Below are 44,848 nucleotides of genomic sequence, written 5' to 3' on the forward strand. Positions count from 1 at the left end.
GGGATAGGAGCTTCGTTGGCGCATGGAAATCCTGGCGATAAGGGTGATCGCGTCCGCTTAAAAATAGGCGGACACCATCGCCCTTAATTCCGGATTTCTGAAGGTGTGTTCGCTGGCCGCTTACGGTTATGCGACTCACGCTCTCTATAATGAGTCACCGGCCATGCCTAGAGCGCTTGTTGTGTCAACTTCCCCTGATCAAGAATTTGCTGTCGTTTTACGCCGTGCTTCAAACTGCGATCTAGAAGATCTGGTAGCCATTCGGATTGAAGCCATGCGCGAAAGCCTGGAGCGGCTTGGGCGGTTTGATCCTGATCGCGCGCGCGAACGGTTTCATAGTGGTTTCGACGCTAGCAGCACGCGCCGCATAGAAGTATCAGGTGATATGGTCGGTTTTGTTGTTCTCAAAGACCATCAAAGCGAGCTTCTGCTTGACCACTTGTATGTGATACCTAGCGCCCAAGGAGCAGGGATAGGCACCGAAGTTCTCACTCAGATTTTCAGAGAGGCGGATGAGATCGGACGCCCTATTAAGGTTGGCGCTCTCAAAGAAAGCGCTTCAAATCGCTTTTATATTCGCCATGGTTTCGTATTTGTCGAAAGCGGTGAATTTGATAATTATTATGTCCGCGCCAACAGTAATACCGTTAGTTTGGGTAACTAGGCGAATCTTGATACGGTGACCAGTCAAAGGTTGTACAGCCAGATGGGCATCAACCTGTGCGGCAACAGGTCGGAAATATCACTCGCCCGCTGCGTCGGCAGACGCGTGAGAACGTCTTTCAGATATCGACCTGAGTCATGCATCGTGACTTCGGTGTACGCTTACGCATCGGGCATGTGAAATTGAAGAGCTGCTGCCGCATAAATGGCAACTCGGTTACGTTCCAGTTATCGCCTTCATATCGCTCGTAATCCCATTGGTGACCCGTCTGGCGGAACAAGGATTAGACCGGGTCGGCCTAGTGAAGCTAACTTGAGCGGCGTCCAGTCAGCGCCGGGGCGACGCGATCACGCATGTTCCGCTGCCAACATTAACCTGAACTGAGAAATGATCTTTGAAGATAGCCCGGCCCCTTCGAACACTGCGCAGGTGAAGCTAATGGGTGCAGGGCCTGGAGCAGTTATGATGCGGTCTGCAACCACAGCGACCGGACTGCTTCGATAAAGCGTGCGCCCTTCATAACCTACGGCATTCTGTTGTAAGAAGTCAGCGCTGTTCGAGGTATGAGGAACCGTGTCGAGAAGCCCGGCCCTGGCAAGTGCCAGCGTTCCCCCACAGATACCTGCAATTGTCGCCCCACTTGAGCGACTGGCATGAAGAAAGTCTCGAATATCCGGTGCTTCTGCACGCTCCCAGATCGTTCCTCCAATGATGACAACAACGTCCGGTTTCCAGTCCAGACATTGCTGCAAACTGCTATCAACCGTTACAGCCAATCCGCCCTGCGAGCAGAACTGCCCCGTAGCAGGAGCGAAAAACCTGACGTCGATCCCGTAAAACGGTGACGCAGTTCCAGCAATGAAAGCATATTCCCAGTCCGCAAAACCGGGTGTCAGTATCAAACCCACACGTGCCATCAGTCAGAATCCTCCATGAATGCCAATAACGAATGGCGACAATAAACAGACATCAAGGCTGCTTCGGGTCGGTTGCTGCGCCTTATGATAGGCAGCAATCGGCCAAAAACGGCCTGTCGATAACGCTTGATCAGAACGCCGTCTTCACAACCCTACGCTTCTAGACGGCGAGCAAGTGTACCGCCTTCAGTTTGTCATTGATGCTGCGTTTCACGTACAAACTCGATGAGCGCCTGTAGCGCCGGCGGTACGTGATGCCGGTTGGAATAATGGATAAAAAACCTGCTTGGCAGGGCTTTCCAGTCTTCAAGAATTTCCACCAACTGCCCCTGCGCTATGTACTCCCTTGCCATCTCCTCATACACGTACGCGATCCCGGTACCGTCCTTCGCGGCCTGGATCATCATGGTGTCATCTCCCAGTATCAACGGCCGCGTCACGGCCAGGCGCATGGGCAGGCCTTCGGCAAGACACTCCCATTTGTACAGTTTGCCGCTGGGAAAGCGTCTGCCAATGCAAGCGTGTTCAAGCAGCCTCTGTGGCGTTTCCGGTGTCCCGCACCCCACGAGATAACCGGAGGCAGCAACTGTGACAAATCACCTGGGGAGAGCCCTCCGGGACAGCGACCAGTTCACCAGTGAGGATTTCGCCGAAGTGCACGCCTGCATCGAACCCTTTGTCGATGATGTCGCTCAACCCATCGTCAGTCACCAGCTCCACATTGATGCGTGGGTATTGCCTCCCTTCAACCGCCGTATTCAGCCTTGATGCGCGATATCGAGGATCAAAACCTGCCTTATTGTGCAACGGCGCAGGTTGGAGTGATTGCCTACTCGACTTTACAATCTGGCCTACCGACCGCAAGCCTGACCCGTGAGCGGATTGCACAGTTGTCCGACGACGACTGGCGAAAATCGCGTAGCGCCGACTTCCAGGAACCTCGCCTCAGCAATAACCTCGCTTTGGTAGAAGTCATGGCAAAAATTGGGGCCAGACATGAGGTCAGTGCGGCGGCCGTAGCCATCGCTTGGGTACTACGTGATCCGGCAGTCACCGGCGGTATCGTAGGCGTACGTCGGCCCGACCTAGTCCATGAATGGATTGAACGATGCCACCAGCATTCGTCTTAGCCACGCTGAAATAGAAGAAATGAGCCCCTATTTACCTGAAGGTAGAGGGACAAATGTACCCAGCAGCGCGGCCTGAGTAACCAATGTCAATCAATTGATACGTTGCTGACATAACCTCTATTGCGGGAGGTAAGGGATGACCGCGAGCGATAGGGATCGCGGCCGACAAAGCAGACACCGCCGGCCCCTTCTGCTTGGCAGCGTGTGATCTCAGGAGTCAGCTGATGGCTCCTGGAGATCCTGCCGGTTACCTGGCAGCAACAAACAGTCGAGCCACGAAGATAGCCAGTTGATTCAATAGCTCGCGTCTAGCGGTCTGTAGTTGTTCACACATGACGCTTAAATCTACGTTGGGTACTTCTTCAAAAACCACAAGTACATCCTGAAGGTTGGCATCAATTAGACCTGTGGTCATCGGCTCAAAATACTCGCGAACTCAGATTGGGCCGCAACTCCTGCGCGAGTTCAATTAACGCGCGCAGTCGCGCCGGCACGAAGCGATGGCCCGAGTAGTAGAGCCTCAACCCACCAAACGACGGGCACCACGGGATCAATACCGGCACCAGGGCGCCGCTTGCCAGTTCTTCCTGGATGAACCACTCGGAAATGAAACCAATGCCAAGGCTCAACAACACGGCCTGTTTGATTGCCAGCATTTCGTTGGAGGCGAAGCACACTGGCAGATCCATCTGTACTTTCTGGCCATCGCGCTCCAATTCCCACTGGTATAGGCCACCATGGGTCATGCGCATACCGATACTCCGGTGGGTGAGTAGATCTCGCGGATGCTCGGGCACGCCGTGGCGTTCGAGGTACTCGGGCGTTGCTACCACGAGCATCCGGACGTCACCCGACAGTGCCATGGCAATCATGTCTTGCGGCACAGACTCTGCCAGGCGAATCCCGGCGTCGAAGCCACCGGCGATGATGTCGACCATGCTTGATTCGCTGACGATGTCGATGCGTACTTCGGGATAGCGCTGCGCGTACTGCTTCAATAACGGCTCCAGCAACAAGTAGGCCGCGCCATGCGGTGCATTGATGCGCAATGTGCCGCTGGGTTCATCGGGGCCGACGCTGGCCTCTTCGCCGGTACTCTTGATCTGTGCCAACGCAGGTGCGATGCGTGCCACATAGCGTTGGCCGATGTCCGTGAGGGCAACACTGCGCGTCGAGCGATTGAACAGACGTACCTTCAGGCGTGCTTCCAGACCAGCCACCGCGCTGCTCACGGCGGTAGTGGACATGCCCAATTCCTGTGCAGCGCCGCGAAAACTGCTGCGGCGCGAAACGGCCAGTACGACTTCCAGCTCGGTCATTCCTGATCTGTGCATGGATTGTCCTGAATATAAGGAAGGTTCATATGCCAAAGGATGGCTTATCGGATTAATGAACCCTTCATAGACTTCATCACAATGGCTCGATTCAGGCGAGTCATTTTGAGCGAGGAGTCATCATGCAGCGCATTGAACACATCTACATCAACGGCGAGTTCGTTACGCCACACGGCCAGGAATGGTTCGACCTTCATAACCCGAGCACCGAGGAAGTCATTGGTCAGGTTCGGTTGGGCGATGCATTGGACGCACAGCGTGCCATCGCAGCAGCCAAGGCGGCGTTCCCGGCGTGGGCTCGTACAAGCCGGGAAGAACGCATTTCGGTATTGCAACGCATGCACCAGGCCGTGGCGGCAAAAGAGGAAGAACTGCTGGAAGCCATCCTCGTGGAATACGGCGCACCTGCGAATCGCGCGCGCTCGATGGCGACTTACCCGGCCGATGTGATCGCGCAAGCAATCGATGCACTGGAGGCGTTCGATTTTGAGGAGCAGGTTGGCATGGCCAGGGTCATTCTGACGCCCGTGGGCGTTGCCGGTCTGATCACGCCCTGGAACAGCAATGCGGGTTTCATCTGCAACAAGCTGGCCACCGCGCTGGCAGCAGGCTGCACTGCCGTCATCAAGCCAAGCGAGATGAGCGCGTTACAGACGCAGGTCGTGGTCAGTGCGTTGCACGAAGCGGGGCTGCCACCGGGTGTATTCAATATCGTCAACGGGCGAGGCGATGTAGTAGGTGAGGAAATCGCCCGTCATCCCGATGTTGCCAAGATCTCGTTCACGGGGTCGTCCGCTATCGGGCGACATCTGGTAAAAACCGGTGCTGACACCATGAAGCGTGTGACGCTCGAACTTGGCGGCAAGTCGCCCACCGTGGTGCTTGACGATGCGGATTTCCACGCAGTGATGCCGTTAGTATTGCAAACCGGATTTCTCAACAGCGGCCAGGCTTGTATCGCGGGCACTCGCATCCTCGTGCCACGCAGCCGGTTGGCAGAGTTCGAGCGGATTGCGAAGGAGGGTGTCTCACAGATTCAATCGGCTGATCCGCGAAACGCCAACACCGACATAGGCCCGATGGTGAGCCTGAAACAATGGGAGCGGGTGCAGCGCTACATCCGCACTGGCCACGAAGAAGGCGCGAGGTTGTTGGCAGGTGGCGAAGGTCGCCCGGAAGGCTTGCATGCCGGATGGTTCGTGAAGCCCACGATCTTCACTGATGCCAACAACCGGATGCGCATCGCGCGTGAGGAAATCTTCGGCCCCGTGCTGACGATCATCCCCTACGAGGATGATGCCGATGCGATCAGCATTGCCAACGATACGGACTATGGGCTGAGCGCCCTGGTGCTGGGAAAAAGCTCCGAACGTTGTATGAACGTCGCCCGTCAGATCGATTCGGGACGCGTGCTCATCAACACCTTGGCCCACGAACCACGTGCCCCCTTCGGTGGATTCAAGCAATCAGGGCTTGGGCGCGAAATGGGCAAGTGGGGGATGAGCGCGTATCTGGAGCCCAAGACATTACTCAGGTACGACCCGTTGGAATGACTGGGCCAGTGGGGTCCGAAAGGCAGGGTTGCGCAAATGGCAGAAAAGATGCGGAAACGATCCGTGTAGGTCGAAGCAGAAGTCTCAAACCCCATAAACGACAAAGCCCCGAATAATCGGGGCTTTGTCGTACATAAGATGGCGGAGGCGATGGGATTCGAACTCATGGACCTGTTACAGTCGACGGTTTTCAAGACCGTTGCCTTAAACCACTCGGCCACACCTCCGTTGCGTTGCGGGCGCCATAATACCTGAATGAAACACACTGTCAAACTCTCTGCATGGCTTGTTACAGAGCGTCTGTTATGATCTTTGCGACTGAACGTTTCAAACCAACAGGAGTGTCGCCATGCGCGAACAGGATTACGCAGTTAATAACAGCGTGCAGGCTGAGCAGCTAGAGGTTAGCCGCGTCCTGCGCAACACTTATGGCCTACTGGCTCTCACCCTCGCATTCAGCGGTGTGATGGCTTTCGTTGCCCAGCAGATGCGCGTTGGCTACCCGAACATTTTCGTGGTGCTGATCGGCTTCTACGGGCTGTTCTTCCTCACCAACAAACTCCGTGATTCCGCTTGGGGCCTGGTGTCCGCGTTTGCGCTCACCGGTTTCATGGGTTTCCTGCTCGGCCCGATCCTCAACCGTTACTTGGGTATGCAGGGCGGCGCTGAAGTGGTCAGCTCGGCGTTCGCGATGACTGCACTGGTGTTCGGTGGTCTGTCGGCTTACGTACTGATCACCCGCAAGGACATGAGCTTCCTCGGTGGTTTCATCACCGCTGGGTTCTTCGTGTTGCTGGGCGCAACGCTGGCCAGTTTCTTCTTCCAGATCAGCGGCCTGCAACTGGCGATCAGCGCAGGTTTCGTGCTGTTTTCGTCCGTCTGCATCCTGTTCCAGACCAGCGCCATCATCCACGGCGGCGAGCGTAACTACATCATGGCGACCATCAGCCTGTATGTATCGATCTACAACCTGTTCATCAGCTTGTTGCAGATCTTCGGCATCATGAGCCGCGACGACTGATCGCAGCCCGCTTCAACAAGAAACCCGCTTCGGCGGGTTTTTTGTTGCCCGAGAAAAAGGGTTGTGGCTATTGACTCTCGAAATGCCGGGAAAGGCTGGCATCTTTTGAAATGACCTGCAGCCTTGAGCATGCAAGAACGGCTGCCAAAACTCAGGCCCGCCTTCTGAAGCACCAACACGAGCTGCGCCAGTGGTACTAGAGGCTGTGGCAGCATTGCGGTCCGTTAGCGGCCAGACCTACACATCAGGTATCGACATCGACCTCGGCGCCTCCACCATCGGCAGGTCTGGAAAGATCCGAGCAATTGCGCCCCAGGCCTGCAACAACTGCTCGAATAAACAGCTGTAGCCTCTGGATGTCTTGGCGTCCGGAGGTTTCAATCAGTTGACCACGATGCTGCCGTCGGCCTGTTGTTTGTAAATCGTATAGGGCAACAGCAAAGTGTCGAGGATGCCCGAGGCGGCCGCATCGACTAACAGGCCGAACGAGGCGTTGTTGTGGCTGAACGCATCGACGTCTTCCGGCTTTTCTGCGTGCAGCATGCAGAAGTCGTAGGTCACGCCGCTGTAGATTCGGGGGACGGCGCCGCAGTAGGTTTTCTTGGTTTTGAGCTGCTCGGTCGCACTCTTATCGCTCAAAACAACGGTCTGTACCGTGCCGCACCCGGTCAGCAACATCGCTACCAGCATCAATGCCTGAATTTTCATACCGCCAATCCTTGCCGGAAAAACCTCAATCTACCCCGATCTTGCGCCCAATGCACTCAAGCCATCGGTGGCAAACGACGCTTGACCGGGGTCTTCTTGACGATTGCCGTATTGGTTTCGGCCAGGGTATTGAGGCGATCGAGCAGGGTGTCGAGTTGCTCCATCGAGCGCACATGCAGTCGGGCGATAAAGCAGTCCTCGCCCGTCACCTTGTCGCACTCGGTGAATTCTGGAATCGACATGATCTGCCGCTCAACCTCTTGAAGCTGCCCCGGCAGCGGACGGACGCGGACGATGGCCTGTAATTGATAACCGAAGCACTTCGGATCAATCTCCACGGTAAAGCCCTTGAGCACGCCGCGTTCTTCCAGGCGCCGCAAGCGCTCGGCCACGCTGGGCGAGGACAGGCCACTGATCTGTGCCAGCGCCTTGAGCGAGCGCCGGGAATCTTCCATCAGTGCGCTGATGAGTATCCGGTCGATATCGTCGGTCATGAATTCAACTCCAGTATTAGGCTGTTTGCGTAAATAACCCGCGATAAGAAAGGCAGAAATCGAGTTTAGCCTGTTTATTGCGCTGGAGCGGCCGCGTGCCTGCTTGGCATACTTTTGCCACGCTTTCCTCCAACGTAAAGGAGATTTGATGATGGACAACACACTTCGTCGTGGCTCAATCGAGATGACCGCCGCCATGCTGATATCCGGGACAATCGGCTGGTTCGTGCTGATGTCCGGGCAGCCGGTGCTCGATGTGGTGTTCTGGCGCTGCGTGTTCGGTGCCGTCACCTTGCTGTTGATTTGCGCGGCGTTCGGTCTTCTACGCCCGGGCATTGTGACCCGCGCCACGTTCTTGCTGGCGGTACTCAGCGGCGCGGCGATTGTCGGTAACTGGGTATTGTTGTTCGCCTCGTACTCTCGGGCTTCGATTGCCATCGGCACGGCGGTGTACAACGTGCAGCCGTTTATGCTGGTCGGATTGGCAGCATTGTTTCTCGGCGAGAAAATCACCTTGCAGAAGCTGTTCTGGCTGGGGATTTCATTTATGGGGATGCTGGCGATTGTCAGTGCCCACGGCCAGCAAGGCGAGGGCGGTGATGACTATCTGATCGGCGTCTCCCTGGCGTTAGGCGCGGCGCTTCTCTATGCGATGGCAGCGATGATCATCAAGCGCCTGACTGGCACGCCGCCGCACCTGATCGCACTGATTCAGGTGTGCACCGGGGTACTGCTGCTCGCGCCGTTCGCGCATTTCAGCGAGTTGCCGCAAGCGCCGGGTGCGTGGGCCAGTCTGCTGGCGCTGGGCATCGTCCACACCGGCCTTATGTACGTGCTGTTGTACGGCGCGATTCAGAAGTTGCCGACCGCACTGACCGGCGCACTGTCCTTCATCTACCCGATTGCCGCGATTTTCGTCGACTGGTTCGCCTTCGGCCATCGCCTGGAAGTGCTCCAGTGGGGGGGAGTGGCCGCGATCCTGCTGGCGGCCGCCGGTATGCAAAGGGGGTGGGGGTTCAAGAGTCGGCGACTGGTAACGCCGTAGCCCTCAGATGTTCCAGCGCGGCGCGGTTTTCGCCAAGCGCTGGCGCATCTCAGCGACGTTCGCGGCGAGTTGCCGGGTCAACAAGCGATAGCCATCCAGCGGGCTGTAGACGGGGGCGTCAAGGCTGGCATCCGGCAACTCCAACGAGCGATCCAGTCGCTGCGTTGCGCCGGATTTCAGGGCGCGGGCCATGCCGATCAATTGCACGCGAATCTGTCGGTGCTCGGCCTGCAACGCCGATTGCAGGTGCGCCATGGCGTGCGGGTCGTTGGCATCCGGGCGGGTGTTGCCGAGGATCTCCAGCGTGCTGATGCACATGCGCAGGTTGCGCTGAATCGCATCGAGCTCTGTCATCGAGACTTTCACTTCCTTGGACACCGACGGCATCAGAGAGCGCAGTTGCACCATTACACCGCTCAAGCGCCCCATCAGTTTCAGATGCTCATCAGCGCTGACCGCTTGGCCACTGATGATCCGCCCATACACGGTGGCGCAGTCGCGCAAGGCGTCGGCCAGTTTGTAGCGCCAGGAATACACCGCGTACAGCGGCAGGGCGAAGGAGAACGCCAGGGCCAGCGCAATGCCGATCAGAATATCGACCCCACGCCATAACCCGTCAGTGATCGGATTGTCGCCGTGCCCGGCGACAATGAAAACGGTAATCGCCGAGAGCAGGGCGGTGTAGCCACCCTTGCCGATGGCGTGATAGGAGAAAAAACCGCAGACCACCGCCATGGCGAAGTACGTCAGCCACGGCATCCCAAGCCACGCCTGCTGAGCCACCAGCAGCAAACCCACACCGGCGCCGATCAAGGTGCCGGTGGCGCGTTCGGCGGCTTTCTTGCCGATGTTGCCGTGGTGCTGCAAACCACCGATCACCACCAGCATGGTCACGGACGCCCACTCGCCGTGGGGCAGGTTGATGCCGGTGGTCAGCAGGATGGTCGCCAACAACCCCAATGCCACCCGCACCGCGTGGATCAGTCGGGCGTGTCGGTAGCGCCGATACGGGTCCAATAACGGACGCAGGATTCGGCGCAACAGCGGTGGCAGTCGGTGGTTGCTGAACGTACTCAGTGCATGGCCCTCGTCAGAAGATGTAATCGGTGGTCAGGAAGCTCGAATCGCGTCCTCGAATGATTTCGCTGATCAGATCCTTGTTGCTGTCCTGGTACTTGGTCGCCACCAGTGTGCGGATCGAAAACACCCGCAGTGCATCGTGTACCGACAACGTACCTTCGGCGGAGTTCTTGCGACCGTTGAACGGATAGGTGTCCGGGCCGCGCTGGCATTGGGCGTTGAGGTTAATCCGTCCGACCTGATTGGCGAAGGTGTCGACCAGACGCCCGACCGCTACCGGGTTGGTGCCAAAGATACTCAGTTGCTGACCGAAGTCCGATTCCAGCACGTAATCGATCACGGTATCGAGATGGCGGTACGGCACGATCGGCACCACCGGGCCAAACTGCTCCTCCTGATAGATGCGCATCTGCGGATTCACCGGGTACAGCACCGCCGGGTAGAAGAACGACTCGCGGGATTCACCGCCGTTGGGGTTGACCACCTCGGCGCCCTTGCTGCGCGCATCCGCCACCAGAGCATGCAGATAATCGACCTTGCCCGACTCTGGCAGTGGCGTCAGCGACACGCCGCTGTCCCACGGCATGCCGGGTTTGAGCGTAGCCAGTCTGGCGTTGAATTTCTCTATGAAGCTATCAACGACATCCTCATGGACAAACAGGATCTTCAGCGCCGTGCAGCGTTGGCCGTTGAACGACAGCGAGCCGGTGACGGCTTCGCTGACCGCATTGTCCAGATCGACTTCCGGCAGGACGATGCCGGGGTTCTTTGCATCCAGCCCCAACGCGGCACGCAAACGGTGAGGTTTGGGGTGCAGTTTTTTCAGGTCGCTGGCGGCTTTGTTGGTGCCGATGAACGCGAAGATATCGATTTTGCCGCTGGCCATCAGCGCACTGACGGTTTCGCGGCCGCTGCCGTAGATCACGTTGATCACGCCCGTGGGGAAGCTGTCGCGAAACGCTTCGAGCAAGGGACGAATCAGCAGGACGCCGAGCTTGGCCGGTTTGAACACCACGGTGTTGCCCATGATCAGCGCCGGGATCAGCGTGGTGAAGGTCTCGTTCAGCGGATAGTTGTAAGGCCCCATGCACAGGGCCACGCCGAGCGGCACGCGGCGGATCTGGCCGAGCGTGTCCTGTTCCAGCTCGAAACGGCTGGAGCGGCGGTCGAGTTCTTTCAGGGCATTGATGGTGTCGACGATGTAGTCGCAGGTACGGTCGAACTCTTTTTCCGAGTCCTTGAGGTTCTTGCCGATCTCCCACATCAGCAGTTTGACCACGGCATCACGCTGCTGACGCATCCGGCCGAGGAAGGCTTCGACGTGCTGGATACGTTCGGCCACACGCAGGGTCGGCCACAAGCCCTGGCCCCGGTCGTAGGCGCGGACGGCGGCGTCGAGGGCGGTGAGGGCGGTGTCGGCGTCGAGCAGCGGTGTGCTGCCGAGGATCACTTGTTCGTCGCCGTTCTCGCCGTGATTCAAGTACACCGGGCTGCGCACGGTGGCGAGAGGGCCATCCCAGCGGCGCAGTTCGCCGTCGACCAGGTATTCGCGTTGCTCGACCTGACCGTCGAGGCGGTATTTTTCCGGGATGTCGCTGACAGAAGGGAACAGGTTGCCAAGGATATTTGCTGTGGTCATGTCGCTACCCCGTGTTGGATGTCCGCGTGCATTTGGAAAAGTCTGTACAGGTTATACGCCTGAATGCGCCGAAATTTAAACCTGCAAATGTCACCTGAATGTCACGCAGAGGCGCGGAACAGAGCTTTAAGGCACATATGAAACCTCATCCCGGCTTTGGACCGTGGTGTGTCGAAAATCCGCTGCTGGCCCCCGAAGCCCCCCTCACTGTCCCGCAATGCCCTCAACCCGCTGACGTGCCTGCCTTAAGGTTTGATCACAACAATAAGCGGTATCCCACGCGAGGATCGTTATGCGGGCATTGCGGTTTACCTTCCTGATGGTGCTGTCGATGGCACTGCTCGGTTGTGGCGATGAGGTCAAATCCCCAGCCCCCCCCAGCAGCGCCACCCCCGCCGATCCGGCGCTGGCGCAGATCTACAGCAACAGTTGCCAACTCTGCCACGCCAATCCCGCGGCCAATGCACCGCTCACCGGCGACCGTAAAGCGTGGGAACCGCGTATCCAGCAAGGTGCCGACACGCTCCTGGACCACGCCATCAACGGTTACAACGCGATGCCGCCGATGGGCCAATGCGTCGAGTGCACCGAAGACCAATTCCTGCAATTGATCGGTTTCATGGCCGACCAGCCCCTCCCTCAATAAGGTGCCCGGCATGACGATGGATTTGACACGGCGTCAGTTGTTGCAACGGGCAGGCATCTTCGGCGCCTTCACTGCGTTGGCGAGCAACCCGGCCCTGGGCCAGTTGATGCGCGCGCCACGGCTGATTCCCTGGCGCAACTGGTCGGGGGGGCAGAGTTGCCTGCCGGCGGCGCGACTGGCGCCGAAAAACCTCGATGAACTGACGACGTTGATCCGTCATGCCCAAGGCAAAATCCGCCCGGTCGGTTCGGCACATTCCTTCAGTGCTCTGGTGCCCACCGACGGCACGCTGATATCGCTGAGTTACTTCAACGGTCTGCTCGACCACGACCCGAAAACCCTGCAAGCCGAATTCGCCGCGGGCACTCCGATGTCGCGCATGGGTGTGCCGTTGAAAGAGATCGGCCAAGCCCTGCACAACATGGCTGACATCGATTATCAAACCCTCGCCGGAGCGATTGCCACCTCGACTCACGGCACCGGCAAAACCTTTCAGTCCTACTCGGCTCACGTCTGCGGCCTGCAACTGGTCACGGCCAACGGCGAGGTGCTGGACTGCGACAGTCAGCGCCATCGCGAAGTGTTCAACGCCGCTCGCGTCTCCCTCGGTGCGCTTGGCGTGGCGACAAGAATCCGTTTGCAAAACCGCCCGGCCTATCGTTTGCGCGAAACCCAATGGATCGCCAGGACCGAAGAACTGCTCGAAGATCTGGACAAGAACACCCGTGAAAACCAGCACTGGGAAATGCTCGTCGTCACCCATTCCGATTACGCCTTGTCCATCGCCCTCAACGAAACCGACGACCCGGCCACGCCACCGATCAGCCCTGAAGAGGAGGGCGGCAACGCGTTCGTGACCCTGATCGAGAAGATCGACAAGTACGGCAGCGACTTCCCTGATTTGCGCCGCACGCTGCTCAACAACCTGCGGCATCTGGCGAGTTTCGATGAGCGGGTGGGCGACTCGTTCGACATCTACGCCAACGTACGCACCGTGCGTTTCAATGAGATGGAGTACTCGGTGCCCGCCGAACACGGCCCAGCGTGCCTGCGCGAAATCCTCAAGCTGATTCAGGACAAAGACCTGCGCACCTGGTTTCCCATCGAGTACCGCTACGTCAAGGCTGACAACATCCCGCTGAGCATGTTCGAGGGCCGCGACAGCTGTTCGATCTCGGTGCATCAGCACTATCAAATGGACCACCACAACTTTTTTGCGGCCGTCGAGCCGATCTTCTGGAAGTACAACGGCCGGCCACACTGGGGCAAGTTGCATACGCTCAATGCGAGCACCTTGCAGCCGCTGTACCCGCGCTGGCGTGAGTTTGTCGAGGTGCGTCAGGCGCTGGATCCCAGCGGGCGGTTTCTCAATGCGCATCTGTCGTCGATATTGGGGGTGAGCTGATGGCGATCAATCGACGCAATTTTCTCCTCGGCACGCTGGGTGTCGGCGCTTTGTCAGTGGGCGTGGGCGTCTGGCTGCGACCGAGTGATCGGGGCGGCCCGTACAGCGAGTATTTCCGCGCGCTGAATAAAGAGTTGAAGGACAACGGACCGATGCGCCCGGTGTTGTTGATCGATCTGGATCGCCTCGATCACAACATCGACGTGGTGATGCAGTCGGTCAAACGCGGCGGCAAGCAATTGCGTCTGGTGGAGAAATCTCTGCCGTCACCGGGGTTGTTGAGCTACATCGCACAGCGGGCCGGGACGCAAAAACTCATGTCGTTTCATCAGCCGTTTCTCAATCACGATGCTGTCACGTTTCCCCAGTCCGACATCCTGCTCGGCAAGCCGTTGCCGGTGAGGTCGGCTGAGCTGTTTTATCAAACCCACAAAGGTCCGTTCGACCCGTCGAAGCAATTGCAATGGCTGCTCGACGGGCCTGAACGGCTGCAGCAATACCTGGCGTTGGCACAGGGGCTGGGCACGCGGATGCGCATCAACATTGAACTCGATGTCGGCCTGCATCGCGGCGGCGTCAGTGATGTGAATGTGCTTGGGCAGATGCTCAGCCTGATCAGCACCAATGCGCAGCATCTGCAATTCGCCGGGTTCATGGGTTACGACCCGTTCGTGGGCATGGGCGTGCCGGACATTCTCGGTTCGCCCGAAGAGCTGTTTGCCAAGGTCATGATGCGTTATCAGCGTTGCGTCGATTTCACCCGGCAGCAGTTTCCCGCGTTGTGGCACGACGGCTTGTGTCTTAACACCGCTGGCAGTCCGAGTTATCGCATTCATGAAAACGAGAAGCTCAGCACTGAAGTTTCGGTGGGGACGGCGATGCTCAAACCGACCCACTATGACCTGCCATCGCTGGTCGAGCACGAGCCAGCGGTTTATATCGCCACCCCGGTATTGAAAAGCACGGGCGCGGTGAACATCCCTGCACTGGATGACCAATCGAAGCTGTTTTCGTGGTGGGACACCAACCAGCGGCAGACCTTTTTCATCTATGGCGGCAACTGGATGGCCGAATTTGAATCGCCACCGGGTTTGCAAAGCAACAGCGTATACGGTCGCAGTTCCAACCAGGAGATGGTCAACGGCTCCAACGCCGTGGGCCTGACCCTCGAAGACCAAGTCTTCCTGCGTCCGACTCAGACCGAAGCCGTGCTGCTGCAATTCGGGGACTTGTTGGCGGTGCGCGGCGGAAAAATCGTCGACATCTGGCCGGTCTACACCTGAAAACGTGTGTCTGCCAAACACCCCAAAACCTGTGGGAGCAAGTCAGCGCCCACAGGAGGCGGGGTGCCTTTCAGATTCCATTCCCAAACGTCTGTAATGAAGCTTTTATGACAAAAGTTCGGTAGCACATCGCCATTCCGGTCATGCCTATGTAACGCGCTTGAGGGCCTTTCGGGGCGCTTTTCACAAGCCGAGGCGGGACGCCGGGAGTGAGGCAATGGGGACTATGGAACGCTACTCGAAAGTGGGCATGCAGGAGCTCGATCAGCGCTTGTCGAAGATCGTCGAGGCCGCGCGCAAGAAGCCGGTTTCGGTGTATCGCTACGGCGCGCCGTGGGTCTGGATCGTCTCGCAGGATGACTGGCAGGGTGCCTTGAAAGAGGTGTCCAGTTACATTCCGCCGGGCCATTCGCTGGTCTTGCTGCGCCCGCAGATCGATGACCTGCTCGACGCCCACCGCAACATCCTCCATGACCTCGACGCCGAACCCGGCATGTTGATCCCCGCGCAAACGGTCATGCACATCCTGTTGCTGCAGTTGCTGTACTCGGTACCCAGCGAGCAGCAACTCTACGAGCAGCTCAATTACAACCTGTTGTTCCGCTGGTTCGTCGGCCTGGGCCTGAACCAGAAAGTCTGGAGCTTCAACATCCTCAGTCGCGACATCGCCACGCTGCTCAACAACCCGCGTGCGGTGCAGCTCATTCAAAAAATCATCGGCGAAGTGTTCTGCGGTGCCTTGCTGCAAATGCCTGAGTTCTCCTTGAACTTCGCGCTTCTGCACACCTGGCTCGGCAAGCACGCCTGCGCCTCAACAGCCAGCAATTGACGCAACACAGAGGGCGCTGAGGCGCCAACAGGTCATCGCGAATTCAGGGGGTAGTGTGGAACAGATTTTCACGTCACGGCTGGCGCTGTGGGGCTGGCTGCTGGTGGCGGTTGGCGCGCAGCCGGCATGGGCCGCGCCGGCCACCGAAAGTGCAGCGGCGCAGCGTCTGGTCGACGTCAACGAATACTTTGTGCGCGGCAACACCGTGCTTGATGCACGGGCCATCGAAGAGGCGGTGTACCCGTTCCTCGGTCCGCAAAAAGCGCTGAGCGACATCGAAGGTGCGCGCGACGCGTTGCAGAAGGTCTATCAGGAACGCGGCTATCAATCGGTGTTCGTCCAATTGCCGGAGCAAGCGGTAGCGGACGGCATCGTTTATCTGCAAGTCAGCGAAACCAAGGTCGGCCGGGTGCGCGTGGTCGGCGCCAAGCACTATTCGCCGCTGGACATCCGTGACGAAGTGCCAGCGCTCAAGGAGGGCGAGGTACCGGACTTCGCCAAGGTTCAGGGTGAACTGGCGCAACTGAACAAGACGCCCGGCCGGCAGGTCATGCCGCTGGTTCGCGAGGGCCAGCGCCCCGGCACCATGGACGTCGATTTGCAGGTTGAAGATCAGAACCCGTGGACGGCCAGCGTCGGTCTGAACAACGACTACAGCGCCGACACCGAAAAGCTGCGCACCGTCACCAGCCTTGGCTACAACAACCTCTGGCAGCTCGGCCACAGCATTTCCCTGACCTACTTCACCGCGCCGCAAGACACCGACAACGCCAAGGTCTGGTCGGGCTCTTATACCGCCCCGCTGACCGATCGCTGGAGCGTGCAGTTGTCCGGTTACCAGTCCGACAGCAACGTCGCCACCATTGGCGGCAGCAACGTGCTGGGCAAGGGCCATTCCTACGGGGTGTCGGCGATCTACACGCTGCCATCCAGCGGCAGTTGGTCGAACTCGTTGTCGGCGGGCGTCGACTTCAAGGACTTCGAAGAACGCCTGACCCTCTCCGGCGAGAGCGACAAGGTGCCACTGAAATACGCACCGTTCACCTTCGCCTACAACGGCTATCGCTACACCGAAAAGAGTCAGCTCGGCCTCGGTTTGAGCCTGGTCGCGGCCACTCGCAGCCTTTTTGGCTATGGCAGTTCCGACGAAGACTTCGACTACAAACGCTACCGCGCCAAGCCGAGTTTCGCCGTGCTCAAGGGCGACACCAGTTACACCTGGACCTTCGACAACGACTGGCAGAGCGCGAGCAAAGCCGCGTTTCAACTGGCGTCGGGGCCACTGGTTTCCAACGAACAATTTTCTGCCGGTGGCGCGACGTCGGTGCGCGGCTATCTGGCCGCCGAGCGCACGGGCGATGACGGTTTTCTGCTGAGCCAGGAACTGCGCACGCCCTCGCTGGCCAGGTTCGCCGGCACCTGGATGCAGGACTGGCGTTTCTATGCGTTTGCCGAAGGCGCGCAACTGTACCTGCGCGACGAACTGCCTGATCAGGACGCCAATTACGCCCTGGCCAGTGTCGGCCTCGGCACCCGCGCCAGCCTGAGCAAATGGCTGTCCGGCAGCCTCGACTGGGGTTATCCGCTACTCGAAGGGCCGAACACCTCGAAACAGGAATCGCGCCTGCACTTCAACCTTCAAGCCACTTTCTAAAGGAGCACGTTCATGCAGCGCCTCTTTCTTTCGTTGTTGATCTGCCTGGGCTTCGTGCTCCCGGCCACGGCTCAGGCCTGGTGGCAGGACGACTGGCACTACCGCAAACAAATCGCCGTCGACACCACGCCGCAAGGGGCGGCGATCAATCAGCCGCTGGGCCGCACCGCGCTACTGGTGCGCCTGCACACCGGCAACTTCACCTTCGACGGTGTGAAGGAGGACGGCTCGGACCTGCGCTTCGTCGCCGCCGATGACAAAACCGTACTCAACCATCAGATCGAAAGCTTCGACGCGCTGATGGGCATGGCGTTGATCTGGGTCGATGTGCCGAATGTCGAGGGCGGTCAGCGTCAGGACATCTGGATGTACTACGGCAATCAAAAGGCCCCGGCCACCGGCAACGGCGAACTGACCTTCGATCCGAATTACACCGCGCTGTATCACCTCGACGGTGCCACCGGCACCCCGGCCAAAGACACCACGGCCTACGGCAACACCGCGCAAAGTGCGACCGGCGCGGCGATTGACGGTGTCATCGGGCGGGCCTTGCAGTTCAGCGGCCAACCGTTGCTGTTGCCGGCCAGCCCATCGTTGCAGCACAACGCTGGCAGTGCATTCACCTTCAGCGCCTGGCTGCGACTGGATCAGGCCGATGGCGAGCAACTGATTCTGGCCCGCCGAGAAGGTGCCAACAGTTTGCTGGCGGGGGTGAATCAGGGCGTGCCGTTCGTGGAAATCGACGGCCAGCGCGCCGTTGCCACGCAGCCGCTCAACCCCGGCCAATGGCAGCACGTCGCGCTGACGGCCGAAGGTGCCAAAGTCACCCTGTACATCAACGGTCGTGAGGGGGCAGCACTGGCCCTGGCCATGCCGGCGTTCAATTCGGTCATGGCCATCGGCGCTGATCTGCAAGAAGGCCCTTATCTGCCGTTTGTAGGCGCCATCGACGAACTGCGCCTGTCAAAAGTCGCCCGCCCGGCGCCGTTGCTGCTCGCCGATGCCACCTCGCAGGGCGCCGAGTCGAAACTGGTCGCCTACGGCGTTGATGAAGAACAATCGGGCTTCGGGTTCGGCAGCCTCGGTTTCCTGCTCAACGCGGTACCGGTGGACGCCTGGGTGATCATCGCCGTGCTGGTGCTGATGATGTTCCAGTCATGGATCATCATGCTGCGCAAAAACCGCACCCTCAGCCGCGTGACGTCGGCCAACGAAGATTTCCGCGTGCAGTTCGCCAAGGTCGGCACGCGCCTGGAGATGTTTGCCGACGACGCGCAACTTGCCCAGCGCCTACAGCATTCGTCGCTGTGGCGCCTGTATCTGGTGGCCGTGAAAGAAATCCGCACCCGCCGTGAACAGGGCGCCGACACGTCATCGGTTTCGGCGGCGACCATCGAAGCCATTCGTTGCTCCATGGACGGTGTGCGTACCCGGGAAAACCAGCAACTGAGTTCGAAGCTCTCGACCCTGTCCAACGCCATCGCCGGTGGCCCCTACATCGGCCTGCTCGGCACGGTGCTTGGGATCATGGTGGTGTTCCTCGGTACCGCCATGGCCGGCGACGTCAACATTAACGCCATCGCACCCGGCATGGCCGCTGCCTTGCTGGCGACAGCGATGGGTCTGTTCGTCGCGATCCCGGCGCTGTTTGGCTACAACCGCCTGATCACCCGCAACAAGGAAGTCAGCGCCGACATGCGCGTGTTCGTCGACGAATTCATCACGCGTCTGGCGGAGATGCATGGCGAAAGCCAGTTCAGTGAGGCGTCGCACTCGCGCGGCCGTCACGCCAACCACTCCGTACCGGCCTGAGGAGCACTGACATGGCGTCCGTAAATGCCTCCCACGACGATGACGAAGATTCAGCCGTAGACAGCATCAACATCACGCCGCTGGTGGACGTGCTGATGGTGGTGCTGGTGATGTTCATCCTCACAGCCACCGCGCAGGTGTCGGGAATCCAGATCAACCTGCCCAAGGCCAGCGCTGCGGTGTCGTTGTCCGAAGCCAAGACCAAGGCCATTTCGGTCAACGACGGCGGCCAAGTGTTCCTGGATGCCTACCCGGTGACCTTGGCCGAACTGGAAGAGCGTCTGCGCATCGAGAAGGCACAGAGCCCGGACTTCCCGGTGATCGTGCGCGGTGACGCCACGGTGCAGTACCAGAAAGTCATTGAAGTGCTGGATCTGTTGCGCCGGCTCGAACTGTCCCAGGTCGGTCTCGTCACCGGCAAACCGAGTCAGGGCTGAGTCATGACCGCACAACTTCCGATCGAACCGCTGCCGGTGAAGAAGTCGCCCTTGCGCTATGCGAAGTGGGGCGCGGGGCTGATTCTCGCCGCACTCGCCGCGTGGTTCCTGTGGCAGTGGGCCAACGACATGAGCGGCATCCGCCGGGAAGCGCCGAAGGTGCCGACGATCATCCCGTTGCCACCACCACCACCTCCGCCGCCGGAGAAACCGCCGGAGCCGGAAACCCCGGTCGAAGAAAAAGTCGTCGAGCCCGAGCCAACGCCAGAGCCGCAAGAGGTCAAGCCCGAAGAGGAAGCACCGCCATCGCCGGCGGACGATCTGGCCAACCCGATGCAAATGGATGGCGATGCGCAGTCCGGCAACGACGCCTTCAACATCGGCGCGGGCAAGGGCGGCGGCATGGTGGGCGCCGGAGGCGGGCGGTTGGGTAACGGCACTTACAGCCAGTTCCTCGCGTTCACGTTCCAGAAGCTGCTGCGCGAGAGCCCTGAACTGCGCAACCTCGCGTTCAACTTGCAGGCCGATGTGTGGCTGAGCAGCGTCGGCGAGATCACCCGGGTCGAGCTGATCAAGTCCAGCGGCAACCCTGAAATCGACACGCAGGTTTTGGCGGCGCTGCGCAATGCGCCGCACTTAAGCGAACGGCCACCGGCCTCCATGACTTTGCCTGTGCGCCTGTCCCTGCAAGGGCGGCGTGCGGGTTAACCGAATTCTTACAGTTTTGCCAAAAGGAGTTGTGTGCAGATGATTTCCAATGTGAATCGATTGTCCCTGGCGGTCGGCATGGTCATCGCGACCCTGGTCGGTCAGGCCGCAGCAGCGCCTGCGCCTTCGGAAAACGCCACGATCAATCTGATCCGCTTGCTGGTCGAGCAGGGCATTTTGAAGCAGGACAAGGCCGACGCACTGATCGCTCAGGCGCAGAACGAGGCCGTCCAGGCCAAGCAGGCCGCTGCCTCCACCGCCGTGGCGGCAGGCCCCGTCGCCGCGCCTGGCGATGTGCGTGTGCAGTACGTGCCGGCGGCGGTGCGTGATCAGATTCGCGATCAGGTCAAAGCCGAAGTCATGGCCACCGCCAAGCAGGAAAACTGGGCTGCGCCCAACACCTTCCCCGACTGGGCATCGCGCATCAGCTTTGACGGCGACATTCGTTTGCGGGACGAATCGCGCTACTACTCCGACAGCAACAGCAACGAAATCGTCGACTTCGCCAAGCTCAACAACAACGGCCCGTATGACGTGAACCCCAACAGCAGCACCAGTCTGCCGCCGCTGCTCAATACCCGCGAAGATCGCACCAACCAGTTCCGCATTCGCGCACGTCTGGGCATGAAAGCGGTGATCTCGCCAGAGTGGACCGCCGGCATCCGCATCGGCACCGGCTCGGACAACAATCCGGTATCGACCACGCAAAGCCTCGGCGGTGGCTTCGCCAAAAAAGACATCTGGCTCGACCAGGGTTATCTGACCTGGAAACCTTCGGATGAGCTGACGCTCACCGGCGGGCGTTTTGCCAACCCGTTCATGTCCACCGACATGCTCTATTCCAACGACCTTAACTTCGACGGTGTGGCGGCGATTTTCGACCACAAACTCAATCGTGATTGGGGCGTGTTCGGCACCGTCGGCGCGTTCCCGGTGGACTACACAAACGACACCACCAGCAGCAACGGTTTCGACAAGCAAGAGAGCGACAACAAATGGCTGTACGGCGCGCAAATCGGCGCCAAATGGGCGGTCAACAGCAACAACCGCTTGAAGGGTGCGCTGGCTTATTACCGCTTCGACGACATCGAAGGCCAGCGCTCCAGCCCTTGCGAACCGTGGGCCGGCGCACCGGGTTGCGACAGCGACGGCAGCCGCGCAGCGTTCATGCAGAAGGGCAACAGCGTGTTCCTGGTGCGTGACATCACGTCGAACCCGCTCAACCCGACGACCACGCCGCAACCGCAATACGTCGGCCTGGCGTCCGAGTTCAACCTGCTCGATCTGAACCTGGTGTGGGACGCCGACTTGCCGCAAGACTTCAAGCTGCGCAGCCAGGGCAACTACATCCATAACCTCAGCTACGACGAAGGCGACATGCGCAAGCGTTCGGCCGGGCAAATCGTCAACAACCTCGACAGCAACGGCGATATCGAAAGCGGCGCCAATGCGTGGATGGTGCAGTTCACCCTCGGCAACGCCCTGGATCTTAAGAAGCAGGGCGACTGGAATATGTTCGCCGGCTACAAGTACATCCAGCCGGACGCCTTGCCGGACGGCTTTAACGACTCGACGTTCCACCTCGGTGGCACCAACGCCAAAGGTTATTTCATTGGCGGCAACTACGGTCTGGCGAAGAACGTTTTTGCGACCGGCCGCTGGTTGAGCACCGAGGCGGTATATGGCGCGCCGTTCGACATCGACGTCTTGCAGCTTGAGATCAACACGCGCTTCTAAGGCGCCGGGAGAGGGTTATGAACACGCGATTGTTGTTGCTGGGCCTTGGGATGTTGGTTGCCACCGGCGCCAGTGCCGAGGGCATGGAGGAGCGCTTGCGTACGCAATTGCGTAGCACCACCCAGCAGTTGCAGGCCTTGCAAAGTCAGCAGGCTCAGGCCAGCGCTGCGCAACTGGCAGCGCAAAACGAGGCTAAGGCTGCGCAGGCGCAAATCAAGCAATTGACCGCTGAACTGGCCAAGGTCAAAGGCGTCGCCGAGCAATTGGCCGGGCAGCAGCAGAGCCTGCACAGCCAGGCGCAGGCGCAAGTGGCGGCCAGCGCTGAGCAGACCGGCAAGTACAAGAAGGCCTATGACGAGTTGTTGGTCATGGCCCGTGCGAAAGAAGCCGAGCGTTCCAGGCTACAAGCGCAATTGACTGAACGTGACACACAAGTGCAGCAATGTTCAGTCAAGAATCAGCAGATGTACGGCGTCGCCAAGCAGATCCTCAGTGCCTACGAAAACATCGATGTGGCCGAAGTAATGAAGATCCGCCAGCCCTTCGCGGGCAGCGCCCGGGTCAAGTTCGATGAACTGGCCCAGGGGTTTGGCGACGAGCTCTACAAGACTCAATTCGACGCGCCGCAAGCCGCGCTCGCGCACTGATAAACAAGGAAGAAACAATGACTCAATTGATCACCCACGTTTCCCCGCAATCGCTGACCGACGTCCTGCAAGCGGCCGGTTATCGCGTCAACCAGACCGAACAGAACGGTATCGTCCAATTGCTCAGCGCCAGTCAGGGCATCGGTTATGCCGTGCGTTTCGGCAACCCGGCGGTGGAGCAGGGCACCTACGTCGATTTCACGTTCAGTTGTGCGCTGCGCGTGCAGGGTGAGCTGCCACAAGGTGTGGCCGAGCAGTGGAACGCGACGCGACGTTTTGCACGGCTGTCGTTGCAGGGCGAGTTTCTGGTGATGGAAATGGACGTGGTGCTGGCCGCCGGCGTGAGCAGCGATCACCTGCGCGGCAATCTGGAACTGTGGGATCGCTTGCTGCAGGAATTCATCGTTTATCTGCGTGACTTCAGCCAGGCCGCTCACGCCTCGACTGCAAAAGTTGCCGTCGCCGAGCAAGAGGAAGTCGCGCTGTGAAAAAGCCTGCCATGGTGATCGGCGCTGGAGCAGTGGCGCTGTTGGTGGTAGCCCTGGCACTGGTGCTGCGGCCGGGCAGTGACCCGGTCGCCGCCCAGCAACCGGCACCGGTGTCGACGGCGGTAACTGGGCCGGCGGTCGCGCGGTTGGGTATTCAGCAGGTTTCGCCTGACGAATTGCAGGCACTGCTGGCGGCCGTACCGCCAGAAACCCGCGAACAACTGCGCGGTAATCGTGAAGCGCTGGAGCGCTGGATCCGCACGCGACTGGCCGAGAAAGCCGTGCTGGAGCAGGCCGATGCGCAGGGTTGGGCGCAGCGCCCGGACGTCGCGCGACAAACTCGGGCGGCGACTGAGCAGATCGTCTTTCGCGATTACCTGCGTTCGGTCAGTGAGGTGCCGGCCGATTACCCGAGTGCGGCCGAGTTGCAGAAGGCGTATGACGCCGGCAAGGTGAACTGGCAGACCCCGGCGCTGTATCGGGTCAGCCAGATTTTTCTTGGGGTGAATGAGCCGCAGACTCTTGACGCCGTGCGCAAGCAGGCGCTCGATCTGAGCAAAAAAGCGCAGGCGACACCGGCGGAGTTTGCCGCGCTGGCGATTCAGTATTCCCAAGATCGCGTCACCGCTGAGCGTGGTGGTGATACCGGTTTGCAACCGTTGCAGCAACTCGTTCCTGAGGTGCGCGGTGCTGTGGCGCGGCTGAAGGTCGGCGCGGTGTCTGAGCCGGTGCAAAGTGCGGCCGGTTTCCATGTGATCAAACTCACCGAACAACAACCCGCGCGCACTGCGACACTGGATGAACTGCGCGATCAACTGACGCAGGCCTTGCGTGCCCAGCGTCAGGAGCAGATTGCGCAGGCGTATCTGGACGGGATGCTCAACACGGCGACGCTGAGTATCGACGGGGCGCAACTCAATAAAGTCCTCGAGGAAAAACACTGATTTTTTATCCGATACAAAAACTTTGGGAGTCTGATTCAGAAATTTTTCACAGTGCACAAAGCCAATAAAATACAAAGATCGACAGGGAGTCATCGATGTCATTCAACGAACCCGCAGGACGACAGGGCAGCGCCGATTTTCGCTGGGCGCAGGACGGCAGCGAACCCTGGCTGTCACACACCGCGAGCATCGACGCTGAGGTCGCGCAGTATTTTCTGGTCAGCGCTCGCTGCGGTTGCTTTATGCAGGCCGCGCGCAGCCTCAACGTGCGTTCGACCCTGCTGCGCAAACAACTGGCGCAGCTTGAACAGGAGCTCCAACACACATTGTTCAGCTTTCAGGGAAGCGCACTGAGCCTGACCCGCGAAGGCCAGCAACTTCAGGCCAAACTGGTCGCCCTGGCCAACGAGCGCAAACTGCCGGTGGTTGAGCAGCCGCTGATTCGCCTGGCCGTCGCCGAGTCCATCCTGCACGACATCCTCGGGCGCGATCTGATCGCACTGCTGCGCCGCAATGCCAGTGTGCGTCTGGACATCATCGCCCTCGACAGCGAACTGTCACTGCGCGCCGTCAGCGCCGATGTCATCCTGTGGCTGGCCCACGGCGAAACCCCCAACCCTGGCCCGACCTTCGCCACCCAGCCACCGCAGCGCCTGGCGAGCCTGGACTACCTTCCCCACATCGCCAAACGCTACTCCCGCGTCACCGCACGCCCGGCGAGTGCCGATGACCTTGCCGATTTCATGCTGGTGCAATGGCAGCATGACCGGCAGATCGACAGCTTTCGCCCATGGAACGATCTGGTCGAACAACGTTTGGCGGGTGTGGTGCAGATGCAGTCTTATGAATTGATGCTGGAGATGATTCGCTGCAGCGCTTGCATCGGTTTGTTGCCGGCTTACATGAGCCGGTTTGATCGTGGGTTGGTGGCGTTGCCCGGATTGTTCGATGAGCCGATGCGATTGCAAGCGTGGCTGGCGGTGAATGCCCAATCGCAAGACATCGCCGAAGTACAAACCCTGATCGAACTCATCCACAACACCTTCAACGAGCGCCACGAATGGTTCCAGACTTAACCCCGCCCCCTGTGGTAGCGGGCTTGCTCGCGAAAGCGGCCGAACAATCAACAACAGCGTTGAATGACACACCGCATTCGCGAGCCAGCCGAATCGTCGCCACGCCGCTCTCACCGTTTTGCACCTCGCCAAATTGATAACCGCCGGTTTAGAGTGATCGGCCACCCATCGATCCAGGAAGGATCCGCCATGCCCGAGCACAGCCCCGCGATACATCTCGAACGTTTCAACGAGTCCCACGTTGAGAGCGTTACCGCGCTCTATAACGATCCAGCCGTTGCCCGGCAGGTGTTGCAGATGCCGTTTCAATCCGCCGAGATCTGGCGGCAACGGCTGATGGCGGAAAACGAACGAACGGTGAAACTGGTGGCGCTGCATCAGGGCGCGGTCATCGGCCATCTGGGGCTGGAAAACTATTCGCGGATTCGCCGCAGCCACGCCGGCAGTCTCGGCATGGGCGTAGCGCTCGCCTGGCAGGGCAAAGGCGTGGGTTCGAAACTGTTGGCAGCGGCGCTCGAGGTTGCCGACAACTGGATGAACCTGCACCGCGTCGAACTTTCGGTGTTCGCCGATAACGAGGCGGCCATTGGTCTCTACCGCAAGTTCGGTTTCGAGACCGAAGGCCTGTTTCGCGATTACGCGGTGCGCGACGGGCAATGGGTCGACACCCTGAGCATGGCCCGTCTGCGCAGCTCATCGAAGGGTTGAGTCAGTCGCCCAAGGCAAACGCCACCGCCGACTGTGCATGCAGCTCGGTGGTGTCGAGCAGGGGCACGGCGCTGTGTTCGGGTTTGATCAGCAGGCCGATTTCCGTGCAGCCAAGGATGATTGCCTGAGCGCCGCGTGCGGTCAGCGATTCGATCACCCGTTGATAGATTTGCCGCGACTCGTCACTGATCACGCCGACACACAACTCGTCGTAGATAATCCGGTGCACCTCCTTGCGCTCAGCATCGTCCGGCACCCATACCGTCAGGCCTTGGGCGATCAGGCGCTGCTTGAGAAAGTCCTGTTCCATGGTGAACGCGGTGCCGAGCAGCCCGACGGTGCGCGCATCAATCGCCAAAGCCGCCTGGGCCGCCGGTTCGGCGATGTGCAGGAACGGAATGGTGATCGCTGCCTGAATCTGATCGGCCACCTTGTGCATGGTGTTGGTACACAGCACCACGCATTCAGCACCACCGGCCTGGAGCTTGCGCGCCGCATCCACCAGAATCGCCGCCGCGTCATCCCAGCGCCCGGCATGCTGTGCCTGTTCGACCGGGCCGAAGTCGACGCTGTACATCAGCACTTGCGCCGACCGTAATGGACCAAGGCGATCACGCACCTGCTGATTGATGAGTCGATAATATTCGGCGCTGGACTCCCAGCTCATGCCGCCGATCAGGCCGATGGTGCGCATTGAATGTCCTCGGGCAATGGCCTGTATCGGTCGATTCAGGCGTGCCCCGAGTGTCCTTCGGTTCAATGACGGATACCAGCGTCAAATCAACTGTATCGCTGAAGTTTTGCTCAGGTGTCAGGGTGCTGGTTCTGGCAATGGGGCGACGTGATTACATCCGGCTGCCAGCGTTTTGGCATACCCCACATCCGGGCGCCACGGCTCCAGATTCCATTCTGGTTTGTCGCGAGCGATGGCCAGGTGGCAAATCAACTGGTGACGCATGCCATGGGTGTTTTGCCAGTAGCGACTATTGGAGTAATCGCGTGTGAGTTCATTCCACAAGTAAGCAGTGCCCGATTCCAGCGTTCTCCTGGCACACGGGGTGGGGGTGATGGAAAACGACCACTGGTAGTCTCTGTAAAACCAATGGGCACTTTCGATGTATTTATTGCAGCGCTCTGCGACCACAATGACGCTGTCACCGGACGCAGTGTCTTGCGCATGGGCGGTAGAAATGCCGAGCACTGTCAGACAGGCACCTGCCAGTGCTCGCGCGAGGAGGTTCGAGGGCGGGTTGAGTATGTTCATTGCGTGATTCCCTGATCTGCTGCTACGTAGGTAAATGTGGTCTTACCGGTTATGACGGTGGGAAGTGCTACACGAATGATCGGTACGGTAATTTTCGGGTTGGTGGCGTTATAAAAATCTCTTTGGTTGTATCGCGCATCGGCGAGCGCATTAGGATCGTTTTTTGCTGGCACGTAAAAGAACGCAAGTATTGGTAAAGCGTTTGGCTTACCGGCGACCCAGGTTTTAACGAGTATGTCGTTCCATTGGTCGAAGCCTGTTGCGCCTAGCAGTGATTTAGCGCGTAACGACTGATAAAACGCCGGGCCGGCTAGCATATTGCGTTCGTCCCTCACGTCGAAATCGCACTGGCGCCTGTTTTTGTCGCCGGGTGCCGAACTCCAGGCGTTCTTGAATTGCTCGGCTGTGGTGATACCAGCGTCCTGACAATGTCCACTATCAGGATAAGACCGGTCGGCCACACACACTGCGGTTGAACTGCGATACCACCCGTAGGAGTCCATGGGATAGGAACACAGCACCTGCAGTTGCTCGGTATTCGCAGGCCTCTCCAGTACGGGATAAAGAATGTAGCCATTGGCATTGGTTTTATTCCAGGCGAACTTGTTAAAGTTGCTATCAACCCGCAAGTAGGAAAAGTTGATACCGCCATTTTTAATGGAAGTGGGGCTGGGGTCCCAGACTTTATAGGTGTTGTTCGGATCTTTGTCCGTGACCCTTATCATGACACCTGAACACAGAAACGCAGGTTGCGAATTCACTTTGTTGCAATTCGGAAACTGGCGACCGTACAGCGTAGTGAGATAAGCAGCGGTGGCCGCGCCATCCATTCTCTGGCTCTGAACACTGGTCCCGCTGATGACATCAGGCGTTTGCGATGCAGGTTGTGAGCAACCAACCAAAAGAGCGACAAACAGTAATGCAATTATTTTGTTCAAGGTTTGTCTTCGTCCGGTTAAAAACAGGTGGAAAAATTGATTGCACGTTGTTTGTGGAACTGCATTCGTTAGCCATTACGAGAATATGCCGCGTACTTCGGTGCTGCGTTGCAAGCCCTTATGGCGTAACTGTTTGATCCGCAGGGATATATTCGAACTTCGCTGTGCCTGGAATGCTGGTCGAGAGCACAAGACGAATGATCGGCACGATGATTTTCGGGTTGGTCGAGTTGTAGAAATCCCGCTGATTGTATTGAGCATCCGCCAGGGCCTGGCCGTCTTGCGTGTAGAAGAAGGCCATGATCGGAAACTTGTTCGCCGGGAACGATTGCGCACAAGACTTCTGTGGATTGGTGCTGAGGGGATCGCACCAGGTCTTGATCGTGAGCTCGTTGTGTTCATTGACTCCACTCCCGTTCACCAGGCTTCTGGCTCGGATCGACTGATAAAAAGCAGGGCCGGCGAGCGCATTGCGATTGTCATTCACGTCGAATCCGCACTGCCGCTGGTTGGGGTTGCCCTCCGGTATCCTCCACACGGCGAGCCACTGTTCTGCGGTCGTTACCCCAGTGTCTTGGCACAGTCTGCTTTGAGCCGGATAGCTTGGGTGCGGACCGCATGGCTTGTCTGCCTCACGGGTCTGGGACCAAGCGTCATAAGGGTAAGCGCACAAATAGTGCATTTTGTATTTATCGACCGGCGCTTCGAGGACGGGGTAAAGGATGTAACCGTTTGCACGCGCATAGGCGAAGCGACCGAAGTCCGCATCCGCCCGCAAGTATGAAAATGCGACACCACCCTGTCTCACTGAAAACGGGCTGGGTTCCCAGACTTTATAACTGGTGCTCTTCAATGTGACCCGTATGGTCACGCCGGAACAGAGAAATGCAGGTTGCGAATTTACTTTGTTGCAGTTGGGGAATTTGCGCCCGTATAGCGTTTGCAGATAAGCAGCGATGGCGAAGCCATCCACTACTTGCGTACTACTGGCGTTAATCATTGTCGGGGCTTGTGGACTGGTTTGGGAACAACCGGCCAACAGGCTGATAAATATTAAGGCTATTAGATAACGCATGACACTGTCCCTACGTTTATTCGTAAACCGAAACCGTTAATGGGGAGCTGTTGTGCAGAGTTCTGGCCTGGTCAGAGCGTCACGCGTAAGTACCAGGAAAAGATGATCGGCTCGTTTGTGCCGGTTTTTCTGAGGGTGTAGTTGAATAACCCCAGCTTCCCTTTGTTCGATATGATCCAACTCGCCGGGACGGGAACGTTTGTATAAGACGCCTGTGTGATTTCAAATTCTTCACTGTCTTGGCGATCTGTTCCAACGGTCAAAGAGATCCGGGCTTTGTAATCCGCTTCAAGGGTAGGGTAGTAAATTCTAAGGTTGTCCTTGGCGGCGTTCAGCGTCGGTTCCGGCAGATCGTGTCTTTGCCTGGTGACTGTCAATCGCAGGTCTTTCGATGGCAGATCTTCATCGGTGCCGGGCAGCCGGACGGTGTAGTAAACCGCAGCGCCGCTTCCCACGGTGTCCACCACTTCCTGGCGAGGAACAAGAAAACGCAACGTCTGGCCAGCGACAGTTATGTTCTGAATTTCGCTGCCATAAGTGGAATTACGCCCCAGCCAATACACCTTGACGCTCTGTCCTTCATCGGAGCCGGTGTATTTCACCTCGACCGTCGCGTGCTGCGCGGAATAAAAATCGCGCACAAAATTCAATACAGTGCCGTTGGCGTCCTTGGCTTCCAGGACTTTGGGTTGGAGCAGATCCAGCTCAATTTTGCGGATGTGTACGTCAACAAACGTGGTTTTTGACAAGATTGCGCGCGGCCCCGAGCTATTACCGAGCTGGTCGACCACCCTGAAACGCAGGGCGAATTTCGGGTTGTCTTGCCAGAAGTTGGCGGTGGTGAGCGTCAAAATCACACGGCGGGCGGTCACTTGGGCCGCGGTCACCTTATGTGATATGTTTCGACCGTCACAATCGAGCGTGATGACGTCGTGTTCTCGCATGTAAACGTAACTCAGGGTGACCTCCACTCCGCGCGCTGCCCGGTCGGCATCGATACCATGGGTAATCACGTCAGCCGGAAGGTTCATGAGCAGATTCGGGTTGTCCCCGGGGCCGGTGATCTCGCCGGCCGGTCGCGGCGTGTGGTAAAGCACAACCAGTGGATCAGAGCTATCCTCGTTCCCGCTGATCCGCTTTACCCGTAAACGAAGCTGATTGATACCGTCATTCAAAAGATCCGCCGGCAAATTCATATCGAATTGCTCGTTCTCTTCACCCGGCTGAATTGTTTTATGGGCCACCGAGGTATCGGACTCATTGAGCAACACATCGGCGAAGTCAAAAGCGGACTGATTGGTCCAGGGGTCGACGACCAGTTGGATGTTTCCATCCGAGATCAAAGAAAGTGGCAAGCCACAGTGCGGTTTCTGCGGGTGCTCCACTGGTGAAACGCAGCCGGGAATATTGACCCGGTCGATTTCCAACGGTTTTTTTTCATCGATCTGCTGCGCCATCGCGAATGCCCCAATCTGCGTCATTAATGGATAGGCGTATCTAAAACCTATGGGGGGCGGGTGCCTACTGTCAGATCTGACAGGTGAATACGGTGGATACATACCGTCCGTCGCATTAAGACGTGGTACAGGACTACGAATCTGACGATTGCCGTACGCGCAGACTTCGATCTGCCACTATCGAAGTTCGCAGGCTCCCCTGAGGAACGCAGCAAATGAACGATGTACAGCAACTGGGCGAGATGCTTCGTCACTACGCCGAAAGTGAAGCGCACAAGAAGCAACTGTTCACAACGCAGTCGGAGGCATGGGCGACGCGAATCACCGAATTGTTCGGCAATATTCAGCAATGGCTGCAACCGGTGCAGGCACCGAATCTGCTGGAGGTTAACCGCGAAGCCTATGTCGCCTTCGGACCGAGCACTCCGGTCGAGACCTCGACCTTCAAGACAGAGAAGCTGACGATCGTGATTGCTGGCAAACCAGTGGAGTTCGTGCCCGATGTGATGGGCAGCGCGGGGCAGATTTCACTGGCGGTGATGGGCTTGACGGCGGCGCGTTACGGCAGTATTTCGCTGGTGGGATTGCCGGGCGCAGAGTGGCAATGGCGCAAGACCAATGGCTTGAAGGATCCGGATACGTTTTTGTTTGATGCGGATTTTCTGGCGTTGCAACTGCAGAGCCTGATCCCGCGTGATCGCGCGTAGTTTCAAGGACTCACACCTTCCCCCTGTGGGAGCCGGCCAGCCCGCTCCCACAGGAAGTAAGGGGTAACGCTACATATCCAGGTTGATCCAACCCGGTTTCGCCTCTTCCGGCGCCACCGCTTTCACGGTTTTACCTGTTGCCAGCTCAACTCGCCGAGCCACCTGCGGATCATCAGCAAAAGGCACCATGCTCGCATCGTCCAGACTTTGCGCGGTCTCGTGCCGCAAGCAGTACTCCACCGCCAGCCACAAAAACACCACCCCCAGCACATTCAAGAAAATATCGAACATCACCGGCTCCCTGCCTCAGGCGATCTGCGCTTCACTGCGCGCCAGCGCAACATCCGCTACTCGCACCGTGCGCCAGACGTTGTAGGCCATCAACAACATGCCGCTGAGGAAGAACACCCCACCGGCAAAGCGCACGATGAACCCCGGATGACTGGCCTGCAGCGCCTCGACGAAGGAGTATGTCAGCGTGCCGTCCTCGTTGATCGCTCGCCACATCAGGCCTTGAGTAATGCCGTTGACCCACATCGAAGCGATGTACAACACCGTGCCAATGGTCGCCAGCCAGAAGTGCAGGTTGATCAGCGGCGTGCTGTACATCTGCTCGCGGCCAAACACCTTGGGCACCATGTGATACGTCGCGCCGAAGGTGATCATCGCCACCCAGCCCAATGCGCCGGCGTGGACGTGGCCGATGGTCCAGTCGGTGTAGTGGGAGAGGGCGTTGACGGTTTTGATCGCCATCATTGGCCCTTCGAACGTCGACATGCCGTAGAACGCCAGCGACAGCACCAGGAAGCGCAAAATCGGGTCGGTGCGCAACTTATGCCAGGCGCCCGAGAGCGTCATCATGCCGTTGATCATCCCGCCCCAGCTCGGCGCCAACAGGATCAGCGACATCGCCATGCCCAGCGACTGCGCCCAGTCCGGCAGTGCGGTGTAGTGCAAATGGTGCGGGCCGGCCCAGATGTAAAGGGTGATCAGCGCCCAGAAGTGCACGATCGACAATCGGTACGAGTACACCGGCCGGTTGACCTGTTTGGGCACGAAGTAATACATCATCCCCAGGAACCCGGTGGTCAGGAAGAATCCCACTGCGTTGTGCCCGTACCACCACTGCACCATCGCGTCGGTGGCGCCGGAATACACCGGATAAGACTTGAACCAGTCCACCGGAATCGACAAGTGATTGACCACATGCAGCATGGCGATCACCAGAATGAACGCACCAAAAAACCAGTTGCCGACGTAGATGTGCTTGGTTTTGCGCTGCACCACAGTGGTGAAGAAAACCACGGCGTAGGCGACCCAGACCACGGCCATCCACACGGCGCCCGAGAATTCGATTTCGGCATATTCCTTGGTGGTGGTGTAGCCCATCGGCAGGGTGATCAGCATGATCACGATCACCGATTGCCAACCCCAGAAAGTGAACGCGGCCAGCGTGTCCGAATACAGCCGCACCTGGCAGGTGCGCTGCACGGCGTAGTAACTGGCGGCGAATTGCGCGCTGCCGGCGAAACCGAAAATCACCAGGCTGGTGTGCAGCGGTCGCAAGCGGCCGAAGGTGGTCCACGGCAGGTCCAGATTCATTTCCGGCCATACCAGTTGCGAGGCGATCAACACGCCCATCGCCATGCCCACCACACCCCAGAAAACCGTCGCGATAACGAATTGGCGGACGACCTTGTAGTTGTAAGCCTGTCCGATTGTTGCTGTGCTCATGGTCAGTTCATCCACGGTTGCAAAGTCTTGCCAGGCCACCCGGTCTGGCACGAGCTGCACTGTAGAAACCCCGTCAAAAACAAAACAGGCTCAGGAATCTTTCATTTGTGCGGATCAGATCAGGCTGCTGCCTGCGGCGATCTGCCGCGCCCTGATACGGTATTTATACGTTCAGGTGAATCTGTAACGTGCTGCGCTGTAACGGCATAGTGGCTATCTCCCATAGTTCTGATATTCGTTCAACCTGATGAGGTAGCCGCTGCATGTATCAATACGACGATTACGACCGCGCACTGGTGTTCGAGCGCGTTGCGCAATTTCGCGATCAGGTCGAACGGTTCATGGCGGGAGAATTGAGTGAAGAGGAGTTCCTGCCGCTGCGTCTGCAAAACGGCCTGTACATGCAAAAACACGCGTACATGCTGCGCGTGGCGATTCCTTACGGGACGCTGAGCGCTGAGCAGATGCGCACGTTGGCGAGCATCGCCAGTGATTACGACCGAGGTTACGGCCACTTCACCACGCGGCAGAACATGCAGTTCAACTGGATCGAACTGGCCCAGGTGCCGGACATCCTTGAACGTTTGGCGCAAGTGAACATGCATGCAATCCAGACCTCCGGCAACTGCGTGCGCAACATCACCACCGAAGCGTTCGCCGGGGTCGCAGCGGACGAGATGATCGACCCGCGTCCGTTAGCGGAGATCCTGCGCCAGTGGTCGACGATCAACCCGGAATTTCTGTTCCTGCCGCGCAAATTCAAAATCGCCATCTGCTCGGCCAAGCAGGATCGCGCGGCGATCATGATGCACGACATCGGTCTGTATCTTTATCCCGGCCGCGACGGGCAAATGCTGTTGCGAGTGATCGTCGGCGGAGGGTTAGGGCGCACGCCGATCCTTGGTTTGCAGATCCGCGAAGGTTTGCCGTGGCAGCATTTGTTGTCCTACGTCGAAGCGGTGCTGCGGGTCTACAACCGCCACGGGCGGCGCGACAACAAATACAAGGCGAGGATCAAGATTCTGGTCAAGGCGCTGGGCATCGAGGCGTTCGCCAAAGAAGTCGAAGAGGAGTGGCAGCACCTCAAGGACGGCCCGGCGCAGTTGACCGACGCCGAGTACCAACGGGTCGCCAGCGCTTTTGTACCACCGACCTATCGCACGCTGGCCGACACCGATCTGGACTTCGGCACGCGACTGGCCGAAAGCCCGGCTTTTGCCCGCTGGGTTGCGCGTAACGTGAAGCCGCACAAAGTGGCCGGTTACACCAGCGTCGTGCTGTCGACAAAACCGGGTCTGGCGGCACCGCCAGGAGACGTCACCGGGTTGCAAATGCTCGCGGTGGCGCAGTGGTCGGAACGCTTCGGTTTTGGCGAGATTCGCATCGCCCATGAGCAGAACATCGTCCTGCCGGATGTGCCGAAAGCGGATTTGTACGCCCTGTGGCAACTGGCGTGTGAGCAAAGTCTAGGCAGTGCCAACGTCGGCCTGTTGACCGACATCATCGCCTGCCCGGGCGGTGATTTCTGCGCGCTGGCCAACGCCAAGTCGATCCCGATTGCCCAGGCGATTCAATCGCGTTTCGACAACCTCGATTACCTGCACGATCTGGGCGATATCAGCCTGAACATCTCCGGCTGCATCAACGCTTGCGGCCATCACCACATCGGCAATATCGGCATCCTCGGCGTCGATAAGAACGGCAGCGAGTGGTACCAGATCACCCTCGGTGGCGCCCAGGGCAAGAACAGCGCGTTGGGCAAAGTCATCGGCCCGTCGTTCAGCGCCGCCGAGGTGCCACAAGTGATCGAACGGATCATCGGCACGTTTGTGCGCTATCGCGAAAGCGAAGAGCTGTTTGTCGATACGTTGGCGCGTATCGGGCTGGAGCCGTTCAAGGAGCGTGTGTATCCGAAGGCGCTGGAGGTGCCGGCATGAACAATCTGCTGCGACTTGAGCAGGGAGTGGCGCGGATTGAGCTGAATGATCCGTGGAGGCTGGTGCGCGAGCCTTCGACACCACGGCCCGCAGGGTTGTTGATTCTGCCGCTGGCCCATTGGCTGGAGTCACCGTCCACCCACGCGGTGTGGCTGGGGCCGGACGATGACGTCGAAAGCCTGGTCCCGTGGCTGGCCTCGCTGCCGCTGATCGCGTTGGACTTCCCAAGCTTTCGCGACGGCCGCGCCTACAGTCAGGCGTATCTGCTGCGCAGTCGTTTTGGCTGGGCAGGGGAGTTGCGCGCAATTGGCGATGTGCTGCGTGATCAACTCAGCCATATGCGCCAATGCGGGTTCGACAGTTTTGCCGTGCGTGAAGACAAATCGGCTGAAGATGCGCTCAAAGGGCTGGCGGGGATGAGTGTGTTGTATGGCCGTTCGGTGATTGAGCCGCGGCCGTTATTCCGCCGCCGCTAACCCTTTGCCGGTACAGGGGAAACCCTTAGAGCGCTGACGTTTCGGGCTTTTTTTCTTGGGTCGATGGTGGCCTTTTGGTAGAGTCGCCGTCGCCAGCGGGTTTTCGGCTGGCCGATGGGACCGAAGAAGGGAGTCTGTTCAGTGAGTCCGGGCAAGAAAATCCTGAGCCTCACCGCGTCGCTTTTGATGCTGACGCTGTGGGCCAGTTACTTTTATGTATTCAAGGAAAACCGCGACGGCCAACTCGGCGGTGCCGGTGAAAGTACCGCGTGGTGCGGCACACCGCCGACCAACGAGGCGGCGTTGCTGGGCAAGGACCAACTGACCTTGCGCGTCACCAACAACCTGCGCGGCGAATTCATGCTCAGCGGTTCTGTGGTGGTGTCCGAACGCACGTTCAACCGTTACGACCTGGGCCGCAACGAACTGCGCCTGCGTCTGGAACCTTTGCAGTGGTCCTACGGCGTCACGCCGATCTTCCTGGAGCAGGTCAAGGTTCAGCCACTGAGCCGCAATCTCTCGTCCTCCAACAAAAGTGCCTACGCTGAACTTGAGCCTCGCCCGATCGGCGTTCAGGGTCAGGTCACCGAGTTCCCGTTCGATACCTACCGTTACGGCTATAAACCGGTGCTCTATTACCTCAAGGGGAGCGAACGCATTGACTTGCGTTTCAAGAACATCACCACGCTGATGGCGATGTCCAACACCTTCACACCGATCCAGAAGTACAACCGCGTCGATTACATCAACGAGAAAAACTCGATGATCCGCGACGAAGACTACAAGGCCTACGGCCCGCATGAATGCGCGTTCAGCGTCGAACGCAAAGGCTCGTTCAAGGTCGTGGTGCTGTTGATGCTGCTGGTGCTGTGCCTGCCGTTGATGCTGGTGTTCTATCGCGATGAGCCGGGGATCGACTTCCTTGCCACGCTAGCAGGCATTGCGGTGGTGCGGGTGCTGCTGATCGGACCGGTGCAAGACTTTCAGCTGTACAACATCGACTTCCTGTTTGGCGCCGCGATTTTGTTGGTAGGTACGGTGTCGCTGATCAAGGCGATGCGCGCCAACAGTCGGCGTGAGATGGCGTTGAGAAGTGGCGAGACGTCGTCCTGGTGAAGAGTCGAGGGGGCAAAAGCCCCCTCATTCGGCGGCAGTGCAATTTTCCGGACTTTAGCTATACCTGTAACTCCCCCTGACGCAATACATTCAGGCCTTGTTGAAAGGAGTTACAGCATGAAGCCAGCCGTAATGATGGGCACCTTGTGCATTGCCACCCTCGCAGTGCTCGGGTGCTCCAGCAAAACCGTTGCTCCCGATGAATACTCCGGGTTTCTCAAGGACTACAGCCTGCTCAAAGAGGCCAAGTCACCGTCCGGTGCCGAAGTGATGCGTTGGATCGACCCCAAAGCCGACATCAACAAGTTCACCAGCGTTTACATTGAACCGACCCAGCTCTATCCCCAACCCCAGCCAACCGCCAAGATCCCGCAACAGACGCTCAACGGTATCACCCGCTATTACGATCAGGCACTCAAACGCGAAATCGGCAAGTCCTTGCCATTGGCCACCGGTCCAGGCCCGGGCGTGATGGTGGTGCGAGCGGCGATCACCGCCGTCAGCAGCAAGACCGAAGGTCTCAAACCCTATGAAGTGATCCCGATTGCGCTGGTGGCCGCGGCTGTCAGCACGGCGAGCGGTATCCGTGATCAGGAAACCACCCTGGCCACCGAAGCGGTGTTCCTGGATGGCGCTAACAACAAAGTGGTTGCTCAGGTGGTACGCAAGGGCACCGGCAAGCCGCTGGCAAACGAATCGCAGGTCATGAAGGCTGATGACGTGAAAAGCGTAATCGATGGCTGGGCGTCGGATCTGAACCAGTCGTATCTCAAGCTCAAATCCAAATAAGCCGACGCTTTCAGGCATTGCCTCAGGCGTGATCCGAGGCAATGCCTAAGGGCTTGGGAGCCGAGTTCTCAAGTACCGACGCCACAGCTGACAAACGCAATCGCGGGCAAAAGAGCCGCCGCCAATAGCCATGCATGCCTTCTCATTTTCTTCGCCATGAATTCACGACTCTCTGATGAACATTGTCGATGCCGGCACGCCTGTGCCGCTAATGAGTAATCCTGCTTTACCAAGCGTTCAGGACACCTGCGATTGAAGCTAGCAGGTAATCGCGGCCAGGCCAGCGGCAGGCGGGTGAGACTGTGGATATTTACACCCTGTCAGGTTTGACAGTTGTCGGAATGGAGATATGGGTTTTTGATGGTTGGGTGCCGCGCAAAATTATCGGCTTGCGCGTAAACGAAAGAAGGAAGGCAAATATGGCTACGGGAACGGTGAAGTTTTTTAACGAGGCGAAGGGTTTTGGCTATATCACGTCGGATGAGGACGGGAATGATCTTTTTGTGCATTTCTCTGAGGTTCAAAGTGCGGGTTTAAAATCGCTTCAAGAGGGTCAAAGAGTTTCGTTTGATGTAAAGGTAGACAAAAAAGGCAAACAAGCTTCAAACATACAGCCCATCTGAACAGCAACGATCTTGATATCTGCCGAAGACTGCGATTTTTTGATCTTGATCTTTAGAAGCAAGATCAAAAGATCGCAGCCTCGTTTAACTCGACAGCTCCTAAAGTTAATCGAGCGCGAGGTGGCAGGGGCGGTCAGGGCTTCTTCGCCTGTTCGCGAATGCGCTCTTCCTGCTCGCGCAGTTGCGGGGTGAATTCGGCGCCGAAATCCGCGGCGGAGAATATCTGGCGAATCTCGATATCCGAGTCGGTGCCCGGCATCGGGTTGGGGCAACGCTTGGCCCATTCGATGGCTTCTGCTTTCGACTTCACGTCCCAGATCCAGTAGCCGGCCACCAGCTCTTTGGTTTCGATGAAAGGGCCGTCAATGACCGTGCGTTTATCACCCGAGAATTGCACCCGAACACCTTTGCTGCTCGGGTGCAGGCCATCGGCCGCTACCAGGATGCCGGCCTTGGCCAGTGCTTCGTTGAAATTGCCCATGGCGCTAAGCAGTTCTTCGCTGGGCATGATGCCGGCCTCGGAATCGGCGCTGGCTTTTACGAGGATCATGAATCGCATAGTGGTGACTCCGTGGAGTGTGGGGGATTCACGGCTTAGTCGAATGGGAACGCCGCGAATCGACACGCGGGATAAATAACGATGCAGCAACCGCCAGTGTAGGAGTTGCCGAGTTACTGGTTCTGGATATCTAACAACCAGTCCGGCGTCCCGCTCAATCCGCTGGGCAAGGTTTCAAAGGGCGCGCTCAATGCAACCCTGCCGCTTTGCAGGCATCGACGAAGTTGACACCTTTTTTGTCCATGGCGTGTTTGACCTGTGCATTGGCTTTTTGCAGCGCAGGACTGGGTTTGGCCCATTGCTCGGGGGGCAGGGGTTGCGACCAGGCGTGCACGTTTTCCGGCAGGGTCGGGCGGCCCTTGCGGTGCGCCCATTCGGCGATCAGGTAGGGCATTTTCCAGAAGGTCAGGATGCGGCGCACGTACCACCAGCGCAGGGGCCATGAGGTGCGTTTGCCGTAACCGTAACGGTGACGTTGTTCGGCGGTCAGGTGCTCGGCGCCATCGTCAAGCGAACCCGTGAAGCGCGCACCTTTACGTTCAATCTCGAACGTGTGCAGGCCTTCATAAGGCTTGAGTTCGTCTTCGGTTGGAGTCAGTCCCAACAGAACGAGCATGGGATTGGGGGCATCCACCAATTCGCCTTCTTCCATGTAATTGCGAATGGACGTCCACATACCCAGTGCATGCACATCGCTGGGTTGGGCCGACAGGATAAATTGCACGGTGTCGTGCTCTTCGTCCTCCAGTCCCATGCCGAAGGTGTAATCGCGCATGGCGCCGTAACTGGTGACGCCCTGACTGCGAGCGACCCAGGCCACCACGCTTTCCCACGGCACGATGAGTACGCGATGGGTGGTGTCGTCGATGTAGCAGACTTCGCGGCGCTGGCGGTTGAAGCGCACAGGGTAATTTTTGGCGAGGGTGCGGACGTTGGAGAGCATGCCGTAGATGAAGGCGCCGATGGGGGCCAAGGATAAGAAACAAACCCAGATACCGACTTCAAAAAAAATCAGTAGATCATGCAAAGGGTTTCTGAAGTTATCTGGATAAAACACTACTCCATACATGATGAGTAGGCTCGGGACTACAAAAGCTCCGAACAAAACAAATCCAATCAGGATCGCCAGTCTTTTTCCGAGCTCCACCATTCCGAAGTTGCTACCGCCCAACTCCAGATAGGTTTCATTCATTTCCGAAAAATTACGCCGAGACACCTGCGCCTGCCCGGTGTAAACCGGCAATGGCGCCAGAAATAAGGTCTCATTCAAACCCTTCACCCGTCGCTCCCCGGCACTTGGCCGCTGGCTTCGAATGTCCGGTGCCGAGTCTTTGGCTTCAGGCTTTTTTTTGCGCTTGAACAGTTTGCTAAACATCGACAGTCGCCATTTCATCGCGGGTGAATAACCAGTACGGGGCCTTGCTCAATCCAGTGGGCAAGGCTTCCACAGTGTCGAGTGTAAATCGGCCTTGGGCCGGCAACCGTACACCACGTTCCGTAGCAATGCGCAGATCGCGCAGGACAAAACAGGTGCGATGGATCAAATCGCGTTCGGCTTCCAATTGGTAGCCAATGTTCAGGGCCAGGGCGAAATCCGATGTTTGCAGGACATCGGGGATCGGCAGGTGCAAGGTCAGAGCCTCGTCTTCCTGGCTGACGACCACGGCCACCGCGGCCCATGCGGCGCTGCATTCCTGCCAGCGCCGGGGTGGCAACTGGCTGTTGTAGGGGCCGGGGAACGGTACCGCGCGAGTTTGCTGATAGGCCAGCAGTTGCAGTCGGCGGCTGTCCATTTCCCGTGTGCGGACGCCGGGTAATCTGAGTTGCAAATAGGTGCGCTTACTCTCGCGGATCAGCTCGCAGGTCGGTTGTTGCACCACGGTAGCCAATGCACTCCAGTCCTCTGGCAGGCTGCGTTGCAGGTTGGCGGTACCCCATGCGCTGGCCTGCAACCACTTTTGCAAGGCGTCCAGATTGAAATAGTTGTAGAGGCCTTCGCCCAGCAGTTGGAGGGCTGTGCCGATCAGACCTACGAGGTTGGCTTGCGCAGCGATGCCCAGCAGCCGGGGGCTGGCTTCGGCCCAGGCAATAGCTCGCAATTCGGCGGGTTTTTTCAGAACCTGATTGATGATCGACGTCGTGTGTTTGGCCCCCCAGATGTTTGTGCCTACGAGGGAAGCGTCGCCGGCAATTTGCATAGTAGTGGCAGCCAATGCTTGGTGATTACCTTCGGCCAGCGCTTTGCTCCATTGCTGTGAGTGCTTACCTAAATCGAAAGCAGCGGCCAAGGCCCCTGCTACAAATGCGCCGCTTCCGGCAATGCCCATCCAGCGGCCTAATCGGCTCATAGTGTTGAGTTTTCCAGCGGCGCTCTCCATTTGCTCGATATGCGCTTGAAGGATGGTTACCGACAGGCCTTGTACCGCTGCAAATCCCGCAGCCGACATACCAAAGAATGATTCAGCGAGACCCACTGCATCAACTAAAGAACGATCATCCTTTTTCAGAATCGAGCTCAACGCTTCCAAAAACTTCTGCCCCTGATAAACAAACAGCAATAACGCAATCCCGTCACCCTTGGATTTCAGCGCAGTCACAATAGGTTTGCCAAACGTCCCCGTCGCGCGGAAATCACGCACGGTTCTGTGCATCTCCTCTCGCAACGCCGGGGCCATGCCATCGATCACCGTGCCGATTTGTCCCGGCCCGCTTGAGCCGACGGTCAGGGCGCGGCTCAGATTATCCTCCAGCGGTACCAACGCAGCCCTGAGCTGATTGATGCGCTGGTTATGCACCTGCTCGCTACCGGATGGGGCCAAGCCATGGATCTGCCGCGACAACTCGCGGTGACGCAATTTGTAGCTGTCCTTGAGTCGGCGGCGCAGGTCGAGCGCGGTATCGCGGGCTTTGTTGAAGGCCTGGAATTCGGACGCCGACGCGGCCCGCAGGGTCAGGCCACTGCGGGAGAATTCGCGCAGCAGTTGCAGGCGAGTTGAGACGCCGAGGCCACGGATGAAGCTGTTGGGATCGATTGGTTGTTGGCGTTTGAATTCTGTATGCGCTCGATCCAACTGATCCGCTGCGATCAACTGATGCGCTGGCATGTACGCCCCATCCAACAAACTCTGCAGCCCACTAAACCGCGTATTCAAATCCGCAAAGTTCGGCAACCGCTCATTCATCAAGCTTCTGAACTGATTGGTCAGCACGTCCACCGCATCAAGGCTTTCCTGCGCCGCCGCGACCTTGATCGAGAAGCTGCTCAGGTCCATGAGTTTTTTGCTCACGTCCATCTGATCGGCCAGGGTCAGGGTCTCGAGCCCCGGTACGACGGTGAGCAGGTTGCTTTCCAGGTAGGTGGCCAGTTTTTCCGTGGCCTCGCGGTTCCAGCACAGGGCGGCCACGCAGAGGAATTCGGTTTCCAGCCGATGGCGGATCTGCTCATCGTTGCGCAAGTCGTAATACCAGGCCGCCCGGTGAAAATGACCACCAACGATCATGTTCAAGCGATCTTCACGAATGGCCTGCAAGCGCTTGTGCCAATGGCTCAGCAGCGTCTGCTGCCGGCTGACGAACGCCTGCATGTCGCTGCGGTTGATCAGGTGATCGATGCCGCGTTGGCCGATCTCCTTTCCGTGCAGCGCCTCCCAGGTTTGCAAGTGAAGTGCCGTGACAGTGCCTTGGTGTTTTTGCCAGAGCACCTCGCCCAGTGCGTCCTGCACATTGACGGCGGCGCGGGCGTAAGGGTCGCTGATCGCCGCTCTTCGCCAATGAGCCTCGTCACCAAAGATTGGCGACCCGGCGTTGTCACGTTTCGCCCGCAAGTAGTCGTCAACGGCCGCTTGTTGCTCGGCGCTGGTCTCGTCCTTCAGGGCTTTGACGGCGGGTTCGGTGTTGGCCAGTGCATCAAGGCGTGCCGGGGTCACTTCGTACAACGGCTGAATATAGGCGCCGGTCAGGTACTGGCGCTGGGCGGCATCATCGCGGCTCCATTGATCGAGCCAGTGCGCGACTTTCAGTTGGGCGCTGGCCAGATCGCGCATCACGCCGAAGTCGTCGCGCAAGACCAGAAACAGGTAATCGTTCTGATAGGCCCCCTGCACTTGGCTGGTGAGGGTTTCAATCGACGTGTTCTTGAATAGCGGCGTGTCTTCCCAGGCGTAAGACTGGCGCTCTTGCGGGTTGGCGCCCTCGGGCAGATCGATTGGCGCGGATTTTTCGGCGACCTCTGCCAGCCAGGCATTGGTCTGACGCTGGCTCAACAAGTGCGCACCGCCCTTGTCCGGACAGGCGCTCGCCGGTTCGATGCGTTGCATCAGACGTTCACGCTCTGTCGCGTCCTTGAGCACTTGCGAACATTTGTAGGCCGTCCACTGGATTTCCGAATAGCCAGCGAACAGCGTGTGCTGCCGGGTGAAGATCAGTTGCGGCTCTCCGACCGATGCTGTGCGCGTGTCGCTGGCCACTTCCTGGCCTTTCCAGACCAGTTTGCTGATCTGGCCTTGCTCAATGCGGTATTCGTGCAAGTAACCGGTGCCGTTATCGATGATGTACAGGTAGCCGTCACGCAACAGTCGAATGCCCAGCGGTTGGCTGCTCAGGCTCAGCGGCATGCTCAGTTCAGAAGAAGGATCAAGCTGTTCGACCAGGCCATAGCGCAGCGGTAACAGTTGCACTTTTTCGCTCATCAAGTGACACATTCCCAGAGGGGAACGGGTGTCCTGGGCGCTCTTGGCCATGGCGGCAATATTGGCGTCGGCTGTCATGGCAAGTCGCTCGGTGAATGGGTGGTGCGCTCATGCGCCAATTGGGCGGCGCGTCGCACGCGGCTCAAGGGAGATTGTTGGGAGGACGCTGTCAGCAGTTGTGCAATGTCCGGGTGGGCGCTCAGTGGTTGTTCGCCCAGATAGCCGAAAACGTTGGCGTAGAGGGTGATTTCCTGTTCCGAGGTGAAGCCTTGTTGATAGGCCTGCTGTGCTGTTTTCTCGGCAAATCGAAGGCGTTCCCAGGCTGAACAGGCCGCCATGAATCCGGGGAAATATCGCTGCAAGTGATTGTTGAGGCTGAGCACCGACTGATGAAACTGCGCCTCTCCCAGAGCGGTGAGTTCCTGTTCGGTCAACTGATAGATATCGGTGGTGTCGGGCGCAGCAGCGTCCGCACGTTGATGTTGTTGCCAGACGGCGTGTAGCCCATCGGGCAGGCACAGGTGCTGAACCGGGCCGAACCAGCGCGCGCTATTGGCTTGCTGCGCAAGGTTCAGCAATGGATGCATGACGGCTGGATCGGCGATGCGCAGCATGACCTCAATCGAACTCGGGTGCTTGACGGTGAGCAGGCGACGCCAGTGTTTGCAGAGCGTTGGCGCATCGGCCTTGCTGAACAGCAAGAAGCCCCATTCCTGCGTGGCGTTTTCCTGAAAGTACGTGAGCAGCGGATCGTCTGCGCCTTTGAGAGTGATCAGGTACGGCGAAATATCCGCCAGCTCCTGCCAGCGTGTGCCTTGGTAGAGGCAGTAAGCCGGATTGTCCCAGCGGCGCAGGCATTGCGGCAGGTTGGGAACACTTACACCATCCAGCAGCAAATAGGCCTGCACGGACCATGGCAAGTCATCGGGTAAGGACGGTAATTCAAGCATCGGCTTCTCCACGCTGCTGTTTGGCGGCTTCGCAAACAGCGCAGATCGGCCTCTTGGCCATCAGGGTCAGACGCTGCGTTTGAATTAATACGGGGGCTTGAAGGGCGATCTCGGCTGATGGGATAGCAGATAACGCCGTCACTCCAACCACTGGCGCGCCGCCCTCGACGATAGCGACGCTGCTGAAGATCCCACCCGCATTGATGACGATGTGATGACCGCCAGCACTCAGCGTCAGGCTTGTCCCGGCATCAATCACCACTTGGCTCGCGGTAACCCGCGCATGCGGCCCGGCCTGAATCACCAGCGTTCCATCCGCCGTGCTGCTGCTGTTGCCGCTGATGCTGAGCAGGTCGTCGCTGCCGATGACGGTGTTGCGCGTACCGTCGGTGGTGTGGCGTTCGTCAGCCTTGATCAGGCTGGTGCTGTGGTGGTCGACCTGTTCGAAGCGGTCGCGGCGGATCAGGCTGTGGCTGTCGTTGAGGATCAGTTGTTCAAAGTCACGCTCGGCGCGCAGATAGATTTGTTCCTGGCCGGCGCGGTCTTCGATCTTCAGTTCGTTGTAACCGCCGGTGT

General features: G+C 58.5%; 42 protein-coding genes, 1 tRNA gene and 3 pseudogenes. 25 read left to right on the plus strand and 21 right to left on the minus strand.

What is annotated here, in order from left to right; all coding sequences use genetic code 11:
* Positions 1-163: 163 nt before the first annotated feature.
* A complete protein-coding gene (locus tag AACY11_RS24455; protein WP_339495908.1) occupies positions 164-664 on the plus strand; it encodes a GNAT family N-acetyltransferase in 501 nt (166 codons plus the stop codon).
* Positions 665-687: 23 nt separating this feature from the next.
* Here AACY11_RS24455 and AACY11_RS24460 read toward each other — a convergent pair.
* The 3 genes and pseudogenes from AACY11_RS24460 to AACY11_RS24470 form a co-directional block, all read right to left on the minus strand.
* Positions 688-804, minus strand: a pseudogene (locus tag AACY11_RS24460) (transposase domain-containing protein); the annotation flags it as partial.
* Between the two features lie 207 nt (positions 805-1,011).
* Entirely contained in the window at positions 1,012-1,581 is a 570-nt protein-coding gene (locus tag AACY11_RS24465; protein WP_339495909.1) for a DJ-1/PfpI family protein, read from the minus strand.
* A 194-nt stretch (positions 1,582-1,775) separates the two neighbouring features.
* Positions 1,776-2,319 (minus strand): annotated as a pseudogene (locus AACY11_RS24470) (LysR substrate-binding domain-containing protein); the annotation flags it as partial.
* Here AACY11_RS24470 and AACY11_RS24475 point away from each other — a divergent pair.
* Positions 2,316-2,787, plus strand: a pseudogene (locus AACY11_RS24475) (aldo/keto reductase); the annotation flags it as partial. The pseudogenes AACY11_RS24470 and AACY11_RS24475 overlap by 4 nt on opposite strands.
* Before the next feature lie 343 nt (positions 2,788-3,130).
* On the opposite strand, the gene AACY11_RS24480 reads toward AACY11_RS24475, so the two are convergent.
* The gene (locus AACY11_RS24480) at positions 3,131-4,045 is read right to left on the minus strand and encodes a LysR family transcriptional regulator (RefSeq protein WP_339495910.1); all 915 of its coding nucleotides are present in this window, start codon (positions 4,043-4,045) and stop codon (positions 3,131-3,133) included.
* A 122-nt stretch (positions 4,046-4,167) separates the two neighbouring features.
* On the opposite strand from AACY11_RS24480, the gene AACY11_RS24485 reads away from it, so the two are divergent.
* Complete coding sequence (locus tag AACY11_RS24485) at positions 4,168-5,598, plus strand: aldehyde dehydrogenase family protein (RefSeq protein WP_339495911.1); 1,431 nt, start codon at positions 4,168-4,170, stop codon at positions 5,596-5,598.
* A gap of 139 nt (positions 5,599-5,737) precedes the next feature.
* Here the strand turns inward: AACY11_RS24485 and AACY11_RS24490 are convergent.
* A tRNA-Ser gene (locus AACY11_RS24490) sits at positions 5,738-5,825 on the minus strand.
* 122 nt (positions 5,826-5,947) lie between these two features.
* On the opposite strand from AACY11_RS24490, the gene AACY11_RS24495 reads away from it, so the two are divergent.
* On the plus strand, positions 5,948-6,619 hold the full coding sequence (locus tag AACY11_RS24495) for a Bax inhibitor-1/YccA family protein (RefSeq protein ID WP_008081508.1): 672 nt from the start codon (positions 5,948-5,950) through the stop codon (positions 6,617-6,619).
* A 381-nt stretch (positions 6,620-7,000) separates the two neighbouring features.
* Here AACY11_RS24495 and AACY11_RS24500 read toward each other — a convergent pair whose 3' ends face one another.
* Positions 7,001-7,327 (minus strand): YceK/YidQ family lipoprotein, encoded by a 327-nt coding sequence (locus AACY11_RS24500; protein WP_339495912.1) that lies wholly within the window; start codon positions 7,325-7,327, stop codon positions 7,001-7,003.
* Positions 7,328-7,383: 56 nt separating this feature from the next.
* On the minus strand, positions 7,384-7,821 hold the full coding sequence (locus tag AACY11_RS24505) for an Lrp/AsnC family transcriptional regulator (protein ID WP_339466709.1): 438 nt from the start codon (positions 7,819-7,821) through the stop codon (positions 7,384-7,386).
* Positions 7,822-7,972: 151 nt separating this feature from the next.
* Here AACY11_RS24505 and AACY11_RS24510 point away from each other — a divergent pair, with 151 nt between their 5' ends.
* Complete coding sequence (locus tag AACY11_RS24510) at positions 7,973-8,866, plus strand: DMT family transporter (RefSeq protein WP_339495913.1); 894 nt, start codon at positions 7,973-7,975, stop codon at positions 8,864-8,866.
* A 3-nt stretch (positions 8,867-8,869) separates the two neighbouring features.
* Here AACY11_RS24510 and AACY11_RS24515 read toward each other — a convergent pair whose 3' ends face one another.
* Entirely contained in the window at positions 8,870-9,910 is a 1,041-nt protein-coding gene (locus AACY11_RS24515) for an FUSC family protein (RefSeq protein ID WP_339466723.1), read from the minus strand.
* Positions 9,911-9,956: 46 nt separating this feature from the next.
* The gene (locus AACY11_RS24520; protein ID WP_339466705.1) at positions 9,957-11,585 is read right to left on the minus strand and encodes an NADP-dependent glyceraldehyde-3-phosphate dehydrogenase; all 1,629 of its coding nucleotides are present in this window, start codon (positions 11,583-11,585) and stop codon (positions 9,957-9,959) included.
* A gap of 292 nt (positions 11,586-11,877) precedes the next feature.
* Here AACY11_RS24520 and AACY11_RS24525 point away from each other — a divergent pair, with 292 nt between their 5' ends.
* The 14 genes from AACY11_RS24525 to AACY11_RS24590 all read left to right on the plus strand — a co-directional run bounded on the left by AACY11_RS24525 (position 11,878) and on the right by AACY11_RS24590 (position 25,959).
* The gene (locus AACY11_RS24525) at positions 11,878-12,231 is read left to right on the plus strand and encodes a c-type cytochrome (protein ID WP_339495914.1); all 354 of its coding nucleotides are present in this window, start codon (positions 11,878-11,880) and stop codon (positions 12,229-12,231) included.
* A gap of 76 nt (positions 12,232-12,307) precedes the next feature.
* The gene (locus AACY11_RS24530) at positions 12,308-13,636 is read left to right on the plus strand and encodes a D-arabinono-1,4-lactone oxidase (protein WP_339495931.1); all 1,329 of its coding nucleotides are present in this window, start codon (positions 12,308-12,310) and stop codon (positions 13,634-13,636) included.
* Positions 13,637-13,710: 74 nt separating this feature from the next.
* Positions 13,711-14,919: a DSD1 family PLP-dependent enzyme gene (locus AACY11_RS24535; RefSeq protein ID WP_339495933.1), complete on the plus strand. Its 1,209-nt coding sequence runs from the start codon at positions 13,711-13,713 to the stop codon at positions 14,917-14,919.
* A 217-nt stretch (positions 14,920-15,136) separates the two neighbouring features.
* Positions 15,137-15,748, plus strand: coding sequence for a transposase (locus AACY11_RS24540; protein WP_339495915.1), 612 nt, complete (start codon positions 15,137-15,139; stop codon positions 15,746-15,748).
* A gap of 55 nt (positions 15,749-15,803) precedes the next feature.
* Entirely contained in the window at positions 15,804-17,402 is a 1,599-nt protein-coding gene (locus AACY11_RS24545; RefSeq protein WP_339466700.1) for a ShlB/FhaC/HecB family hemolysin secretion/activation protein, read from the plus strand.
* A 12-nt stretch (positions 17,403-17,414) separates the two neighbouring features.
* Positions 17,415-19,214 carry a DUF2341 domain-containing protein gene (locus AACY11_RS24550; RefSeq protein ID WP_339495916.1) on the plus strand — a complete coding sequence of 600 codons (1,800 nt, stop codon included), beginning with the start codon at positions 17,415-17,417 and terminating at the stop codon, positions 19,212-19,214.
* Positions 19,215-19,225: 11 nt separating this feature from the next.
* Positions 19,226-19,651, plus strand: a complete 426-nt coding sequence (locus AACY11_RS24555; RefSeq protein ID WP_339466696.1) for an ExbD/TolR family protein — start codon at positions 19,226-19,228, stop codon at positions 19,649-19,651.
* Positions 19,652-19,654: 3 nt separating this feature from the next.
* Positions 19,655-20,359, plus strand: coding sequence for an energy transducer TonB family protein (locus AACY11_RS24560; protein ID WP_339495917.1), 705 nt, complete (start codon positions 19,655-19,657; stop codon positions 20,357-20,359).
* Positions 20,360-20,398: 39 nt separating this feature from the next.
* Entirely contained in the window at positions 20,399-22,096 is a 1,698-nt protein-coding gene (locus AACY11_RS24565; RefSeq protein WP_339466693.1) for a putative porin, read from the plus strand.
* A 17-nt stretch (positions 22,097-22,113) separates the two neighbouring features.
* Complete coding sequence (locus tag AACY11_RS24570; RefSeq protein WP_339466690.1) at positions 22,114-22,743, plus strand: DNA repair protein; 630 nt, start codon at positions 22,114-22,116, stop codon at positions 22,741-22,743.
* Positions 22,744-22,760: 17 nt separating this feature from the next.
* The gene (locus AACY11_RS24575) at positions 22,761-23,231 is read left to right on the plus strand and encodes a YbjN domain-containing protein (protein ID WP_339495918.1); all 471 of its coding nucleotides are present in this window, start codon (positions 22,761-22,763) and stop codon (positions 23,229-23,231) included.
* Positions 23,228-24,175, plus strand: coding sequence for a peptidylprolyl isomerase (locus tag AACY11_RS24580; RefSeq protein ID WP_339495919.1), 948 nt, complete (start codon positions 23,228-23,230; stop codon positions 24,173-24,175). Before AACY11_RS24575 ends, AACY11_RS24580 begins: the two co-directional genes overlap by 4 nt.
* Positions 24,176-24,270: 95 nt before the next feature.
* On the plus strand, positions 24,271-25,251 hold the full coding sequence (locus tag AACY11_RS24585) for a LysR family transcriptional regulator (protein WP_339466685.1): 981 nt from the start codon (positions 24,271-24,273) through the stop codon (positions 25,249-25,251).
* Between the two features lie 189 nt (positions 25,252-25,440).
* Positions 25,441-25,959: a GNAT family N-acetyltransferase gene (locus AACY11_RS24590; protein ID WP_339466684.1), complete on the plus strand. Its 519-nt coding sequence runs from the start codon at positions 25,441-25,443 to the stop codon at positions 25,957-25,959.
* 1 nt (position 25,960) lies between these two features.
* Here AACY11_RS24590 and AACY11_RS24595 read toward each other — a convergent pair whose 3' ends face one another.
* The 5 genes from AACY11_RS24595 to AACY11_RS24615 all read right to left on the minus strand — a co-directional run bounded on the left by AACY11_RS24595 (position 25,961) and on the right by AACY11_RS24615 (position 30,693).
* Positions 25,961-26,653 (minus strand): aspartate/glutamate racemase family protein, encoded by a 693-nt coding sequence (locus AACY11_RS24595; protein WP_339495920.1) that lies wholly within the window; start codon positions 26,651-26,653, stop codon positions 25,961-25,963.
* Between the two features lie 117 nt (positions 26,654-26,770).
* Complete coding sequence (locus AACY11_RS24600) at positions 26,771-27,223, minus strand: DUF2599 domain-containing protein (RefSeq protein WP_339495921.1); 453 nt, start codon at positions 27,221-27,223, stop codon at positions 26,771-26,773.
* Complete coding sequence (locus tag AACY11_RS24605; RefSeq protein WP_339495922.1) at positions 27,220-28,161, minus strand: halovibrin HvnC; 942 nt, start codon at positions 28,159-28,161, stop codon at positions 27,220-27,222. The genes AACY11_RS24600 and AACY11_RS24605 overlap by 4 nt, the downstream gene beginning before the upstream one ends.
* 118 nt (positions 28,162-28,279) lie before the next feature.
* Positions 28,280-29,236 carry a halovibrin HvnC gene (locus AACY11_RS24610; protein ID WP_339495923.1) on the minus strand — a complete coding sequence of 319 codons (957 nt, stop codon included), beginning with the start codon at positions 29,234-29,236 and terminating at the stop codon, positions 28,280-28,282.
* A gap of 71 nt (positions 29,237-29,307) precedes the next feature.
* Entirely contained in the window at positions 29,308-30,693 is a 1,386-nt protein-coding gene (locus AACY11_RS24615; protein WP_339495924.1) for a hypothetical protein, read from the minus strand.
* Between the two features lie 215 nt (positions 30,694-30,908).
* Between AACY11_RS24615 and AACY11_RS24620 the strand changes: the two genes are divergently transcribed.
* A complete protein-coding gene (locus tag AACY11_RS24620) occupies positions 30,909-31,400 on the plus strand; it encodes a hypothetical protein (protein ID WP_339466761.1) in 492 nt (163 codons plus the stop codon).
* A gap of 69 nt (positions 31,401-31,469) precedes the next feature.
* On the opposite strand, the gene AACY11_RS24625 is transcribed toward AACY11_RS24620, so the two are convergent.
* A complete protein-coding gene (locus AACY11_RS24625) occupies positions 31,470-31,691 on the minus strand; it encodes a cbb3-type cytochrome c oxidase subunit 3 (RefSeq protein WP_339466759.1) in 222 nt (73 codons plus the stop codon).
* Between the two features lie 15 nt (positions 31,692-31,706).
* The gene (gene ccoN, locus AACY11_RS24630) at positions 31,707-33,134 is read right to left on the minus strand and encodes a cytochrome-c oxidase, cbb3-type subunit I (RefSeq protein ID WP_339466758.1); all 1,428 of its coding nucleotides are present in this window, start codon (positions 33,132-33,134) and stop codon (positions 31,707-31,709) included.
* A 263-nt stretch (positions 33,135-33,397) separates the two neighbouring features.
* On the opposite strand from ccoN, the gene AACY11_RS24635 reads away from it, so the two are divergent.
* The 5 genes from AACY11_RS24635 (at position 33,398) to AACY11_RS28510 (ending at position 38,075) form a co-directional block, all read left to right on the plus strand.
* The gene (locus tag AACY11_RS24635; protein ID WP_339495925.1) at positions 33,398-35,071 is read left to right on the plus strand and encodes a nitrite/sulfite reductase; all 1,674 of its coding nucleotides are present in this window, start codon (positions 33,398-33,400) and stop codon (positions 35,069-35,071) included.
* On the plus strand, positions 35,068-35,547 hold the full coding sequence (locus AACY11_RS24640) for a DUF934 domain-containing protein (protein WP_221732530.1): 480 nt from the start codon (positions 35,068-35,070) through the stop codon (positions 35,545-35,547). Before AACY11_RS24635 ends, AACY11_RS24640 begins: the two co-directional genes overlap by 4 nt.
* A gap of 141 nt (positions 35,548-35,688) precedes the next feature.
* Positions 35,689-36,663: a hypothetical protein gene (locus tag AACY11_RS24645; RefSeq protein ID WP_221732529.1), complete on the plus strand. Its 975-nt coding sequence runs from the start codon at positions 35,689-35,691 to the stop codon at positions 36,661-36,663.
* A gap of 117 nt (positions 36,664-36,780) precedes the next feature.
* Positions 36,781-37,452, plus strand: a complete 672-nt coding sequence (locus tag AACY11_RS24650) for a DUF3313 domain-containing protein (protein WP_339466755.1) — start codon at positions 36,781-36,783, stop codon at positions 37,450-37,452.
* A gap of 302 nt (positions 37,453-37,754) precedes the next feature.
* Positions 37,755-38,075, plus strand: coding sequence for a cold-shock protein (locus AACY11_RS28510; protein WP_445261986.1), 321 nt, complete (start codon positions 37,755-37,757; stop codon positions 38,073-38,075).
* 133 nt (positions 38,076-38,208) lie between these two features.
* Here AACY11_RS28510 and AACY11_RS24660 read toward each other — a convergent pair whose 3' ends face one another.
* The 5 genes from AACY11_RS24660 to AACY11_RS24680 form a co-directional block, all read right to left on the minus strand.
* Positions 38,209-38,634: a YciI family protein gene (locus AACY11_RS24660; RefSeq protein WP_339495926.1), complete on the minus strand. Its 426-nt coding sequence runs from the start codon at positions 38,632-38,634 to the stop codon at positions 38,209-38,211.
* Between the two features lie 187 nt (positions 38,635-38,821).
* Positions 38,822-39,607, minus strand: a complete 786-nt coding sequence (locus AACY11_RS24665; RefSeq protein WP_339495927.1) for a DUF6708 domain-containing protein — start codon at positions 39,605-39,607, stop codon at positions 38,822-38,824.
* Between the two features lie 394 nt (positions 39,608-40,001).
* On the minus strand, positions 40,002-43,400 hold the full coding sequence (locus AACY11_RS24670; RefSeq protein WP_339495929.1) for a toxin VasX: 3,399 nt from the start codon (positions 43,398-43,400) through the stop codon (positions 40,002-40,004).
* Positions 43,397-44,272 (minus strand): DUF4123 domain-containing protein, encoded by an 876-nt coding sequence (locus tag AACY11_RS24675; protein ID WP_339495930.1) that lies wholly within the window; start codon positions 44,270-44,272, stop codon positions 43,397-43,399. Before AACY11_RS24675 ends, AACY11_RS24670 begins: the two co-directional genes overlap by 4 nt.
* The coding region (locus tag AACY11_RS24680) for a bacteriophage T4 gp5 trimerisation domain-containing protein (RefSeq protein WP_445261987.1) at positions 44,265-44,848 on the minus strand (584 nt) is incomplete at its 5' end. The genes AACY11_RS24680 and AACY11_RS24675, both read right to left, overlap by 8 nt.

Source organism: Pseudomonas sp. RA_105y_Pfl2_P56, from assembly GCF_963970845.1.
Lineage (GTDB): Bacteria > Pseudomonadota > Gammaproteobacteria > Pseudomonadales > Pseudomonadaceae > Aquipseudomonas > Aquipseudomonas baetica_A.

What these genes read in the sequence shown, in the direction of transcription:
- AACY11_RS24505 (WP_339466709.1), bottom strand. Translation starts at nt 7,821, where the DNA reads ATGACCGACGATATCGACCGGATACTCATCAGCGCACTGATGGAAGAT.
- AACY11_RS24565 (WP_339466693.1), top strand. Translation starts at nt 20,399, where the DNA reads ATGATTTCCAATGTGAATCGATTGTCCCTGGCGGTCGGCATGGTCATC.
- AACY11_RS24640 (WP_221732530.1), top strand. Translation starts at nt 35,068, where the DNA reads ATGAACAATCTGCTGCGACTTGAGCAGGGAGTGGCGCGGATTGAGCTG.
- AACY11_RS24510 (WP_339495913.1), top strand. Translation starts at nt 7,973, where the DNA reads ATGGACAACACACTTCGTCGTGGCTCAATCGAGATGACCGCCGCCATG.
- AACY11_RS24635 (WP_339495925.1), top strand. Translation starts at nt 33,398, where the DNA reads ATGTATCAATACGACGATTACGACCGCGCACTGGTGTTCGAGCGCGTT.
- AACY11_RS24500 (WP_339495912.1), bottom strand. Translation starts at nt 7,327, where the DNA reads ATGAAAATTCAGGCATTGATGCTGGTAGCGATGTTGCTGACCGGGTGC.
- AACY11_RS24480 (WP_339495910.1), bottom strand. Translation starts at nt 4,045, where the DNA reads ATGCACAGATCAGGAATGACCGAGCTGGAAGTCGTACTGGCCGTTTCG.
- AACY11_RS24465 (WP_339495909.1), bottom strand. Translation starts at nt 1,581, where the DNA reads ATGGCACGTGTGGGTTTGATACTGACACCCGGTTTTGCGGACTGGGAA.
- ccoN (WP_339466758.1), bottom strand. Translation starts at nt 33,134, where the DNA reads ATGAGCACAGCAACAATCGGACAGGCTTACAACTACAAGGTCGTCCGC.
- AACY11_RS24495 (WP_008081508.1), top strand. Translation starts at nt 5,948, where the DNA reads ATGCGCGAACAGGATTACGCAGTTAATAACAGCGTGCAGGCTGAGCAG.
- AACY11_RS24590 (WP_339466684.1), top strand. Translation starts at nt 25,441, where the DNA reads ATGCCCGAGCACAGCCCCGCGATACATCTCGAACGTTTCAACGAGTCC.
- AACY11_RS24660 (WP_339495926.1), bottom strand. Translation starts at nt 38,634, where the DNA reads ATGCGATTCATGATCCTCGTAAAAGCCAGCGCCGATTCCGAGGCCGGC.
- AACY11_RS24455 (WP_339495908.1), top strand. Translation starts at nt 164, where the DNA reads ATGCCTAGAGCGCTTGTTGTGTCAACTTCCCCTGATCAAGAATTTGCT.
- AACY11_RS24675 (WP_339495930.1), bottom strand. Translation starts at nt 44,272, where the DNA reads ATGCTTGAATTACCGTCCTTACCCGATGACTTGCCATGGTCCGTGCAG.
- AACY11_RS24560 (WP_339495917.1), top strand. Translation starts at nt 19,655, where the DNA reads ATGACCGCACAACTTCCGATCGAACCGCTGCCGGTGAAGAAGTCGCCC.
- AACY11_RS24615 (WP_339495924.1), bottom strand. Translation starts at nt 30,693, where the DNA reads ATGGCGCAGCAGATCGATGAAAAAAAACCGTTGGAAATCGACCGGGTC.
- AACY11_RS24550 (WP_339495916.1), top strand. Translation starts at nt 17,415, where the DNA reads ATGCAGCGCCTCTTTCTTTCGTTGTTGATCTGCCTGGGCTTCGTGCTC.
- AACY11_RS24670 (WP_339495929.1), bottom strand. Translation starts at nt 43,400, where the DNA reads ATGACAGCCGACGCCAATATTGCCGCCATGGCCAAGAGCGCCCAGGAC.
- AACY11_RS24575 (WP_339495918.1), top strand. Translation starts at nt 22,761, where the DNA reads ATGACTCAATTGATCACCCACGTTTCCCCGCAATCGCTGACCGACGTC.
- AACY11_RS24620 (WP_339466761.1), top strand. Translation starts at nt 30,909, where the DNA reads ATGAACGATGTACAGCAACTGGGCGAGATGCTTCGTCACTACGCCGAA.
- AACY11_RS24525 (WP_339495914.1), top strand. Translation starts at nt 11,878, where the DNA reads ATGCGGGCATTGCGGTTTACCTTCCTGATGGTGCTGTCGATGGCACTG.
- AACY11_RS24520 (WP_339466705.1), bottom strand. Translation starts at nt 11,585, where the DNA reads ATGACCACAGCAAATATCCTTGGCAACCTGTTCCCTTCTGTCAGCGAC.
- AACY11_RS24570 (WP_339466690.1), top strand. Translation starts at nt 22,114, where the DNA reads ATGAACACGCGATTGTTGTTGCTGGGCCTTGGGATGTTGGTTGCCACC.
- AACY11_RS24610 (WP_339495923.1), bottom strand. Translation starts at nt 29,236, where the DNA reads ATGCGTTATCTAATAGCCTTAATATTTATCAGCCTGTTGGCCGGTTGT.
- AACY11_RS24485 (WP_339495911.1), top strand. Translation starts at nt 4,168, where the DNA reads ATGCAGCGCATTGAACACATCTACATCAACGGCGAGTTCGTTACGCCA.
- AACY11_RS24540 (WP_339495915.1), top strand. Translation starts at nt 15,137, where the DNA reads ATGGGGACTATGGAACGCTACTCGAAAGTGGGCATGCAGGAGCTCGAT.
- AACY11_RS24650 (WP_339466755.1), top strand. Translation starts at nt 36,781, where the DNA reads ATGAAGCCAGCCGTAATGATGGGCACCTTGTGCATTGCCACCCTCGCA.
- AACY11_RS24585 (WP_339466685.1), top strand. Translation starts at nt 24,271, where the DNA reads ATGTCATTCAACGAACCCGCAGGACGACAGGGCAGCGCCGATTTTCGC.
- AACY11_RS24595 (WP_339495920.1), bottom strand. Translation starts at nt 26,653, where the DNA reads ATGCGCACCATCGGCCTGATCGGCGGCATGAGCTGGGAGTCCAGCGCC.
- AACY11_RS24625 (WP_339466759.1), bottom strand. Translation starts at nt 31,691, where the DNA reads ATGTTCGATATTTTCTTGAATGTGCTGGGGGTGGTGTTTTTGTGGCTG.
- AACY11_RS24600 (WP_339495921.1), bottom strand. Translation starts at nt 27,223, where the DNA reads ATGAACATACTCAACCCGCCCTCGAACCTCCTCGCGCGAGCACTGGCA.
- AACY11_RS24555 (WP_339466696.1), top strand. Translation starts at nt 19,226, where the DNA reads ATGGCGTCCGTAAATGCCTCCCACGACGATGACGAAGATTCAGCCGTA.